Raw genomic sequence first — 56751 nt, forward strand, 5'->3', positions numbered from 1 at the left:
GCGCAAGACGGCGAAGCCCGCTTTGTCGCTGGCCAGCTTGGCCTTGGTGCGGTACTTGCCGTTGGGCTGCAGGGTGGCGAGGTCAAAGGTGTGTTTGGCGATGTCGATGCCGATGACGCTGGGCATGGATTCTCCTCTCGATCCGTTCAGACGCGATCATCACTGCACCCGGCCCAACCTTGTGAATGCGAGCTCAAGGCTCTGGATACCGTTCGGGCTGTTCGAGTGAGTGTGGAGGGGCGGAGCACTATCTACGTTGCAGGCTCGCGGCCTAAGGGTGGGCACGGCTTCCTATCCCTCCCCCGATGATCAGTCGGGGACTATGCCCCTGGGGTGGGGCTGTAGTCGAGATACAAGGGTGGGCCGGGCGGCGTTCCGCTTCAGCCCACCGCCTGGAGCGGTAGCGGGCTCGATTGCGGACGGGTGGGCGTCGCTTTTTACGTTGCACGGCAAGGGCCAAGGTGCTGGCCGTGGAGTTTTTCGCGAATGAATTCGCTCCCACCAGGTCTGGCCGGCGTACTACGCGGCGTGTGGGAGCGGTTTCAACCGCGATGGCGCTTGCAGCCGTAGCCCGGACTTCAGTCCGGGATTGCCGGGGGTACGGTCCCGGGCTGAAGCCCGGGCTACGGCGCTGCGTGCGTAGGGTGGGCCGGGCGGCGTTCCGCTTCAGCCCACCGCTTGGCGCTTCGGTCTCAGCGGCGCACCAGCAGCACGCCGGATTCCATGTGGTGGGTGTAGGGGAACTGGTCGAACAAGGCGCAGCGCTCGATGCGGTGGGTGTCGTGCAGCTGGGCGATGTTGGCGGCCAGGGTCTCCGGATTGCAGGAGATGTAGAGGATGCGCTCGAAGCGGCGGGTCAGCTCGCAGGTGTCCGGGTCCATGCCGGCGCGGGGTGGGTCGACGAACACGGTGCCGAACGCATAGCCCTTGAGGTCGATGCCGGCCAGGCGGCGGAAGGGCCGCACTCCATTGAGGGCCTCGGTCAGCTCCTCAGCGGAGAGGCGCACCAGGGTCACGTTGTCCACGCCGTTGTCAGCGAGGTTGGCCAGGGCGGCGTTGACCGAGGTCTTGCTGATTTCGGTGGCCAGCACCTGGCGGGCGCGGGTGGCCAGGGGCAGGGTGAAGTTGCCGTTGCCGCAGTACAGCTCCAGCAGGTCGTCCTGGCGCTCGCCCATGGCCTCGAAGGCCCAGGCCAGCATCTTCTGGCACACCTCGCCGTTGGGCTGGGTGAAGGCGCCTTCAGGCTGGCGGTAGCGGAAGGCGCGACCGGCGACGGTCAGCTCCTCTTCCACGTAGTCGCGGCCGATGACGATGCGCTTGCCCTTGGAACGGCCCACCAGGCTCACGCCCAGGTCGGCGGCGAGCGTCTCGGCCTCGGCCTTCCAGGCATCGTCCAGGGGACGGTGGTAGCAGAGGGTGATCAGCGCATCGCCCGACAGGGTGGTGAGGAACTCCACCTGGAACAGCTTGAACGACAGCACCTTGCTTGCCTGCCAGCCGGCCTTCAGGCGCGGCATCAGCTCGTTGATGCGGCGGCTGGCGATGGGGAAGTCCTCGATCAGCACCGGGGTGAACTTGTCGCCGGCCTCGAACATCGCGTAGTGGCGGTTCTCGTTGCCGGTCTCGCGCCACAGGCGGAACTCGGCGCGCAGGCGGTAGTGCTCCCGGGGCGAGTCGAACACCGCCGGTTCCGGCGCATCGAAGGGCGCCAGCAGGGCCTTGAGGCGCTCGGTCTTCTCGGCGAGCTGGGCGGCATAGGTGGACGGGTCGAACTGCGGGCGGCTCATGGGGCATTCACTCTGGGGATCGGGGCGGGCCATCCGAGGATGGCCCGCCTGGCTCAAAGGCGTGTTCGCCTAGCGGAAGTAGTCGTTACGGTTGGCGCCATCGAAAGCAGCCCTGTTTCAGGCAACAGCGCTTGAAACAACCTCCGTGAACCGCAGGGACACAAGTCGTTGCGCCCAAGCTTTTCGGCAAGCACCTTGTCGCCGATGGTCCGGTAGCCTTTTCTCACGCGGGTTTCCGAGGGGAAGCCCTTCCTACGCTTGCTGGTGACCTCGAATCGTCACCTGTTGGTCGTGGTGTTGCATGGTGCACCTCCCGTGCGTCGTGCGGCCCGATCATGCCCGGCGGGCCGCCTCCGGGTGCTTCCTCAGTGGAAGAAGCCCATCTTGATCACGAACAGCACCGCCAGGATCACCAGCGCCGGGCTCAGCTCGTTGAAGCGGCCGGCCAGGGCCTTGATGGCAGCCCAGGCGATGAAGCCGAAGGCGATGCCGTCGGCGATGGAGTAGGTGAAGGGCATCGCCAGGGCGGTGATCAGCACCGGGGCGGCGGTGGTCAGGTCGTTCCAGTCGATCTCGGCCAGGCCCGAGGCCATCAGCACGGCGACGAAGAACAGCGCCGGGGCGGTGGCGAAGGCGGGCACGCTGCCGGCCAGCGGGGAGAGGAACAGCGCCAGCAGGAACAGGATGGCGACCACGATGGCGGTGAGGCCGGTGCGACCACCGGCGCTGACGCCGGCGGCGGACTCGATGTAGCTGGTGGTGGTGGAGGTGCCCAGCAGCGAGCCGCCCATGGCGGCGGTGGAGTCGGCGATCAGCGCGCGGCCCATCTTCGGCATGTGTCCATCCTTGCCCATCAGGCCGGCCTTCTTGGCCACGGCGATGAGGGTGCCGGAGTTGTCGAACAGGTCGACGAAGAGGAAGGCGAAGATCACGCTGACCAGTCCGATTTCCAGCGCGCCCTTGATGTCCAGCTGCAGGAAAGTCGGTGCCAGGGAGGGCGGCATGGACACCACACCGCCGAACTTCGACACGCCCATGACGATGCCGGCCACGGTCACCGCGAGGATGCCGATCAGCACCGCGCCGGTCACCTTGCGCGCCTCCAGGGCGACGATCAGGAAGAAGCCGAGCACCGCCAGCACCGGCTCGGGCTTGGCCAGGTCGCCCAGGGTCAGCATGGTCACCGGGTGGGAGGCGACGATGCCGGCCTTCTGCAGGGCGATCAGCGCCAGGAACAGGCCGATGCCGGCGGCGATGGCCGAGCGCAGCTCCAGCGGGATGCTGTTGATGATCCATTCACGGATTCGGAAGATCGACAGCACGAAGAACATGCATGCCGAGATGAACACCGCGCCCAGGGCCACCTGCCAGGTGTGGCCCATGTGCAGCACCACGGTGTAGGTGAAGAAGGCGTTCAGGCCCATGCCCGGGGCGAGGGCGATGGGGTAGTTGGCGATCAGGCCCATGATGGTGGAGCCGATGGCCGCCGCCAGGCAGGTGGCGACGAACACCGCGCCCTTGTCCATGCCGGTCTCGCCGAGGATGTCGGGGTTGACGAAGAGGATGTAGGCCATCGTCAGGAAGGTGGTCAGGCCCGCGAGGACCTCGGTGCGCACGTTGGTGCCGTGCGCCTTGAGTTGGAACAGTCTCTCCAGCATGTGTGCTCCCCGTGACGTCTGCGCGTCGTGTTGGTCCGGACTGCATGCAGTCAAGCACAGCCCCTGCGGATCGGCGGACACGGCGACCGGCCTGGCCGTTCGTCGCAACCGAACCGGGCCGCCAGCCCGGAAAAAAAGGCGCGCATCATATCAGCTCGCCCGGCGCCGGAGCAGGCCTCTGCGGACGGACCGCCGGTCATCTCCGGACCTGCCGGGCGCTGGCCCTCAGTGCAGGCGGTCGCGCCTGGCCAGGGTGGGGAACAGCCTGATCCACAGGCCGGTGACCAGCAGGGTGCCGACCCCGCCCATGCCCACCGCCGGCACGGTGCCGAACCAGGCGGCGGTGACGCCGGACTCGAACTCGCCGAGCTGGTTGGAGGCGCCGATGAACAGGCCGTTCACCGCGCTGACCCGGCCGCGCATCTCGTCCGGGGTGTGCAGCTGCACGAAGGCCCCGCGGATCACCATGCTGATCATGTCCGCCGCGCCGAGTACCGCCAGCACCGCCAGGGAGAACCAGAAGGAGGTGGAGAGCCCGAAGGCGATGGTGGCGACGCCGAACACCCCCACCGAGGTGAACATGATCCGCCCCACGTTGCGCTCGATGGGGAAGCGCGCCAGCCAGAAGGACATCGCCAGCGCCCCCACGGCCGGCGCCGAGCGCAGCAGGCCCAGGCCCCAGGGGCCGGTGAGCAGGATGTCCTTGGCGAACACCGGCAGCAGCGCCGTGGCGCCGCCCAGCAGCACGGCGAAGAGGTCCAGGGAGATGGCGCCGAGGATATCCGGCCGGCTGCGGATGAAGCGGATGCCCGCTAGCAGCGACTCCAGGGAGGCGCGCTCCTTGTTCAGCACCTGCTGGCTGCTGGCCAGGCCCAGCACCAGCACGCAGGCGATGGCGTAGAGCACCGCCACCGGGCCGTACACCCAGAGGCTGCCCAGGGCGTAGAGCAGGCCGCCGAGGGCGGGGGCGACGATGGTCGCCGCCTGCATGGCCGATGCCGCGGCGGCCACCGCCCGGGGGAAGAGGTCGGCGGGCACCACGTTGGGCAGCAGGGCCTGGGTCGCCGGCATCTCGAAGGCCCGCGCGGCGCCGAGGGCGAAGGCGAGGACGAAGATCATCTCGCGGCTGACGTTGTCGGTGGCACTGCCGAACACCAGCGCCACCGCCACCAGCCCCTGCAGCACCTGGCACAGCGCGGCCACCCGGCGGCGGTCGTAGCGGTCCGCCACGTGGCCGGTGTGGAGCATGAACAGCACCCGCGGGAGGAACTCCACCAACCCCACCAGGCCCAGGTCCAGCACGCTGCCGGTCAGGGCGTAGAGGTGCCAGCCGATGGCCACGGTGAGCATCTGGAAGCCGCTGGCGGTGCACACGCGGGCCAGCCAGAACGCCAGGAAGGGGCGGTGATGGCGCAGGAGCAGGGGTTGGGACATGGCGGGAAAATGCTTAGGAAGCTACCGGACGCGCAGACTAGCACCGGCAGGCCCGCCGGTGAATGACCCGCAGCGAACGCCAGGGACCTGCCACGAATGCGCTGACGGGCGGAGCGGCCCGGGTGCGACGCGATGACTCTTGCGAGGGCGAAATCTTTCTGACCGTGTGGACAATTTTTCCTTGTATCGGCGGGACAGATGGATAGAATCTGACCCCCGAGTCAATACCCTCGACCTTTCCCTGGTTCGGCCCCGCGTGACGGGGCCGACGGATTTTCACGCACAAAGAAAAGGGGCCGGCCTGACCGAGACCCCGAGGAATGGGCATGTCCAACCGTGATTTTTCCCGCCGCGCCTTCCTGCAGGGCAGCGTCATCGCCGGTATCGGCGTCACGCTCGCCCCGCTGGGCAGCCCGGCCTTCGCTGCCTTGTTCGAAGACCGTGTCACCGCCTCGCCGCAACCCTGGTTCACCCCCAACGGCCAGGCCCGCGCCCGCATCGACGGCGTATCCAAGGCCTGCGGGGCGAAAGTGTTCGCCCGCGACATCCGCGCCCAGGACATGCCTGGCTGGCCGCGCCAGCAGGGCCACGCGATGCTGATCAAGGCCACCCGCGCCGACCACCTCTACGCCGGGCTCGACCTGTCCATGCTCGACGCCGGCCTGCAGCCGGACCGCGTGGTGACCGCCGCCGACCTCGCACGTGACGGCATCGCCTTCCCCGAAGGCCACAGCCCGGACCCGCTGCTGCCGGAAGGCCAGGTGCCGATGTTCATCGGCCACCCGGTGGCCCTGCTGATCTGGAATGACTTCGAGCGCTTCCGCCGGGCCAAGAACCTGCTGCGCTACAACGACAAGGTGGTGCGCTACGGCGCCCAGGCCCCGCTGTTCGAGCGCGACCCCTACGGCAGCTTCCGCTTCGTCCGCGTCGGCGGCGACACGCCCTACGAGGCGGACCGCTTCTCCAGCCTGAAGGACAGCATGCTGTTCCCCATCATCCGCCAGCGCAAACCGACCTGGAGCCAGCAGGCGGACATCAATGGCGACCTGACCCAGCAGGGCCTGTTCCACGCCCAGCAGATGGAACAGACCCTGGGCGCGCCGCCGGAAGGCTGGATGGTCTTCGACGAGCGCTACACCACCCAGTCCATCGAGCCGGCGGCCCTGGAGGCCGACAACGGCAACGGCTGGTACGACGCCGCCACCGGTACCTTGCACTTCGTGGTCGCGACCCAGTGCCCGTTCGAGGCCGCCGAGCAGACTGCCCACATGCTGGCGCCGTCGCGCTTCAAGGTGCGCAAGCTGAACATGCACCCCGGCTACACCGTCGGCTACGGCACCAAGGACAACAACATCTTCGTGTTCTACGCCGCCCTGGCCGCGATCTACGGTGAAGGCGTACCGGTACGCCTGGCCAACGACCGCTACGAGCAGTTCCAGAGCGGGATCAAGCGCCACCCCTTCGACATGCACTACCAGCTGGCGGTGAAGAAGGACGACCTGTCGTTCCAGATCTTCCGCGCCCACATGGACGTCGACGGCGGCGGCCGCATCAACTACAGCCCCTCGGTGGCCGCAGTTGGCGCCACGGCGGCGCAGTCCATCTACTACATGCCGCAGAGCGACCTGGCCGCCACCGCCTACCACTCCCGGGGCGTGGAGGCCGGCTCGGTGCGGGGCTACGGCACCCTGCAGACCATGGCCGCCACCGAGATGATGGTGGACGAGGTGGCCGAGCGCCTGGGCGTGGACGCCATCGAGCTGCGCCGCCGCAACGTCTTCAAGTCGGGCATGAAGAACACCCAGGGCGCCATTCCCGCCGGGGCCCTGCGCCTCGACGAGATCCTCGACAAGGCCGCCCAGCACGAACTGTGGAAGCAGCGTGACGCGCGCAAGCGCGAGGAAGAGGCCAAGGACCCGGACAACCTCTACGGCATCGGCTTCGCCATCTGCCAGAAGGACTTCGGCACCGGGGCGGAAGCGCCCATGGCCAGCCTGGAGTTCAATGCCGAAGGGCGGGTGTTCCTGCGCCAGATCGCCATCGACATGGGCACCGGCACCGCCACCTCCCAGGCCCTGCTGGTGGCCGACTACCTCGGCCACCCGGCCGACGAGATCCGCACCGGCGTCACCGAGTGGCCGGAGCTGGGCCTCACCACCAGCGGCAACCCCTACCTGATCAGCCAGGCCGAGCAGGACGCCGCCCTGAAGAACCCGCGCTGGGTCGGCAAGCTGGCTTCGCCGTCCTCGGCCACCAACTCCTCCTACTACTCCGGCCACGCCACCCGCGAAGCCGCGCGCGTGCTGTTCAACCACGGCCTGTGGCCGGCGGCCCTGGCCATCTGGGGCCGTGGCGAGTACGGCGGCCTGGCCAACCCCTACGTGGTGCGCCGCGAGGACGCACACTGGGTGGAGGGCAAGCTGACCGCCAACGGCCTGCCGCCGATCCCCTTCGAGCTGCTGGCGCACAAGGCCCACGAACTGGGCCTGGTCACCGGCGTCAGCGTCCACGGCTTCAACCGCTGGGCCTGGGCCGAGGCGGAGTTCGAGATCAACGGCAACCGCGACACTCTGCCCCTGGACGCCCTGGCCGTTAAGTACGGCGACGGCGCCCCGGCGGCCACCCGTGCGCGCATGAACCGCGACGGCTACCACCTGCTGGACCGCACCCGCGTGGAATACCCGCCGACCCAGCTGAACAACGCCATGGTCACCTACTACAGCCCCGTGGCCACCCTGGTGGAGGTCAAGGTGAACAAGGGCAGCGGCGAGGTCCGCGTGCTCAGCCACCACTCCTGGCTGGAATGCGGCCGGGTGATCGTGCCCGAGCTGGTCCGTGGCCAGCTCGAAGGCGGCATCGCCATGGGCATCGGCCACGCCCTGCTGGAGGAGATGCCCCGCTACGAGGGCGGCCCCGGCGAGGGCACCTGGAACTTCAACCGCTACGTGCTGCCGCGCGCCAAGGATTGCGCCGTGTGGAACCAGAGCGCCGAGATCCTCCCGCCGCTGTCGCCGAGCGACCCGGCCAAGGGCATCGCCGAGGTGGTGATGATCCCGGTGGTCGGCGCCATCGTGAACGCCGTCGCCCATGCCACCGGCAAGCGCCTGCGTGACCTTCCCCTGAACCCCGCCCGCATCAAGGAGGCCCTCCATGGCTGATCGCGCGCTGAGCATGACCGTCAACGGCCAGGCCGTCGGTCCCCATGACGTGGCGGACGACCTGCCGATGATCGACTACCTCCACGAACACCTGAACCTCACCGGCTCGCGCCTGGGTTGCGGCCAGGGCATCTGCCACGCCTGCGTGGTGATCCTCGACAACCCGGACGGCACCAGCGAGGAAGTGCGCACCTGCATCACCGGCGCCCACTACTTCGCCGGCAAGCGCGTGCGCACCATCGAGGGCCATGCCCGCCGCGACGCCCAGGGCGCCGTGAGCGAGCTGAACCCGGTGCAGCAGAAGTTCGTCGACCGCTTCGCCTTCCAGTGCAGCTACTGCACCCCCGGCTACGTCAACGCTGCCACCGTGCTGGTGGAGAAGGCCCAGCGCCAGCCCATCCCCCGCAGCCAGGTGGAAGACGCCATCGAGCAGGCCCTGGGCAGCCACATCTGCCGCTGCACCGGCTACGTGCGCTACTACGAAGCCGCAGCGGAAGTGCTGGAAGACCTCGGACTGGTGAAGGAAGGCTGAGCATGAAAGCACTGATGATCGCGGCGGGCCTGACCCTGCCGCTGCTGGCCAGCGCCGCCGACGCCTCCCGGGACGCGGCGCAGATCGAGCACGGGCGCTACGTCGCCCGGGCCGCCGACTGCGTGGCCTGCCACAGCATCGAGGGCGGCGCGCCCTACGCCGGCGGGCTGCCGCTGGCCTCGCCGTTCGGCACCATCTACGGCACCAACATCACCCCGGACAAGGAACACGGCATCGGTAGCTACAGCGCCGACGACTTCTTCCGCGCCCTGACCGAGGGCGAGAAGCCCGACGGCACCAAGCTCTACCCGGCGATGCCCTACACCTCCTACCACCTCATCAGCCGCGAGGACTCCGACGCCCTCTACGCCTACCTGATGAGCCTGGAGCCGATCGCCCGGCCGAGCCCGAAGACCGAGCTGGCCTTTCCCTTCAACCTGCGCTTCGGCCTGTCCTTCTGGAACATGCTCTACAAGAACCGCGTGCAGCTGGAGCCGGCGGACGGCAAGAGCGAGCAGTGGACGCGCGGCCAGTACCTGGTGGACGTGCTCGGCCACTGCGGCGAGTGCCACACCCCGCGCAACGCCCTGGGCGCCCTGCAGCAGGAACAGCGCCTGGAAGGCGGGGTGATCCTCGGCTACCTGGCGCCGAGCCTGAAGGCTGATGACATGGCTGCGCGGGGCTGGAGCACCGAGGACCTGGCCACCTTCCTGCGCCACGGCGTCAGCGCCCAGGGCACGGTGTTCAACGAGATGTACCCGGTGCTGCACCACAGCCTGCAGTACCTGCCGGAGGTGGATCACAAGGCCATGGCGGTGTTCCTCATGGGCGACCAGCCACCGGCCCCGGCAGTCATCGCCACCCGCCCGCTGGCGGAGCTGAGCCCCAGCGCCCAGGCCGGTCGGCAGGACTACCTGAACGTCTGCGCCGGTTGCCACGGCGCCGAAGGGCAGGGCATCCCCCACGTGGCGGTGGCCATGGCCGGCAACACCACCCTGCGCCAGGCCGACTCGCGCAACCTGCTGCGGGTGATCGACGACGGCATCCGCGAGCAGCAGTTCACCGGCTTCGAGCGGATGCAGCCGATGCCCGGTTTCAGCGATAAACTCGACGACCCGCGCCTGCGCGACCTGCTCAACTACCTGCGCCAGACCTGGGGCGGGCTCGATGACGAGCTGACCCTGGAGCAGGTGAAAGTCCTGCGCGCGGACGTGCCCACCCACTGATAGGTCCCCGTCGATGCAACACCTCGATCTGCTGGTCGTGCGCAAGGCCCTGGAATGGTCGGTTTCCGGGCGCACGGTGTGGCTGTGCACCGTGCTCGCCACCTACGGCTCGGCACCCCGCGCGCCGGGTTCGCTGCTGGCGGCCACCGCCGACGGCCACTGGATCGGCTCGCTGTCCGGCGGCTGCGTGGAGGATGACTTCCTCGAACGCCTGGCCGCCGGTGTCTTCCAGCGGCCGGTGCAGGTGGTGCGCTACGGCGACGGCAGCGACACCCACGCGTCCATCCGCCTGCCCTGCGGCGGCATCCTCGACGTGCTGGTGGAACGCCTGCCGGCGGACTGCGAGACCCAGGCGCACCTGCGCGAGCTGGAAGGCGCCCTGGCCGGCCAGCGCCGGCTGATCCGCGAGGTGGCCCTGGGCGATGGCACGCGCCGCCTGCTGCCGGACCGCGACCAGGGCCCCCGGGTGCTGCGCGAGGCCGAGCGGGTGCAGTTGCGCGTCGGCGCGGCCCAGCGCCTGCTGCTGGCGGGCTACTCCAGCGTGGCCCATGTGTGCGCCGAGTTCGGCCTGAGCCTGGGCTTCGAGGTGGTGCTCTGCGACCCCCGCGAGGAGGCGCTGCAGGGCGTCGAACTGCCGGGTGTGGAGATCCGCCGTGAGCTGCCCTCGGAATACATCCGCCTGGGTGGCTGCCACGCTGACACGGCGGTGGTGGCGCTGACCCACGACCCGAAGATCGACGACCTGGCGATGATCGAGGCGGTGCGCACCGAGGCCTTCTACATCGGTGTGATGGGCTCCATGGCCACCAGCGCCAAGCGCCTGGAGCGCCTGCGCCGGGTGGGCGGGCTGTCGGAGGCGGAGATCGCCCGGATCATCGCCCCCATCGGCCTCAACCTCGGCAGCAAGACCCCGGCGGAAATCGCCCTGGCGGTGATGGCGGACATCGTCCGTGTGCGCAGCGGGGTTGCCCGCGAGCGGGTGTGAGTACCTGGCTCCCGTAGCCCGGGCTTCAGCCCGGGGCTGTCCCACTCGGCAGCGGCCTGGGCAGCCTGGCGGCTGCCATCGCGAATAAATTCGCTCCCACGCTTGTACCCTGCCGTCCTTGCCGGGGTGAACGGCCTTGTTCCCGGGCTGAAGCCCGGGCTACGTTTCGCGCCTGCACATTCAAATTCGCCCCTTTCGTCCGAACCCCTGGAGTGCTTATGCCCAAGGTCGTCGCCCTTATCCTCGCTGCCGGTTTCGGCACCCGCTTCGGCAGCGACAAGCGCCAGACTGCGCTGGGGGACGGTCGCACCCTGCTGGCTGCCAGCCTGGCGCGGGCGGAGGCGGTGTTCGACGAGGTGCACCTGGTGCTGCGGCCCGAGGACGATCCGGCCCGCCTGGGCGTGCCCGACAGGGTGCGGATCATCCGTTGCGAGGACGCGAACCAGGGCATGGGCCACAGCCTGGCGGCCGGCGCACGCGCCCTGGCCGGTCACCCCGCCGAGGCGCTGGCGGTGCTGCTGGGGGACATGCCCTGGATCACCGAGGCCAGCCTGCGGGCACTGCAGGCCCAGGCGGCACCCGGGCGCATCGTGTTTCCCCGCTACCAGGGCGAACGTGGCCACCCGGTGCTGTTCGGGCGGGACTTCTGGGCGGAGCTGCAGGGCCTGGGCGGCGACCAGGGCGCCCGCCCGGTGCTGCAGGCCCACCCGGGTGCCTGCATGGCGCTGACGCTGGACGACCCCGGTGTGCTGCGCGACGTGGACCACCCCGACGCCCTCCGCTCCGACTAGCCATGCAGCCGCTCAAGGACGGCGCCGCACCGTGCGTGCTGCGGCGTTCGGTCGCGCGGCAGCCTGTCGCGCGGCAACGAACCACAGCAACCCCTGCGCTACGCTTGGTTAATCTTCAAGCGCATTGATCCGCATCAATAAGTCGTGGGCGGAAATGGTATTGGGCTGTCCGGCCCGCCCCCCGCCCGCCTGCGATTCCATAAGAACAATTACGACCTGGCGCGGTTCCAAGTGCGATGGAACCCGCTGGCCCGTGCCTGTTTCAACCTGATTAGAGGAATCGTCATGTTCGGTTTGGAGGCTCTCGATCTTGCCCGAATGCAGTTCGCCTTCACCGTGTCCTTCCACATCATCTTCCCGGCCATCACCATTGGCCTGGCGAGCTACCTCGCCGTGCTGGAAGGCCTGTGGCTGAAGACACGGCAGGAGGTCTACCGCGACCTGTACCACTTCTGGTCGAAGATATTCGCCGTCAACTTCGGCATGGGCGTGGTGTCCGGCCTGGTAATGGCCTATCAGTTCGGCACCAATTGGAGTGCGTTCTCCGACTTCGCCGGCTCGGTGACCGGGCCGCTGCTGGCCTATGAGGTGCTCACCGCGTTCTTCCTGGAGGCCGGCTTCCTCGGTGTGATGCTGTTCGGCTGGAACCGTGTCGGCCCCGGCCTGCACTTCTTCTCCACGGTGATGGTGGCCATCGGCACGCTGATCTCCACCTTCTGGATCCTCGCCTCCAACAGCTGGATGCAGACGCCCCAGGGCTTCGAGATCGTCGACGGCCGGGTGATCCCCACCGACTGGTTCGCTGTGGTGTTCAACCCGTCCTTCCCCTACCGCCTGATGCACATGGCCACCGCCGCCTTCCTCGCCACGGCGTTCTTCGTCGGCGCCTCGGCGGCCTGGCACCTGCTGCGCGGCCGGGACAACCCGGCGATCCGCAAGATGCTCTCGATGGCCATGTGGATGGCGCTGATCGTGGCGCCTGTACAGGCCTTCATCGGCGACCTGCACGGCCTCAACACCCTCAAGCACCAGCCGGCGAAGATCGCCGCGATGGAAGGCCACTGGGACAACAGCCACGGTGAGGCGACCCCGCTGATCCTCTTCGGCTGGCCGGACATGGAGCGCGAGGAAACCCGCTTCAAGGTGGAAATCCCCTACCTCGGCAGCCTGATCCTGACCCACAGCCTGGATAAGCAGGTGCCGGCGCTGAAGGAGTTCCCCAAGGAAGACCGGCCGAACTCCACGGTGGTGTTCTGGTCCTTCCGCATCATGGTGGCCCTGGGCCTGGCGATGATCCTCGCCGGTGTCTGGAGCCTGTGGCTGCGCTGGCGCGGCGGGCTGTTCAGCTCCCGGCCGTTCCTCTACTTCTGCCTGTGGATGGGCCCCTCCGGGCTGATCGCCATCCTCGCCGGCTGGTTCACCACCGAGATGGGCCGCCAGCCCTGGGTGGTCTACGGGCTGATGCGCACCAGCGAGGCGGTGTCCCAGCACAGCGTGGCCCAGCTGAGCCTGACCCTGGTGATGTTCGTGGTGGTCTACTTCGCCGTCTTCGGCGCCGGCTTCGCCTACCTGATGCGCCTGGTGCGCAAGGGCCCGGTCACCGACGAGGGCAAGGAGCAGGGCACGGGCGGCCCCGGCCAGCAACGCACCCCGGCGCGGCCCCTCTCGGCGGCCGACGAATCGGCGGACGATGACACCAGCGGCGATGCGCTGGGAACGAGGAATTGAACATGGGTATCGACCTTTCTCTGATCTGGGCCGTGATCATCATCTTCGGCGTGATGATGTACGTGGTGATGGACGGCTTCGACCTCGGCATCGGCATCCTCTTCCCCTTCGTCAAGGACGACACCGAGCGCGACGTGATGATGAACACCGTGGCGCCGGTGTGGGACGGCAACGAGACCTGGCTGGTGCTGGGCGGGGCGGGGCTGTTCGCGGCCTTCCCGCTGGCCTACTCGGTGGTGCTCTCGGCGCTGTACCTGCCGCTGATGTTCATGCTCATCGGGCTGGTGTTCCGCGGCGTGGCCTTCGAGTTCCGCTTCAAGGCCAAGCCCGCCAAGCGCCACCTGTGGGACAAGGCCTTCATCGGCGGCTCCATTGCCGCCACCTTCTTCCAGGGCGTGGCCCTGGGCGCCTACATCGAGGGCCTGCCGGTGGTGAACCGCGCCTATGCCGGCGGCTCCCTGGACTGGCTGGCGCCGTTCCCGCTGTTCTGCGGCCTGGGGCTGATCGCCGCCTATGCGCTGCTGGGCTGCACCTGGCTGATCATGAAGACCGAAGGGCGCCTGCAGCAGCAGATGCATGACCTGGCGCGGCCGCTGGTGCTGGTGCTGCTGGGCATCACCGGCATCGTCAGCGTGTGGACGCCGCTGGCCCACGAGGCCATCGCCCAGCGCTGGTTCAGCCTGCCCAACCTGTTCTGGTTCCTGCCGGTGCCGATCCTGGTGCTGATCTGCACCTGGGCGCTGCTGCGGGCGGTGGCGAACAACGCCAACCACCTGCCGTTCGTGCTCACACTGGTGCTGATCTTCCTCGGCTACAGCGGCCTGGGCATCAGCCTGTGGCCGAACGTGATCCCGCCGGCGGTAAGCGTCTGGGATGCCGCGGCGCCGCCGCAGAGCCAGGGCTTCGCGCTGGTGGGGGCGCTGTTCATCATCCCGTTCATCCTCGTGTACACGGCGTGGAGCTACTACGTGTTCCGCGGCAAGGTCACCCCGGACCAGGGCTACCACTGATGGACAGGAGAGCGACCATGAACCTCGACGACACCCCGAAGAAGCCCCTGTGGCAACGCCTGGGCTGGCTGGTGGGCATCTGGGCCCTCAGCGTCCTGGCCCTCGGCGTGGTGGCCTACCTGCTGCGCATGGTGATGACGGCAGCGGGGCTCAGCACCCACTGAGCAGCCCGGTCGCGGCGCCGAGCATTCCCGGACTGAAGTCCGGGCTACGGTCGGCGCTGCGTCGTGTGTGCTTCATGTCGTGCGCCAAGCTGCGGAGTTTCGTCTGGCGCAGGGTGAATGCCGCTCTTTGCATCCACCGTGCTGGGCTAGGCGCGGCGGGTTGGTGGATCGATGAAGCGCGATCCACCCTACGGCTGTAGCCGGGCGCGGCGACGAACATTCCCGGACTGAAGTCCGGGCTACGGTCGGGCGCTGCGTCGTGTGTGCTTCATGTCGTGCGCCAAGCTGCGGAGTTTCGTCTGGCCTAGGGTGGATGCCGCTCTTTGCATCCACCACGCGGGGCTCGGAGCGGCGTGGTGGTGGATCGGTGAAGCGCGATCCACCCTACGGCTGCAGGCTACGCGCCCGTAGGATGGCGCTGAGCGCAGCGATGCCCATCAATCCGCGCGCACCCTGTCCCGCCCTTCTTACTTGCTGGCTTTGAGGATCACGAACTTCGGCGTGGCGGCGACCTGTTCGACGCCCCGGAACAGCCGCTTGAGCTTGGCGTGGTAGCCCAGGTGGCGGTTGCCGACGATCCACAGCTCACCCCCCGTCACCAGCGCGTTGCGCGCCTGCACGAACATCCGCCAGGCGAGGAAGTCGCCCACCACCTGCTGCTGGTGGAACGGCGGGTTGCACAGCACCAGGTCCAGTGAGTCCGCCGGCTGCTCGGCCAGCCCGTCGCCGGCGCGGATGTCCGCCGGGCGCTCGCCGAGGGCCGCCTGCCAGTTTTCCCGGGCCGATTGCACGGCCATGTAGGACTCGTCCACCAGCGTCAGCTCGGCCTCGGGGTTGGCCAGGGCGTAGGCGATGCCGAGGATGCCGTTGCCGCAGCCGAGGTCGGCGGCTCGCACGCGGGCCAGACCGCGCGGCAGGTGCGGGAGGAAGGCGCGGGTGCCGATGTCCAGCCCGTCGCGGCAGAACACGTTGGCGTGGTTCAGCAGTTCCACGCGCGGTTCGTCCAGCCGGTAGCGGGTCGGGTAGGGCGAGGCGACGAACGGCTTCGCTTCCGGCGTGGCGATCAGCAGGCGCGCCTTCTTAACTGCCAGAGAGGGCTGCATCGGGCCGATGTACTTCGCCAGCAGGTCGCCGGCGGCATGGGGCAGGTGCTTGACCATGCCGGCGGCCACCACCTGGGCGCCGGGGGCCAGTTGGCCGTGCAGGCGGATGAGCTGTTCCTCCAGCAGGGCGAGGGTCTTGGGCACGCGGATCAGCACCCGGTCGAACGGCCCGCTGAGCGGCTCGCTGGCCGGTACGAAGCGCACCGGGGCGCCCTCCAGGCCGTTGCGCGCGAGGTTGCGTGAGAGGCCGAGGAAGCCCAGGTGCGAGTCACCGCTGCTGGTGACCTGCAGGTGCGGAGCGAGGCTGGCGGCGAGGGCGCCGAAACTGTCGTTGAGGACCAGGACGCGGGTGTCGGGTGACGGCGCCTGGGCATGGAGGTGGTTGAGCAGGTACTCGTCAGCGGCGTCGAAGGCCTGCAACGGCTCGCCCTGCTGGTCGGGTACGCGGACAAGGTCGAGCTGGGCGAAAGGGGTTACCAGGAGGGCCATGAAAGAATCTGCTGAAACTGAGAGGTGGTTGGGGAAACCGGCGCTTGTCTATTGCCCCGATATCACTAGAATTCCGCGCTTCCGCTGCGGCGGGCCCGGACGGGCCCCGTGCGCCAAGGCGGCACCAATAATAACCAGGCCTCGGGCTTTTCTCTGCCCTGAACGACCTGGTACGCCGTTTGACGGTGCGAATCCGCTGGTTGGGGGCGGGTCGACCACCGAACCACACATCGAATCCGGACGGGGCTCGCGCCTTCCTGCGCGGGCTTCGCCGTTTCCATTTGCATAGGTGCTTGCATGTACAGGTCTCTGCTGGGGGCGGTCTTCGCCTCGCTGTTCGTCTTTTCCAATGCGGTGCTGGCCGACGAGCCGGTGCTGATCAAGTTCTCCCACGTGGTGGCCGAGGACACCCCCAAGGGCAAGGGCGCCCTGCTGTTCAAGAAGCTGGTGGAAGAGCGCCTGGCCGGCAAGGTGAAGGTCGAGGTCTACCCGAACTCCACCCTCTTCGGCGATGCCAACGAGATCGAGGCGCTGAAGAAGGGCGAGGTGCAGATGCTGGCGCCGTCGCTGTCCAAGTTCGAGGCCTACACCAAGCAGCTGCAGGTGTTCGACCTGCCGTACCTGTTCGACGACCTGGAGGCGGTGAAGCGCTTCCAGAAGCGTGAGAAGAGCCGCGAGCTGCTGCGCTCCATGTCCAAGGACGGCATCTACGGCCTGGGCTACTGGAACAACGGCATGAAGGTGATGACCGCCAGCCGCGAACTGCACAAGCCCGAGGACGCCAAGGGCCTGGCCTTCCGTATCCAGCCCTCCTCGGTGCTGGAGTCCCAGTTCGCCCAGCTCGGTGCCACCACCGTGAAGATGCCTTTCGCCGAGGCCTTCAAGGCCCTGCAGGCCGGCACCATCCAGGGCACCGAAGGCCCCTGGTCGAACGTGGCGACCCAGAAGATCGACACCGTGCAGCCCTACGTGATCGAGACTGGCCATGGTTCGATCAGCTACATGCTGATCACCAACCACAAGTTCTGGATCGGCATCCCCTACGAGACCCGCACCGAGCTGGAAGCGATCATCGACGAGGTCACCGCCCAGGTGAACAAGGAAGCCGAGGCGATGAACGAGAAGGACCGCGAGAAGGTGATCGCCGCCGGCAAGGCCAAGGTCATCACCCTCACCCCCGAGGAGCGCGAGGCCTGGCGCCAGGCGATGATGCCGGTGTGGAAGAAGTACGAGGCCGAGATCGGCGCCGACGTGCTGCGCGCCGCGCAGACCGTTAACCGCAAGCGCTGATGCCTCCCGGCTGTCCGCCTTCCGGCGGATAGCCACATGGCCCGCGGGTGTTTGCCGGGCCTGCTTTGCGCGAGACTGGCGCGGTATCCGACCCGGAGCCGTGCCATGTCCGCCAGCGACGAGAAGTTCACCCGCCAGACCCTCCGTGAGGTCCGGCCCCTCACCCAGAACCTGTTCACCCTGCGCACCACCCGTGACCCGGGCTTTCGCTTCCGCGCCGGCCAGTTCGCCCGCCTGGGCGTGACCAAGGCCGATGGCAGCACAGTGTGGCGGGCCTATTCGATGGTCTCGGCGCCCCATGACGAGTTCCTCGACTTCTTCTCCATCGTCGTGCCCGGCGGCGAGTTCACCTCCGAGCTGAGCCGGCTGGCGGTGGGCGACACCCTGCTGGTCGACAAGCAGGCCTTCGGCTTCCTCACCCTCGACCGCTTCGTCGACGGCCGCGACCTCTGGCTGCTGGCCACCGGCACCGGCGTGGCGCCGTTCCTGTCGATCCTGCAGGACCTGGAGGTGTGGCAACGCTTCGAGCGCATCGTGTTGGTGTACAGCGTGCGCCACGCGGCGGAGCTGGCCTACCAGCCGCTGATCCACGGCCTGGCGGGGCTGGAGTACCTGGAAGGCGTGGCCGAGAAGTTCCTCTACCTGCCCGTGGTCACCCGCGAGGCCCACCCGGGCGCCTTGGGTGGGCGCATCACCACCCTGATCGAGAACGGCGAACTGGAGCGCGCTGCCGGGCTGCCACTGGAGCCGGAGCACTCGCGGGTAATGCTCTGCGGCAACCCGCAGATGATCGAGGACATCCGGGCGGTGCTGAAGGCGAGGGGGATGAACCTGTCGCTGAGCCGGCGGCCGGGGCAGGTGGCGGTGGAGAATTACTGGTAGGGGGTGTGTCGCTTATCACTTCGGAACCCAGCGGATTACCGGGGTTTGTGGGGGCTTCCTGTTTCGCCCAAACGAAAACCGGCGCCCTGGGGCGCCGGTGAGTGGAGCGGTGAAGCCGGTCAGAGCTGGATCAGGTTGGGGATCTGCACGTCCGGGTTCACGTCCTGCTCGTAGTCCACGCCGTCGATCTCGAAGCCGAACAGGCGCAGGAACTCGGTCTTGTAGCCGGTGAAGTCGGTCAGCTGGTACAGGTTCTCGTTGGTCACCTTGTTCCACAGGTCCTTCACGGTGTCCTGCACGTCCGGTTGCAGTTCCTTGTAGTCGGCGCGCAGGCGGCCGTCGGCGTCCAGGTGCGGCTCGGCGCCGTAGAGGCTCTCGCGGAACAGGCCGTCGACCTGTTCGATGCAGCCTTCGTGGGTGCCCTTTTCCTTCATCACCTTGAACAGCAGCGACAGGTACAGCGGCATCATCGGGATGGCCGAGCTGGCCTGGGTGACCACGGCCTTCAGCACCGAGACGCGGGCGTCGCCACCGGTGGCAGCGAGTTTCTCGCGGATGCCGAGGACCTTCTGGTCCAGGTCCTTCTTGGCGGCGCCGATGGAGCCGTTCCAGTACAGGTCGTGGGTGATCTCTTCGCCCAGGTAGGTGAAGGCGGTGGTCTTGGCGCCGTCGGCCAGCACGCCGGCTTCCTGCAGGGCGTCGATCCACATCTGCCAGTCTTCACCGCCCATGACCGCCACGGTGTGGGCGATCTCGGCCTCGGTGGCCGGCTCCATCACGCTTTCCTTGATCACTTCCTTGTCGGTGTCCAGGCCACGGAAGTTGACGGTCTTGCCGACCGGCTTGAGCACGGAGTTGAAGACTTCGCCGGTCTTGGGATGGGTGCGGCGCGGGGCGGCCAGGCTGTAGACCACCAGGTCGACCTGGCCCAGGTCCTGCTTGATGGTCTCGATGGTGACGCGCTTCACCTCATCGGAGAACGCGTCGCCGTTGATGCTGCGCGCGTACAGGCCCTTGGCCTGGGCGGCTTTCTCGAAGGCGGCGGAGTTGTACCAGCCAGCGGTGCCGGCCTTGGTCTCGCTGCCCGGACGCTCGAAGAACACGCCCAGGGTGTCGGCGCCCGCGCCGAAGGCGGCGGTGATGCGTGCGGCCAGGCCGTAGCCGGTGGACGAACCGATGACCAGCACCTTCTTCGGGCCGTTGGCCACAGGGCCCTTGGACTCGACGTAGCGGATCTGTTCCTTGACGTTGGCCTCGCAGCCGGCCGGATGGGTAGTGACGCAGATGAAGCCACGCACGCGCGGTTTGATGATCATGGAAACCTCGGTTGCTAGATGCGGTAACAGCACATTCAGAAGCGGGAGACGTCGCGCATCGTAGATAAGACACCTCGGTTGTGGCCAGCGGCAGCCGGGTGAGTCGGCAAAAGCCGGCCCACCCGGCATGACCGGGACGGGAGAGAGGGCCGCCCCGGCGCGCTCGTTGAGGCCCTCAGGCCTCCAGTTCGGTGCGGGTGGCGCAGCTGCCATCGCAGCGGCCCGGGCAGCTGCAGCCGGTGCTGCTGCGCCCGGTGGCGCGCTCCATGCGCCGGGCCACGGGCTCGTCGTCGGCGAACGGCAGCATGGTGGCCTCGTCCAGCTGGCGCTGGCTGCGTCCGAGGCTGAGCTGCACGGCGACGAAGAAGAAGGCCACCGTGCCCAGGCCGAACAGCACGTTAAGGGTTTCGGCATCCATGCTCCGCTCCTCAGGCCGTGGCGCCGGCAGGGGCCGTCGCACGGTCGGTGGTGCGTACGGTGTGCCAGGTGTTCCAGGCCATCAGCAGCATGCCGCTGAGGAAGAACAGGCCACCGACGAAGCGCACGATGAAGCCGGGGTGGCTGGCCTCCAGCGCCTCCACGAAGGAGTAGGTGAGGGTGCCGTCGTCGTTCACCGCCCGCCACATCAGGCCCTGGGTGATGCCGTTGACCCACATCGAGGCGATGTAGAGAACGGTGCCGATGGTGGCCAGCCAGAAGTGCGCGTTGATCAGCCCGGTGCTGTACATCCGCTCGCGGCCGTAGAGGCGCGGGATCAGGTGGTAGAGCGAGCCGATGGAGATCATCGCTACCCAGCCGAGGGCGCCGGCGTGTACGTGGCCGATGGTCCAGTCGGTGTAGTGGGAGAGGGCGTTGACGGTCTTGATGGCCATCATCGGGCCTTCGAAGGTGCTCATGCCGTAGAAGGCCAGGGACACCACGAGGAAGCGCAGGATGGGGTCGTCGCGCAGCTTATGCCAGGCACCCGACAGGGTCATCATGCCGTTGATCATGCCGCCCCAGCTGGGGGCCAGCAGCACCAGGGACATCACCATGCCCAGGGACTGCGCCCAGTCCGGCAGCGCGGTGTAGTGCAGGTGGTGCGGGCCGGCCCAGATGTACAGGGTGATCAGCGCCCAGAAGTGCACGATGGACAGGCGGTAGGAGTAGACCGGGCGCCCGGCCTGCTTGGGGATGAAGTAGTACATCATCCCGAGGAAGCCGGTGGTCAGGAAGAAGCCCACGGCGTTGTGTCCGTACCACCACTGGACCATGGCGTCGGTGGCCCCGGAGTAGACCGGGTAGGACTTGAACCAGCTCACCGGGATGGCGACGTGGTTGACGATGTGCAGCATCGCCGTGACCAGGATGAAGGCGCCGAAGAACCAGTTGCCGACGTAGATGTGCTTGGTCTGGCGCTTCATCACGGTGCCGAAGAACACCACCGCGTAGGCGACCCAGACGATGCCCATCCACACCGCCCCGGCGAATTCCACCTCGGCGTATTCCTTGGTGGTGGTCAGGCCCTGGGGCAGGGTCACCAGCAGGCAGATCACCAGGGCCTGCCAGCCCCAGAAGGTGAAGGCGGCGAGGCTGCCGCCGAACAGCCGCGCCTGGCAGGTGCGCTGCACGGTGTAGTAGCTGGTGGCGAACAGCGCGCTGCCGCCGAAGGCGAAGATCACCAGGTTGGTGTGCAGCGGCCGCAGGCGGCCGAAGCTGGTCCAGGGCAGGTCGAGGTTCAGGGACGGCCAGACCAGCTGGGCGGCGATGAACACCCCCAGGCCCATGCCGACGATGCCCCAGACCACCGTCATCAGCGCGAACTGGCGCACCACCCGGTAGTCGTAGGCGGGTTCGATTTCTGCAGTCTTCATGCGGAAAACCTTCAGGAGTGGGAATGGCTGGCCGGCACTGCCGACCGGGGCGCCACTCTAGGAAGGCGGGGCGGGACGAAACAGCCTCAGTTTTGGCTGCTTTTAGGAGATCAGATGAGCGCCATCTGCTCCCAGGCGACACCAGGGGCGGCCTGGGTCATCTGATATCGGATTTCTGCTTCGATCTGATTCTGTTTCTGCGCCGGGGGGCTCGCCATAGTGGCTACCCGGACGATTGCCGCCTCCGGCGGCCCGATGAGGATCCCCATGTACCGATACGACGACTACGATCGCGCCCTGGTCCGCGAACGCGTCGCGCAGTTCCGTGACCAGGTGGCGCGGCGGCTGAGCGGCGAGCTGAGCGAGGAAGAGTTCCTGCCCCTGCGCCTGCAGAACGGCCTGTACCTGCAGAAGCACGCCTACATGCTGCGGGTGGCCATCCCCTACGGCACGCTGTCGTCGGACCAGCTGCGCACCCTGGCCCTCATCGCCCGGGAGTACGACCGGGGCTACGGCCACTTCACCACCCGGCAGAACATCCAGTTCAACTGGATCGACCTGGAGCGGGTGCCGGACATCCTCGAACGCCTTGCCGATGTCGACATGCACGCCATCCAGACCTCCGGCAACTGCGTGCGCAACATCACCACCGAGGCCTTCGCCGGGGTGGCCGCCGACGAGGTGCTGGACCCGCGCCCGCTGGCCGAGATCCTCCGCCAGTGGTCCACGGTGAACCCGGAATTCCTCTTCCTGCCACGCAAGTTCAAGATCGCCCTCTGCGCCGCCGAGGAGGACCGCGCGGCCGTGCAGATGCACGACATCGGCCTCTACCTGTACCGCGACGGGGACGGCGAGATGCGCCTCAAGGTGCTGGTGGGCGGCGGGCTCGGGCGTACGCCGATCCTCGCCCAGGTGATCCGCGAGGGGCTGCACTGGCGCCACCTGCTGTCCTATGTCGAGGCGGTGCTGCGGGTCTACAACCGCCACGGCCGCCGCGACAACAAGTACAAGGCGCGCATCAAGATCCTGGTCAAGGCTCTGGGCATCGAGGCCTTCGCCCGCGAGGTGGAGGCCGAATGGGAGCACCTGCGCGACGGCCCGGCCCAGCTGACCGAGGCGGAGTACGCCCGCGTGGCGGCCTCCTTCACCACGCCGGCCTACGCCACCCTCGATGCCGCCGACCTGGAACATGGCCGGCGCCTGGCCGAGGACCCGGCCTTCGCCCGCTGGTGCGCCCGCAACCTGCAACCACACAAGGTGCCCGGCTATGCGTCGGTGGTGATCTCCACCAAGCCCGGTCCCGAGGCCCCGCCGGGTGACGTGACCGCCGCGCAGATGGAGGCGGTGGCGGAGTGGGCCGAGCGCTTCGGCTTCGGCGAGATCCGCATTGCCCACGAGCAGAACCTGGTGCTGCCGGACGTGCCCAAGCGCGACCTGCACGCCCTCTGGCTGGCCGCCTGCGAGGCGGGCCTGGCGACCCCCAACGTCGGCCTGCTGACCGACATCATCGCCTGCCCCGGCGGTGACTACTGCGCCCTGGCCAATGCCAAGTCGATCCCCATCGCCCAGGCGATCCAGGCGCGCTTCCGCGACCCGGCGCGGCTGGAGGCTCTTGGCGAGCTGAGCCTGAACATCTCCGGCTGCATGAATGCCTGCGGCCACCACCACATCGGCAACATCGGCATCCTCGGCGTCGACAAGGGCGGCAGCGAGTGGTACCAGGTGACCCTCGGCGGCGCCCAGGGCATGTCGGCAGCGCTGGGGCGGGTGATCGGCCCGTCCTTCAGTGCGGCCGAAGTGCCCCAGGTGATCGAGCACATCGCCGACACCTACCTGGCGCACCGCGAGGGCGACGAGCGCTTCGTCGACACCCTCGGCCGCATCGGCCTGGAGCCGTTCAAGGCACGGGTCTACACCCGTGAGGAGGAACCGGCATGAACAACCTGATCCGCCTGCGCCAGGGCGTGCCCGGCCTGGTCGAGGACGACCCCTGGACCTTGGTGCGCCCGGACGAGGCGCTGCCGGACGGCGGGCCGCTGATCCTGCCGCTGGCGCTCTGGCAAGCCCGGCAGGACGCCGCCGTGCTGGCGGGCGAGCGCGTCAGCGAGGATGCGCTGCTGCTGCAGCCGGACGACGACGTGGAGGCCCTGCGGGACTGCCTCTACAGCCTGCCGCTGATCGCCGTGGACTTCCCCAGCTTTCGCGATGGCCGGGGCTACAGCCAGGCCTACCTGCTGCGCAGCCGGCTCGGCTGGGCCGGCGAGTTGCGCGCCGTGGGGGACGTGCTGCGGGACCAGCTGGCGCACATGCGCCAGTGCGGCTTCGACGCCTTTGCGGTGCGTGCCGACAAGTCCGCCGAGGACGCCCTCAAGGGGCTGGCCGGGCTCAGCGTGCTCTATGGCCGCTCGGTGATCGAGCCGCGCCCGCTGTTCCGGCGCCGCGAGGCCGATGTCACGATTGGTAAAAATTGACGGCTCGGGGGAAGGCCGCGTTCTGTCCTACGATGCACGTCCGTTTTTTCTGATCGGCCCCCAATGGACAGCGACAGTACCCGGCCTCCCCCGGCCCCCTCCCTCTCCGGCGCTTTGCGCCTTCCCGTTCCCCGGCTCCCTGCCGTGAATCCCTTCGGCCTCCCGTTCCGCGCCCCTTCGGCGTGCCGGATGGCGGCTGCCCGTCGTTGCGGCGAGGAGGGCTGACATGGAGTGGATCGCCGACCCCACGGCCTGGCTGGGCCTCCTCACCCTGGTGGTGCTGGAAATTGTGCTGGGCATCGACAACCTGGTGTTCATCGCCATCCTCGCGGACAAGCTGCCGCCCCACCAACGTGACCGCGCGCGCCTGATCGGCCTGTCGCTGGCGCTGCTGATGCGCCTGGGCCTGCTGGCCAGCATCTCCTGGCTGGTGACGCTGACCGAGCCGCTGTTCGAGGTCTTCGGCCACGCCTTCTCGGGCCGTGACCTGATCATGCTGTTCGGCGGTGTGTTCCTGCTGTTCAAGGCCACCATGGAGCTGCACGAGCGCATCGAGGGCCATGCCCAGCCGAGCACCGGCAGCCGCACCTATGCCCTGTTCTGGCCGGTGGTGGCGCAGATCGTGGTGCTCGACGCGGTGTTCTCCCTGGACGCGGTGATCACCGCCGTCGGCATGGTGGAGCACCTGGAAGTGATGATGATCGCGGTGGTGATCTCCATCGGCCTGATGATCGTCGCCAGCAAGCCGCTGACCGCCTTCGTCAACGCCCACCCCACGGTGATCATGCTGTGCCTGGGCTTCCTGATGATGATCGGCTTCAGCCTCACCGCCGAAGGCCTGGGCTTCCACATTCCCAAGGGCTACCTGTACGCGGCCATCGGCTTCTCGATCCTCATCGAGCTGGCCAACCAGACGGTGCGCTGGCGCCGTCGCCGCCGCCAGGAGGAAGCCGGCGGCCTGCGCGAGCGGACCGCCCACGCGGTGCTGCGCCTGCTGGGTGGCCGTGGCGTGGAGGCCGACGAGGTGGGCGAGGAGATCGCCGACCTGGTGAAGGACAACGGTCGCGGCCAGGTGCCCTTCGATCGCCGCGAGCGGGTGATGATCAGCGGCGTGCTCGGTCTGGCCGAGCGCCCCATCCGCACCCTGATGACCAACCGCGTGGAGGTGGAGCGCATCGACCTGGCCGACAGCCGCGAGACGGTGTACGACGCGCTGTTGCGCTCGCCCTATTCGCGCCTGGTGGTGGTCCGTGACGCCGACGTGGACGAGCCCCTGGGCTACGTGCACAAGAAGGAACTGCTGCGCGCGCTGCTGCAGGGCCAGGCGCCGGAGATCGAGCCCTTGCTGCGCATCCCGCCCAACCTGCCGGAGAGCGCCTCGGTGCTCAGTGCCCTGGAGGAGATGCGCAAGGCCTCGACCCACGTGGCCTTCGTGGTCAACGAATTCGGCGGCTTCGAGGGCCTGCTGACCATGACCGACATCCTCGAATCCATCGCCGGCGAACTGCCGGACGCCAGCGAGGTGGACGGCCTGGATATCGAGCCCGTGGACACGGGCTGGAAGGTCAGCGGCGCGGTGAACCTGAGTCTGCTGAACGAGCGCCTGGGCTTCCCGCCCCGTGCCCAGGAGGGCTACCAGACGGTCGCCGGCCTGGCCATGAGCCTGCTGGACCGCCTGCCGGTGGTGGGCGACGCGCTGGAGGTGGAAGGCTGGCGCCTGCAGGTGATCGAGGTGAAGGAGCGTCGGGTCAACCGGCTGCTGCTGGAGCCGCCGCCCGGTCACCCGCGGCGTTCAGGCTGAGCCTGCCCCGTGAAGAACGGCGCCCTCGGGCGCCGTTCTTTCATTCACCTGCCGCTCAGGGCTGCTGTTTCTGCTGGGCCTTGAGCAGGTCGCGGATCTCGCTGAGCAGCTCCTGGTCCTTGGTGGGGGCCGGCGGTACTTCGGGGGCGGCGGCTTCCTCGCGCTTGAGCTTGTTGATCACCTTGACCCCCATGAAGATGGCGAAGGCCACGATTACGAAGTCGAGCACCGTCTGGATGAACTTGCCATAGGCCAGGACCACGGCCGGGGCGTTGCCCTCGGCGGCCTTGAGGGTGATGGCCAGGTCGGAGAAGTCCACGCCCCCGACCAGCATCCCCACCGGCGGCATGACCACGTCGCCGACGAAGGAGGACACGATCTTGCCGAATGCAGCGCCGATGATGATGCCCACGGCCATGTCGACCACGTTGCCCTTGACCGCGAAGGCCTTGAATTCCGACAGCAAGCTCATGCGATTTCCCCCGGGGATTGGACTGATGGGCTGAAAGTGTAACCGAGTGTTCTGACAGCGCCATCCTACCGGTGTTGCGGTTCGGTGTAGCGGTAGAGCCGGCAGAAGTCCTCGTGCACCTGGGGATCGGGGCGCTTCTGCACCCGCACGCCGGCTGCTGGGTAGCGCCCCAGCAGCACCTTCGGGCGCACCGGGCGCGGGTAGAAGCCGCCGCCGCAGTTGGGGCAGACGTTGTGCAGCCGCTCGACGCAGTCGGCGCAGAAGGTGCATTCGAAGGAGCAGATGCGTGCTTCGGTGCTGGCGGGCGGCAGGGCGCGGGCGCAGGCTTCGCAGGTGGGGCGCAGCTCGAGCATCGGGGGCTCTCCTGGGGGCGACCGCTCATCCTAGTGCGCCCGCCAGGCGGCGCCCAGTCACGAGCGTTCACTGTAACGCCGGTGAAACAGGTGGCTGTCCGGTCGCCCAGGCTGGTCTAGCCTCTAGCTGCTGCTTCGGTCTTGCAAGGAGCCTTGCCATGCCTCTCGAACACCACGCCCTGGAACGCGAATTCCCTGATGATCACGCCACGATGCACGAACTTCTCCAGCACAACGTGCACTTTGCCCGCCTGGCCGCCGAGTACCACCACCTCGACACGCGCATCTATGAAGTGGAGGACGGCCGGCATGCCCTGGATGACCTGCAACTGCACAGCCTGAAGATGAAGCGGGTTGCCCTGAAGGACGAGATCGCCCAGCTGCTCAGGGCCCATCAGGGCGGTTGACCGGCGTCAACGCGGTGCCCGGGGCGGCTGGCTAGGCTGGCCGCCTTTCCCCTTCGGAGCACTCGCCATGACGGCCTACGACACCCTTCCGAGCGCCACCCCCGAATCCGACCGCAAGGCCCAATACGAGGCGCGCCGAGCCGAGGAACGACGTGATCGCCTGCGCCAGCAGCTGGACCTGCTGGACAAGCGCATCGCCCGCGTCCAGGCCGGCACCGAGCCGCTGGACGGCTCCAGCCTGCAGGCCCTGCAGATGCGCCGCGAAGGCCTGGCCCAGGACCTGGCCCGCCTGCCACGCAAGGAAGGCTGCTGCGGCTGCGGGCGCGCCTGCAAGGGGTGATCCGCTATCATGCGGGCTTCGTTTTTCTGACGGAGTCCGCTGATGGCCAAGGCCAAGCGCATGTACGGCTGCACCGAGTGCGGCTCGACCTTCCCCAAATGGGCTGGCCAGTGTGCCGATTGCGGGGCCTGGAACACCCTGGTGGAAACCGTGGTGGAAGGGGCTGCCGCCTCGTCCTCCAGCGGGCGCGCCGGCTGGGCCGGCGGCCAGGCGCAGATCAAGACCCTGGCCGAGGTCAGCGTCGAGGAGATGCCGCGCTTCTCCACCGCTTCGGCCGAACTGGACCGGGTGCTCGGTGGCGGTCTGGTCGACGGTTCGGTGGTGCTGATCGGCGGTGACCCCGGCATCGGCAAGTCCACCATCCTCCTGCAGACCCTCTGCAACATCGCCACCCGCTTCCCCGCGCTCTACGTCACCGGTGAGGAATCCCAGCAGCAGGTCGCCATGCGCGCCCGTCGCCTCGGGCTGCCCGAGGACAAGCTCAAGGTGATGACCGAGACCTGCATCGAAAGCATCATCGCCACCGCGCGGGTGGAGAAGCCCAAGGTGATGGTGATCGACTCCATCCAGACCATCTTCACCGAGCAGTTGCAGTCCGCTCCCGGCGGCGTGGCCCAGGTGCGCGAGAGCGCCGCGCTGCTGGTGCGCTACGCCAAGCAGAGCGGCACGGCGATCTTCCTGGTCGGCCACGTGACCAAGGAGGGCGCCCTGGCAGGCCCCCGCGTGCTGGAGCACATGGTCGACACGGTGCTGTATTTCGAGGGCGAGTCCGACGGCCGACTGCGCCTGCTGAGGGCGGTGAAGAACCGCTTCGGCGCGGTGAACGAGCTGGGCGTGTTCGGCATGACCGATCGCGGCCTGAAGGAGGTTTCCAACCCCTCGGCGATCTTCCTCACCCGCGCCCAGGAAGCCGTGCCCGGCAGCGTGGTGATGGCCACCTGGGAAGGCTCGCGACCGATGCTGGTGGAGGTGCAGGCACTGGTGGACACCAGCCACCTGGCCAACCCGCGCCGGGTCACCCTGGGCCTGGACCCGAACCGCCTGGCGATGCTGCTGGCAGTGCTGCACCGCCACGGCGGCATCCCCACCCATGACCAGGATGTGTTCCTCAACGTGGTGGGCGGGGTGAAGGTGCTGGAGACGGCCTCCGACCTGGCGCTGATCGCCGCCATCATGTCGAGCCTGCGCAACCGGCCGCTGGAGCATGACCTGCTGGTGTTCGGCGAGGTGGGCCTGTCTGGCGAGGTGCGCCCGGTGCCCAGTGGGCAGGAGCGTCTGAAGGAGGCGGGCAAGCATGGCTTCAAGCGGGCCATCGTGCCCAAGGGGAACGCCCCGAAGGAGGCGCCCCCCGGCTTGCGGGTCATCGCGGTGACGCGCCTGGAGCAGGCGCTCGACGCGCTGTTCGAGTAGCGGTCAGGCGTCCACGAGGGCGGCCAGGTCGCGCTCCAGCAGCGTCTCGTCGCCCAGGTTCAGCTCCATCAGCCGGCGCAGGTGGGCGATGGAGTCCAGGTCGATGTGCTGGCAGACGAAGCCCAGCTGGTCGTCCTGGATCCGGGTGAGGACCACGTCCATGCGCACCAGGGCATCCCGGGACAGGTGGATGACCGCCTGGAAGGGCTGGTCCCCGTCCCCGTTCCAATTATTCGGGCGGCTCAGCAGCAGGCCTTTCAGGGAGATGTCCTGCAGCTCGGCCTGCCATTGGCGCTCGCCCTGGATCAGTTCGGTCACGGCGTCGAACGCGACCCGGTGGAAGCGCCGTCGTTCGTGTTCTTTCTGGCTCATCGCTCAAGACTCCTGGGCAGTTTGGATCACTATAGACAAGGGCTAGATTACCCGCTCATCCCCGGCGACGACGCCAGGCCAGCAGCAGGCCGCCGGCCACCAGCAGTGCGCCGAGGCCATAGGCGGCATGGCGTCGGGACGGCGCCAGGGCGGTGATGGCGCTCCAGCGCTCTTCCCATTGGCGGGGTTTGGCCCGCTCGAAATCCGGATCTTCACACGTCTTGCCGAAGTTGCCGGCCCACTCCACGAACGGACCGTTCTCCACGTAGCGGCGGTAAATGCGCCGGGCGCTGTCCAGATCGCGGTACTCCAGCCACCCGCTGGCCTGACACAGTGCAGCGGCGAAGGCCTGGCTGGTGTGCGGCAGCCGGTCGGCGGCGCGTTCGGCCAGGTCCGCCGCCACCCAGCGGTAGTGGAAGCGGCGGTTGGGCTCGGCCAGCGCACTGTTCTGGCGCCTGGCCTCGTCTTCGCTCAGCCAGCCGGCCGGGGCCTGTCGTTCCACCTGGAGCTGGTAGTAGTTGCCTTCGTAGACCTTGAAGTCCGGTGACATCTCGTAGCCCAGCAGCTCCATGCCGCGCCAGCGTGCCAGGACGGCGGCTGTGTAGTAGGCCTCGGCCTGGCCGATGTCGGTCCAGCGGTTCTCCGCCTCCCGGCGTGCCCGGGCGTACTCGCGGGCGGTGGTGCGCAGCTCCTCGGTGGCGAAGTAGGCCGGTGCCTCGTCGTAGCGTCCTTCGCGCATCAGGCGACGGCCCAGCAGCTCCCGCAGCAGGGTGGCAATCGGGCGAGGCAGGTAGGCGTCGCCTTGGGCTTGGTCCTGCGGATTGGGCGCTGGCACCTTGGCGTCGACGAAGCCCTTCAGCTCATCTGCGGTGAGCACCCGCTCGGCGAGGGTGGCGGTGTCCTCCCAATAGATCTCGCCGCTGCGGTAGAGCATGTCCAAGGCGTCCAGGTAGTCGCCGCGCTTAAGCGCGAGGACGGCGCGTTCGCCGTCGACCCGGCAGTGGGGCTTCACCGTTTCCAGGTAGCCGTCGTCGTCGCGCCGGTAGGCCCAGCTCTCGTCCTCGGGGAAGGCCTGGGAGGCCTTGGCATAGGCCTGGGTGGCCGTAGTGATGTCGCCGTCGTGCAGTGCCACCTTGGCGCGGATCCACCAGGCGAGGCCCGAGTCGCCGGCCTTTTCCAGTAGGCGCCGGGCGGTGTCGTACTGGCCGCTCTGGTAGGCCAGGGTGGCAAGGCGGTCGGCATTGGGCAGGGCCGGTTCGTCCAGCGACAGCAACAGTTGGACGAGGGGCTTCTCGGCCTCGGTCTGGCCCTCGTAGTCCCAGCCGATTCGGGTCAGCAGGCGGATGGTCAGCAACTGCTGGACCTCCGGAACCTGCAGCAGCGGGCGCAACTGATCCACCGGCATCTGCGCCAGTTCGCTGGAGAGGAACTTGAGGGAGCTGATGCCGACGCTGGAGTTCAGCGCCGCCTGGTTGGAATAGAAGCGGATGGCCTGGCCCCAGTCGCCGGCGTCCTTGGCCACGCGGGCCTCTTCCCCGAGGCTGGCGGCGGCCAGTTCCAGCGGGTCGGGGAAACCGTCCAGGACCAGTTGGCGGGTCAGCTGGAAGGCTTCGCGGGCGGCCTGGGCGTGGGCCTGCCGGCGCTGCTCGGCCTCGGCCTCGGTGGTCACGTCGTCGGAAGCGGGCAGATTGCGGCTCATTTCCGCCTGTGCGCGCCCCAGGGAATAGGCCGCCCAGGTGCTGCGGGCCCGGCGTTGGTCGGCGGGCAGGGCGAGCAGGCGGCGGAAGTAGCCGCTGGCCTCTTCCCCGTCACGGCGGAAGGCTACGGCGCCGGCGATGTAGAGACGCTGCTCTTCGGGCAGGTCGCCGGCCTGGGCTTCCACCTGGGCGGGGTCATCCAGGGCACGCAGCTGCTCGACGCGCTGGGCGACGTCGCGTCCCAGTTCGTCCCGCTCCACCCACTCCCGCTGGCGCACGTAGTTCTCGTTGTCCGCCTCCCAATAGATCACCAGGGTGGCCTGGCTCACCGGCTTGAGCCCGGCGATGGGCGGGGCCAGGTGGGTGGCTTCGAAGACGAAGTTGTTCTCCGGCATCTCGGCCAGGGTGCGGGCGCGGTTGTCCAGCAGGGTCAGGCTGAAGTCGGGCCCGCAGGCCAGGGCCTGGTTGGCCAGCGGCAGGGCCAGGGCCAGGGCGATGGCCAGGGCCAGGCGGGCGAGGGGCCGATCAGGGTTGTGCATGGAGTCCTCCTTGAGCAGGTGCATGGCAGCGGGCCCAGCCCAGCGCTCGGCGCTGGCCCGCTTGCAGGTAGAGGGTGGGGCCGGCCTCGCGCTCCAGGCGCAGGCCGGCGTCGTCCGTGACGAGGCGATAGCCCGGCAGGGCGTCATGGGCGAAGCAGTCATGGGCGGCCAGCTGCAGGCGAGCGGGCAACGCTGCCGGGGCATTGCCGAGGTTGGCCAGGGTCAGTTCGTTGAGCTGGGGGTCGTTGTCCGGGCGTCGCACGTCCAGGCGCAGGTCGGCCGCCAGTGCTTCGCCCCGGGCCACCGCCATCAGCGTCGCCAGCGGCCAGGCGCGGCGATCCCCGGGCAGGGGCAGGCGGAACCAGATCAGGCCCGACAGGTGTGCGGGCGGGTCGCGGCGCAACTGGGCGACGAGCCCGGCGACGCGTTGGGGATCGGCCATCCATTCCTGGCGCGCCCCGGCGATGGGCAGCGGTGCTTCGCTCTCCACCTGAACGCCGTCGTCGGAGCGGATCAGGCCGGCGCCGTAGGCGGGCAGGGCGAGGAGGAAGGGCGTGGGGCTGACGGCATCCCAGCGGCGCGCCCATTCCAGGGCCTGGCGCTCGTCGAACAGGCCCTTCTCCGGCGCGCTGACACCGTGCACCTGGAGGACACTGCCGTCGACCTGGGCGAGCACGTCCGGCAGGCGGGGGCTCGACAGCCAGGCGGGCAGGGCGGTGATGCCGAGCTGCATGCCGGTGGGCAGGCTGGCGCGCAACTCGCCGAGGAAGCGGGCGTAGTCCGCCAGGCGCGCGCTGGCGCAGTCGTGGTCGATCTCCACGGCGACCGGGGTGAGCCCGGTGCGTTGCCAGTCCGCCAGCAGTCTGCCGATCTCGTCCCGTGCGCGCTGGCTGTCCAGCTGCGGCAACTGGCCGTCCAGGCGCACCACGGCGACCCAGGGGCGGCCGTCCTGGCGCAGCAGGTCGGTGTCGATGCGGGCCCGCGACCAGCCGGCACCCGGGTGGGCCTGGAGGGCCAGTACGCGCAGGGTGGAGAAGGTGGCGTTGCTGGCGCGCAGGGCCTCGGCGTGGGCCGGGGTCCATTGGCGTTGCCAGACGTAGAGCTGCTGGTCGAGCGGCGGCGAGCGTCCGTCCCGGCAGGCGGCCAGCATCAGCAAGGCTGCGAAGAGTGCCGCGATCCTGCGGCAGAGGGGGCCGGTCATGGACGGTCATCGATGGGGCAGGCGGGCCTGCTGGCCCGGTCGCGGCGGATTAGACTCCCAATCCCCGGCGCCGGCAAGGGGCGCCCGCCAACCCGTTCACATCCCCGGCGACCGCTCGCCGGATGGTTGGCCGTTCGGTTTGACAGCCGCTTTCCTGTCACCAAAGCTGCATGAGCTATTCACCTTCTGATTACCTGTGGAGTGCAGCTAATGGACAACCGACTGCTGGTCAAAGGTCTGATTGCGGGATTGCTCTGTGTTGGCAGCGTGGCGGCTCATGCCGATGCTGCCGGCGGCAACGGATGCGGCTGGGGCAACATGCTCTTCGAAGGGCAGCGCGGCATGGCCCCCCACTTCCTCGCCACCACCACCAACGGCACCTCGGGCAACGCCACCTTCGGCATGACCTCCGGGACCAACGGGTGCGACACCAGCGTCAAGCTGGGCTATGGCGGCCGCTCGATGCTGGCCATGAACGGCATGCTCGACAACATCGCCGAGGACATGGCCCAGGGCCAGGGCGAGGCGCTGGATGCCTACGCCACCCTGCTGGGCGTGGAGAAGGCCGACCGTGCCCACTTCGCCAAGATCACCCAGGAGAACTTCGCGCAGATCTTCTCCGCCCCCGACGTGACCGGCGAGCAGGTGCTGGCCAACACCCTCGACGTGATGAGCCGCGACCAGCAGCTGGCGCGCTACGCCAAGCAACCGGCCTGATCGGCAGGAGCAACGAAGAAGCCGGGCGATGCCCGGCTTTTTCATGCCTGCGGGATATGTGAGGGGGCATGCGCAGCGCGCGCCGGCGTGACGGGCAGCGTTTCGGGTGTCCTCAGACCCTTCCTGCGATTTTCTGCGTGAGGAAGGAAATTCATCGAAGGTGTCTTCCGGCGCGGTTGTCGGAAGGCTCTAGACCAATGTCTAGACCTCAATCGGGAAGGATGGGGCTAAGCTTGTGCGGCAGCTCGTCTGTCCATCCATTGGGAGTTTCCTATGAACAATAACAACAGCGTCGCGCGCCACCTGCCCTGGGCAGTGCTGGCCGTCATCGGCGCCAGTGCCTTGGGCGTGGTCGCGTTGCGCCGCGGCGAGGCCATCAACGCCTTGTGGATCGTGGTGGCAGCCGTGGCGCTCTACCTGATCGCCTACCGCTACTACAGCCTGTTCATCGCCAGCAAGGTGATGCAGCTCGATCCGACCCGCGCCACTCCGGCGCTGATCAACAACGACGGCCTGGACTACGTCCCGACCAACAAGCACATCCTCTTCGGGCACCACTTCGCCGCCATTGCCGGCGCCGGCCCGCTGGTGGGCCCGGTGCTCGCCGCACAGATGGGCTACCTGCCCGGCACGCTCTGGCTGATCGCCGGGGTGGTGCTGGCCGGTGCGGTGCAGGACTTCATGGTCCTGTTCATCTCCACCCGCCGCAACGGCCGCTCCCTGGGCGAACTGGTGCGCGAGGAAATGGGCCAGGTGCCCGGCACCATCGCGCTGTTCGGCGCCTTCCTGATCATGATCATCATCCTCGCGGTGCTCTCGCTGATCGTGGTGAAGGCCCTGGCCGAGAGCCCCTGGGGCATGTTCACGGTGATGGCGACCATTCCCATCGCGGTGTTCATGGGCGTGTACATGCGCTACATCCGGCCGGGCCGCATCGGTGAGATCTCGCTGATCGGCGTGGTCCTGCTGCTGGCCTCCATCTGGCTGGGTGGCCAGGTCGCCGCGGACCCGGTCTGGGGGCCGGCGTTCACCTTCACCGGGATCCAGATCACCTGGATGCTGATCGGCTATGGCTTCGTCGCCGCCGTGCTGCCGGTGTGGCTGATCCTCGCTCCGCGCGACTACCTGTCCACCTTCCTCAAGATCGGCACCATCATCGCCCTGGCCATCGGCATCCTGGTGACCATGCCGATGCTGAAGATGCCGGCCCTGACCCAGTTCATCGACGGCACCGGCCCGGTGTGGAAGGGCAACCTGTTCCCCTTCCTGTTCATCACCATCGCCTGTGGTGCGGTGTCCGGCTTCCACGCGCTGATCAGCTCCGGCACCACGCCCAAGCTGCTGGCCAGCGAGACCCACGCCCGTTACATCGGCTACGGCGGCATGCTGATGGAGTCCTTCGTCGCCATCATGGCCATGGTCGCCGCCTCGGTGATCGAGCCGGGCGTGTACTTCGCCATGAACAGCCCGCCGGCCGTGGTCGGTACCGACGTCGCTGCCGTGGCGGCCACCGTCAGCAGCTGGGGCTTCACCATCACCCCCGAGCAGCTGGAAGCCACCGCCCGTGACATCGGCGAGCACACCATCCTGGCCCGTGCCGGTGGTGCGCCGACCCTGGCCGTGGGCATCGCGCAGATCCTCCACCAGGTGCTGCCGGGCGAGAACACCATGGCGTTCTGGTACCACTTCGCGATCCTCTTCGAGGCGCTGTTCATCCTCACCGCCGTGGACGCCGGCACCCGTGCCGGGCGCTTCATGCTGCAGGACCTGCTGGGCAACTTCGTCCCGGCGCTGAAGAAGACCGACTCCTGGTTCGCCAACGTGCTCGCCACCGCCGGTTGCGTGGCCCTCTGGGGCTGGCTGCTGTACCAGGGCGTGATCGACCCGCTGGGCGGCATCAACACCCTGTGGCCGCTGTTCGGCATCTCCAACCAGATGCTGGCCGGCATCGCCCTGATGCTGGGCTGCGTGGTGCTGATCAAGATGAAGCGCCAGCGCTACGTGTGGGTGACGCTGATCCCGGCCACCTGGCTGCTGATCTGCACCACCACCGCTGGCCTGATCAAGCTGCTGGACCCGAACCCCGCCGTCGGCTTCCTGGCCCTGGCCAAGAAGTACAGCGACGCCGCCGCCGCCGGCCAGGTGCTGGCACCGGCCAAGGACATGGCGCAGATGCAGCACGTCATCTTCAACGCCTACACCAACGCCACCCTGACCGTGCTGTTCCTGTTCGTGGTGCTCAGCGTGCTGTTCTATGCCTTCAAGGTCGGCCGTGCCGCCTGGAGCAAGCCCGAGCGCAGCGACAAGGAAACGCCGTTCCAGCCGATCCCGGACGCCTGAGGAGTGAACGCGCATGTTCAATGACCTGAGCCGCATGGGTAAGTACCTCGGGCAGGCCGCCCGGATGCTGGTGGGCATGCCCGACTACGACACCTACGTCGAGCACATGCGCAACAAGCACCCGGACCAGCCGGTGATGAGCTACGAGGCGTTCTTCCGGGAGCGCCAGGAAGCCCGTTACGGGGGCGGGAAGGGGCGGCCCATCCGCTGCTGTTGAAACCTGCTCCGCCAGGCTGCTGTGCTTGGCGAGGCAGATCGAGGTACAACCGCGCCACGCTTAGCCGTGGCGCGTGTTTTTGGAGATCGCGATGTACCCAACACCCATCCCCGTCACCGTGCTCACCGGCTTTCTCGGTGCCGGCAAGACCACGCTCCTGAAGCACATCCTCAAGGCCGAGCACGGCTTGAAGATCGCGGTGATCGAGAACGAATTCAGTGAGACCCCCATCGATGGCCAGCTGCTGGGTGACGAGCCGGTGCAGGTGATGACCCTGGCCAACGGCTGCGTCTGCTGCTCCATCCACGTCGAGCTGGAAAAGGCCCTGTTCCTCCTGCTGGAGCGCCTGGATGCCGGCGAACTGGCCTTCGACCGCCTGGTGATCGAGTGCACCGGCCTGGCCGACCCGGCGCCCGTGGCGCAGACCTTCTTCGCCGATGAAGCCCTCTGCGAGCGCTACGTGCTGGACGGCATCATCACCCTGGTGGACGCCGTGAATGCCGAGCGCCACCTGGCCGAACCCATTGCCCAGGCCCAGGTTGGGTTCGCCGACCGCATCCTGGTGAGCAAGCGCGACCTGGTGGACGAGGCGCACTTCGAGGCCCTCAGCCAGCGGCTGTCGCGGATCAACCGCCGCGCGCCGATCCGTGTGGTCGACCACGGCCGCATCGACCTGGCCGAGCTGCTGGACGTGCGCGGCTTCAACCTCAACGCCGACATCGGCCCCGTGCTGACCTTGCGCCCCGTGCGCCCGGCCGCCACCCCGGACCGCATCGGCACCCTGGTGCTCAAGAGCGACAAGCCGCTGGACATGGAGCGCCTCAGCGCCTTCATGGAAGGCCTGCTGGAGCGCCACGGCAACGCCCTGCTGCGCTACAAGGGCGTGCTCGCGGTGGCCGGCGAAGCCCGCCGCCTGGTGTTCCAGGGCGTACTGCGCCTGTACGGCTTCGACTGGGACCGCGAATGGGAGGCGGACGAGCCGCGCGAGAGCGTGATGGTCTTCATCGGTGACAACCTCCCGGAAGACGAGATCCGCGCTGGATTCGAAGCCGCCGCCCACTGAGCGTCATCGGTGATTGGAATGCCGCTTGAAAGTAAATAGAATCACTCGCATTTGATTCTTTTCCTCTTTCGGCGTGCCCCGTATGACCGATGCCGTAGCGGCACCCGGCGACACCCCCGGTTCGCTCTACCGTGAGCACCGCAGCTGGCTCGAAGGCTGGCTGCGGCGCCGCCTGGGCAACGCCTGGGATGCCGCCGACCTGACCCAGGACACCTTCGTCCGCGTGCTGGCGGCCCACCAGCAGCGCACCTTGCCGACCCTGGCCGAGCCTCGCGCCTACCTGCTCACCATCGGTCGCCGCCTGCTGATCAACCACCACAAGCGCCGCAGCCTCGAACAGGCCTACCTGGACGCCCTGGCCTGCCTGCCCGAGGCCGAAGTGCCGTCGCCGGAGCAACGCTGGCTGGTGCTGGAAACCCTGCACGCCCTCGACGAACTGCTGGACGGCCTGCCCCTGGCGGTGCGCCGGGCCTTCCTCTGGTCGCAGCTCGAAGGGCTGGACTACGCCCGTATCGCCGAGCGCCTGGCGGTGTCCGAGCGCACGGTGAAGCGCTACATGGCGCGTGCCTACGAGCACTGCCTGCTGGTGGAGCTGTGAGCGCCCACGCTGCGGAACCGGCGCGGCGCATCGCCCGCGAGGCCGCGCAATGGCTGGTGCTCCGGGACGCCGGCGGGCTGGGCCCGGAGCAAGCGGCTGCGCTGCAGCACTGGCGCGCCCTCAGCGAGGCCCACGAGGCTGCCTGGCAACGGGCCGAGGCACTGCGCCAACGCTTCGCCGGGTTGCCCGCGCCTCTGGCCCTGGCCAGCCTGGACCGCCCCGACCTCGGCCGGCGCCGCGCGCTCAAGCAGGTGCTGGGCCTCGCCACCCTCGCCCCGGCAGCCTGGCTGGCCTACCGCCAGGCGCCCGTGGCCAGCTGGCGCGCGGACGTGCGCACCGCTACTGGTGAACGCCGCGACGTCGACCTGCCCGGTGGGGGCCGCCTGCACCTGAACACCGCCAGCGCGGTCAACCTCGGCCCCGGCGTCATCGAGCTGGTGGCCGGCGAGATCGCCGTGGAAACCCCCGGTCCGCTGCGGGTCGAGCGGAAGGAAGGCCGGCTGCTGACCGACGCAGCGCGCTTCTGCGTGCGGCAACTGGAGGCGGGCTGCCTGGTGTCGGTGGAAGCGGGCACGGTTCGCCTGCACCCTGCGACGGGGCAGGTGGTAGCGCTGTCTGCGGGCCAGCGTGCCGGCCTGCTCCCGACAGGCACCACGCCGGTGACGCGCTTCGACCCCGAGCAGCCCGACTGGCGCCAGGGGGTGCTGATCGTCGAGAACCGCCCCCTCGGCACCGTGCTGCGCGAGCTGGATCGCTACCGGCCCGGCCTGCTGCGCTGGGACGCGGCGCTTGAGGCGCTGCCGGTGACCGGCACCTTCCGCCTCGACGACACCGACCGCGTGCTCGCACTGCTCGCCGCCACCCTGCCGCTGGAGGTGCACTACCGCACGCGCTACTGGGTCTCCCTGGTGCCGCGTACCCATGTCGGGTGAAGGCTGTCCCTTTTTTTCGCGTCGCTTGTCATTCCAGGAGACAACACGAAAAAGAGAGCCTTTCATGACCTCCCGTTCCCCGTCCTTCCCCCTGGCCCGGCACCTGCTGCGGGCCAGCCTTCTCCTGGCCCTCGGCCTGCCCAGCGCCTGGGCCGATGACGGCGCCCGGCGCAGCTACCAGGTGCCTGCGGGCAGCCTGGCCAGTGCCCTGACCCGTTTCGCCGGCCAGGCCGGCGTGAGCCTGTCCGTGGACCCCGCCCTGGTGGATGGGCTCGACAGCCCCGGGCTGCAGGGTGAATACAGCATCGACGAAGGCTTCGATGCCCTGCTGCGTGGCTCAGGGCTGATGCTGCTGCCGGCCGGGGAGGGGGGCTACACCCTGCAACGCCTGCCGCCGCGTGCCGAGGGGGCCGAGGAGCTGCCGACCATCGCCGTCACCGGCGAAGGCGTCGGGATGGGTGGCGATGCCTACGCCGGCGGGCAGGTGTCGCGCCGTGGCAGCCTCGGGCTGCTGGGCGAGCGGGACTTCCTGGAAACGCCACTGAGCCAGACCTCCTACACCAGCGAGATGGTGAAGAACCAGCAGGCCCGCACCCTGGCCGACCTGGTCGCCAGCGACCCCTCGGTGCGCAGCACCAACCCCTCGGCGGGGCGCTTCGAGCAGTTCTCCATCCGTGGCTACAGCCTCTACAACAGCGATGTCGCCTTCGGCGGCCTGTACGGCGTGCTGCCCACCTATTCCATCGACATGGAGATGGTCGAGCGGGTGGACGTGCTCAAGGGCCCGGGCGCCCTGCTCGGCGGGCTGGCGCCCAACGGCAGCGTCGGCGGCTCGATCAACATCGAGCCCAAGCGCGCCGGGGCTGACCCGGTCACCGAATTCACCGCCATGCAGGCCTCCACCGGGCAGCTGGGCGGTCACGTGGACATCGGCCGGCGCTTCGGCGAGGACCAGCGCTTCGGCCTGCGCTTCAACGGCGTGAAGCAGTCCGGCGACACCGAATGGGACCACCAGCACCTGGACCGCGACTCCGCCGTACTCGGGCTCGACCTGCGTGCCGAGCGCGTGCGCCTGTCCCTCGACCTCGGGCGGCAGACCCGAGACGTGGACGGCCCCATGGAGCGGGTCGGCCTGAACGCCGGGGTCAAGGTGCCCGACCCGAAGGACATCCACGACAACTTCGCCCAGCCCTGGACCTACTCCCGCGCCAAGGACACCTTCGGTGCCCTGCGTGGCGAGTACGACCTGGGTGACTCCACCCTGCTCTATGCCGCCGTCGGCGCGCGCAAGGGCGACTACGACTTCCTCCGCCATGCCGTGCAGGTCACCAACGATGCCGGGCGCTTCGTGGTCAGCCCCCGCGCCTTCCAGCGCGAGGAGGACGTGCGCACCGCCACCGTCGGCCTGCGTCACTGGTTCGCCACCGGCCCGGTCAGCCACACCCTGAACGCCAGCCTCAACCGCTACGAGATGACCTTCGACAACAGCGGCGCGCGCTACGCCAACGGCGTCAGCAACCTGTACAACCCGGTGACCCTGCCGGTGCCGGGCACGCCCACCGCACCGGACAACCCCACCCACACCGAAAGCGTGCTCAGCAGCCTGGCCCTGGCCGACACCCTCGGCTTCGCCGACGACCAGGTGCTGCTGACCCTCGGTGCGCGCCTGCAGCGGGTGGAGGTGGACAGCTCCGAACCCGGCGAGCCCGACCAGCGCTACGACGAGCGCGCCACCTCGCCGGCCCTGGGCGTGGTTTGGCGCACCACCGAGTCCCTGTCGCTCTACGCCAACTACATGGAAGGCCTGACCCAGGGTCAGACCGCGCCGGAGACCGCCAACAACGCCGGCCAGGTGTTCGCCCCCTACCGCAGCAAGCAGGTGGAGGCCGGCATCAAGTACGACATGGGCAACCTGACCAGCACCTTCAGCGTCTTCCGCATCGAGAAGCCGGCCTATTACACCGAGAACGGCTTCCTGCGGCCCGACGGCGAACAGCGCAACCAGGGCGTGGAGCTGAACCTGTTCGGCGAACCGCTGGAGGGCGTGCGCATCCTCGGCGGCGCCATGCTGCTGGACGCCGAACTGACCCGCACCGCCAATGGCACCAACGACGGCAACCGCGCGGTCGGGGCGCCGATCCTCAATGCCAACCTGGGGTTCGAATGGGACCTGCCCCAGGTCCAGGGCCTGACCCTGACCGCACGGGCCATCCACACCGGCGCCCAGTACCTCGATCAGGCCAACACCCAGAAGGCCGATGCCTGGCAACGCTACGACCTGGGCGCGCGCTACGCCTTCAGCGTCGGCGAGACGGACGTCACCCTGCGCGCCAGTGTGGAGAACGTCATGGACAAGGCCTACTGGGCCTCCGCCAACGTCCCCGACGGCACCGCCACCGGCCTCACCCTCTCCACCCCGCGTACCTGGCTGATGTCGGCGACGTTCGGCTTCTGAGGAGCGTTCCCGGCCTGAAGCCCGGGCTACGGCATGGCGTGCAGGGTGGGCTTCAGCCCACCATCGGAGCAGCCGGAAACACCCCTGGTGGATGGAAAAAGCGCCATCCACCCTGCGCCTTGTAGGGGCGAATTCATTCGCCAAGGGCTGCGTAGCGGCCCAAGGCGTGTACGACAGGCACAAAAAAGCCCGGCATGTGCCGGGCTTTCTCGTTCACCGCTCAGGCAATCAGTTGCCGTACACCGGGAACTTGGCGCAGATGGCCTTGACCTGCTCGCGCACGCGGTCGACCACGGACTCGTCGCCCATGTTCTCCAGGATGTCGCAGATCCAGCCGGCCAGTTCGCGGCACTCGGCTTCCTTGAAACCACGAGTGGTCACGGCGGGGGTGCCGATGCGCAGGCCGGAGGTGACGAAGGGGGAGCGCGGGTCGTTGGGCACGCTGTTCTTGTTCACGGTGATGAAGGCGCGACCCAGGGCGGCGTCGGCGTCCTTACCGGTGATGTCCTGCTTGATCAGGGACAGCAGGAACAGGTGGTTCTGGGTGCCACCGGAGACCACGTCGAAGCCGCGCTCGATGAACACGCTGGCCATGGTCTGGGCGTTCTTCAGGACCTGCTGCTGGTAGGCCTTGAACTCGGGCTGCAGGGCTTCCTTGAAGCACACGGCCTTGGCGGCGATCACGTGTTCCAGCGGGCCACCCTGGGCGCCGGGGAAGACGGCGGAGTTCAGCTTCTTCTCGATCTCTTCGTTCTTGCGAGCGAGGATCAGGCCGCCGCGCGGGCCGCGCAGGGTCTTGTGGGTGGTGGTGGTGACCACGTCGGCGAACGGCACCGGGTTCGGGTACACACCGGCGGCGACCAGGCCGGCCACGTGGGCCATGTCGACGAACAGGTAGGCACCGACCTTGTCGGCGATGGCGCGGAAGCGGGCGAAGTCCAGCACCTGGGAGTAGGCGGAGAAGCCGGCGACGATCATCTTCGGCTTGTGCTCGACGGCCAGGCGCTCGACTTCGTCGTAGTCGATCAGGCCGGCGTCGGTGATGCCGTACTGCACGGCGTTGTACAGCTTGCCGGAGGAGGAGACGGAGGCGCCGTGGGTCAGGTGACCGCCATGGGCCAGGCTCATGCCGAGGATGGTGTCACCGGCCGACAGCAGGGCCAGGTAGACGGCGGCGTTGGCCTGGGAACCGGCGTGGGGCTGGACGTTGGCGTAGTCGGCGCCGAACAGCTCCTTGGCGCGGTCGATGGCCAGTTGCTCGACCACGTCGACGTACTCGCAACCGCCGTAGTAGCGCTTGCCCGGGTAACCCTCGGCGTACTTGTTGGTCAGCACGCTACCCTGGGCTTCCATCACCGCCGGGCTGGTGTAGTTCTCCGAGGCGATGAGTTCGATGTGCTCTTCCTGGCGCTGGGCTTCCTGCTCCATCGCGGCGAAGAGTTCGGCATCGTAGCGGGCGAGGGTCAAATCACGGCTGAACATGGCGGTCCTCTCAGGGATCGGTACGTGGAAAGGCGCGCATTCTAACCCATAGGTCGCTGGCTGACACATGAAGGTCGGTCATGCGACAGACAAGTGGCGCTCACGCGGATTCCTCTTCTGCGCCGTGCAGCTCGGCGAGCTTTCCTTGCAGGGCTTCGCGTTCGTGGTCGGCCAGCAGCGGCAGCTGCTGCCAGCATTCGTAGAGCGGCTCCAGCCAGCAGCAGTAGCCGGCATCGGGGCGCTGGCGCTCCAGTTGCTCGAAGGCGGTGTGGATCGCCAGGGCGTGGGCGGGTTCCTCCTGGGCCAGGGTGGTGAGCGCGCGGATGGCGGCCACCGTGGTCCAGTCGGTGGGGCCGAACAGGGCACTGAGCAGCAGGGCGCGGCGATGCGAGCCCTCCCAGCCGCCGTCGAGCTGTGCGAGGACCTGGGTAGCGGCGGTCTGCACGCGGGTCAGCCAGACCAGCGCGGGGGTCGAGCGGTCGGGCACCGCCGGTGGGTGCACCAGGCACGCCAGCACCTGCTGGGCCTCGTCCTCGCCCAGGCCGGCGGCCACATGGCTGGCCTGGGCCCAGTTGCTGCGGGCGTAGGGTTGTGCGGCCAGGCCGGCGATCAGGGCGCTGACCCGCTCGCCGGGCGGCGGCAGGGCGGGCCTGGGCTGGTCGCCTTCGTAGCGCCACAGCAGGTGGTCCACCGGGCCCAGCGGCTGGCGCGGATCGGGGTGGGCGATGGCCTCGGTGGTGACCTCCACCGTGCAGCCGGTGAGGCCGTGGGCAGCCAGTTCGAGGGCGATGGCCAGGGTGTTGCTGGGCGCCTCCAGGGAGGAGGTGCGCAGGCTGATGCGGTCGTTGGCCGAGCCGGAAAAGGCCCCCTCCAGCAGCTTTTCGCGGATCTGCCGCAGCACGTTGGCGCTGGCGTCACTCGGCTCCGGCGGGGCACCGGCGGCGAGGAACCACAGCTGGTAGGCGCGCTCGTTGCCGGCCCGGGCGGCGTCGATCACCCGCTGCAGCCGGGCGTCGTCACCGCTGGCCCGCCACTGGCAGTAGTCCAGCGAGGGCTGCGCCCAGTCATGCTCGGGCTGGCGGGCCAGTACCTGTTCGTACCAGCCGCTGGCCTGGGCCCAGCCCTGTTGCTCCAGCCAGGTGTCGCCGGCTTCCAGGTAGGCACTGATTTCCTCGGGTTGCTGGCGCACCGCCAGGCTGAAGGCGATGTCGGCCTCGGCGGCCCGCCCTTGCTGGCGCAGCAGCAGCCCTCGGGCGACGGCCAGGTGCCAGTCCTGCTCGGCGCTGGCCAGGTCGGCCAGCGCCAGGGCCTGCTCGAAGCAGGCGGCGCGGCGCAGCAGGCCGATGTGCAGCATGGGCCATTGTGCGGCCAGGTCCGAAGAGGGCGTCACCCGCCCCGCGAGGACGGCCCAGCGGCGCGCGGCGGTGAGCTGGCGGACGCTGGCCTCACGGGCCTCCGGGGTGGCCTGGATGACCCGAGAGAACAGGCGCATTTGCAGCGCCGGGTCCAGTCGCTCCAGGGCGCCGGCCGGCTCCAGCCAGCCGAGTGCCCAGGCGTTGAGGTAGTCGGTGCCCGGGGCGACGTCGATCACCTGCAGCAGCAGGTCGACGGCCTCCGGCAGGCGTTCTTCGCGGGCCATGAGCCAGCTGCGCAGGGCTTCGCTGGCGTAGTAGCGCTGCTCGCCGATGGGCAGCAGCTCGGCGTCGGCCGGGCGGCCGACGCGGGTCCGGTACTGCTCGGCCAGGGCCAGCCATTCAGAGTTGCCGGGGGCGTAGCGCAGCAGCTCCGCCAGGTGTTCGGCGCCGTGGACGAGGTTGCCCTGCTCCAGCTCGGCGAGGGTGATGAAGTGCTCGTACTCGGCGGTGCCCTGGCGCAATTCGATGCTGCCGCCGGTGGCGTCGGGCGACTCGGGCACGTCGTGGTCGCTGTCGGTGGCGGGCGTGGCGTGCGGGGCGCGGAGGAAGCGTTTCCACCAGGACATGCGGGGCTCCTTGTCGTGTCGTGTGCCGGTCGATGGCGCGAGGTATGACGGTGGCGGTGCGAGTGGCGCGATCTTACGGCAGGCGGGCGGCCGGGGCCCGGCCGCAGGTCACGAATCGCAGGCTCAGCTGAGCATGAACAGCGCGGCGCCGCCGAACTGGGCTTCCAGCTGGTCGGCGGGCATCGGCCGGCCGAAGAGGAAGCCCTGCACTTCGTCGCAGCCGTGCTCGCGGAGGAAGTCGAGCTGGGCGTGGGTCTCGACCCCTTCGGCGATCACCGCAAGGTTGAGGCTGTGGGACATGGCGATGATGGCGCGGGCGATCTGCGCGTCGCGCTCGCCGTCGGGCAGGCCGTCGACGAAGCTGCGGTCGATCTTCAGCACATCGATGGGGAAACGCTTGAGGTAGTTGAGCGAGGAGTAGCCGGTGCCGAAGTCATCCACCGCGATGCACAGGCCGAGGCGCTTGAGGTTGGCGAGGATCTCCATGGCCTCGGCCACGTCGCGCATGAGGATGCTCTCGGTCAGTTCCAGCTCCAGGCAGGCGGGCGGCAGGCCGCTCTCGGCGAGGATGCCGGAGATGCGCTGGACCAGTTGGCCGTCGGCGAACTGGCGGGCGGAGATGTTCACCGAGACCTTGGGCAGGCGCATCTTGCGCTGGTGCCAGGCACGCAGTTGGCGGCAGGCCTCGCGCAGGACCCAGTCGCCGACTTCCACCACCAGGCCCAGTTCTTCCAGCACGGGGATGAACTCGCCGGGCGGCACCAGGCCGCGCTCGGGATGGCGCCAGCGCAGCAGGGCCTCGACGCCGGTCAGGCGCTTGCCGTCGCCGGAGAACTGCGGCTGGTAGTAGAGGACGAACTCGCGCTGTTCCAGGGCGTGGCGCAGGTCGCTCTCCAGCTCCAGGCGCTCCAGGGCGCGGGCGTTCATCTCGGCCTGGTAGAACTGGAAGTTGTTCTTACCGCGTTCCTTGGCGTGGTACATGGCGGTGTCGGCGTTCTTCATCAGCTGGCTCGGCTCGTGGCCGTCCTGCGGGCCGAGGGCGATGCCGATGCTGGCGGTGACGAAGAATTCGCGGCCTTCCAGCACGAAGGGCCGGGCCAGGCGCGAGAGGATCTGCTCGGCGACGGTGATGGCCCGGTTCAAGGCCGTCTCGCGCCCGGTGCAGGGCGACAGCAGCAGGGTGAACTCGTCGCCGCCCATGCGCGCCACGGTGTCGTCGTCACCCACGCAATCGGCCAGGCGCACGGCCACGTCCTTGAGCATGCGGTCACCGGCGGCGTGGCCGAGGGAGTCGTTGATCGGTTTGAAGCGGTCCAGGTCGAGGAACATCAGCACCACCCATTCCTCGCGCCGCTCGGCGTGCTGCAGGGCGGTGTGCAGGCGCTCCTGGAACAGGGTGCGGTTGGGCAGCTGGGTGAGGGCGTCGTAGTAGGCGAGGCGGTGGATGCGTTGCTCGCTGGCCTTGCGCTCGCTGATGTCACTGAAGAAGCACACGTAGCTGACCAGGTCGCCTTCCTCGTCGTGCACGGCGGTGATGCCGACCCAGGCGGGGTAGTGGTCGCCGGCGCGGCGCTTGAGCCAGATCTCGCCCTCCCAGCTGCCGCGCTGGTTGAGCTGGCGCAGGATGTAGTCCAGCTGGGTGGCCTGCTGGCGGTCGGCGGTGAGCATCGAGGGCAGCTGGTCGAGCATCTCGGCGGACTGGTAGCCGGTGATGCGGGTGAAGGCTTCGTTGACCTGGACGATGTAGCCGGCCGGGTCGGTGACCAGGATGGCCGAGGTGGAGTGCTCGAACACCGTGGCGGCCATGCGCAGGTCCTTCTCGGCGCGGCGCTGCTGGCTGATGTCGCGGCCGACGCCGAGCAGGCCCTCGAAGCGGCCGTGCTCGTCCCACATGAGCATGATGCGCAGCTCCACCGGGATCTTGCGGCCATCGGCGCGCAGGCAGTCGAACAGGAACAGTTGCGGCGGCAGCTGGCTGCGCAGTTCCGCCAGGCGCTGGGGGTCGCCCAGGGCGTGGTTGACCTTGTCCATCAGCACGAACAGCGAGGCGAGCTGGCGCGGGTTGGCCACGGTGCCGTTGAAGCCGTGGTCGATCACCCATTCCGGGCTCAGGCCCAGCACCGGCTGCACCGAGGGGCTGATGTAGTTGAGCTTCAGTTCGCGGTCGCTGGTGAAGATGACGTCGCTGATGCTCTCGGCCAGCAGGCGGTAGCGCCGCTCGCTGTCGCGCATCTGTTCGCTGGCTTCGATCTGTTCGGTGATGTCCTTGGCCACGCCGATCAGCCGGCTGACCCGCCCCTGGTCGTCGCGGGTCAGGGCCTGCTCGCGGATGTCGAACCAGTGCCAGCTGCCGTCGCGGTGGCGCCAGCGCAGCAGGCATTGCAGCAGCTGCCCGTCGCTGACCACCTGCTGCAGGCTGCGCATGCGGGCGTACTGCTCCTGGTCGTCGGGGTGGAGGATCTGCTCCCAGAAGTGCTCGCCCATCTCGCGCAGTTCACGCGCGCTGTAGCCGAGCTGCTGGCCGAGGCGGTTGTTGCTGAGCATGACCCGGCGTGCGCCGATGTCGTGCACGTAGAGGGTGTCGGGCACCGCCAGCACCACGTCGGACCAGAAGCGCTCGCGCTCGATCAGCGACAGTTCCATGCGCTTGCGGCTGGTGATGTCGCTCATGCTGAGGGTGACGGCGTGCAGGTCCTGGATCATCTCGGGCATGCGCAGCACCACCCAGAGGTGCCGTTCCACGCCCTGGGGCGTGACGATGCGGGCTTCCAGCTCCAACTGCTGCTGGGTGCCGAGCACGGCGGCGATGAGCTGCATGCGCATGCCGCCGGGGCGCAGTGGGCGGTCGCCGATGATCAGTTGCCAGACCTGGTCGGCGTTGCGTGCACCCAGCAGGCGCAGGGCGAACTGGTTGACCTCGGTGACCCGCAGGCGCTGTTGCAGCGGCAAGTGGCGCTCGGGGTGGTCTTGCAGCCAGTGCTCCAGGGCCTGGGCGTCGCGGATGCCGTTGTGCAGCAGGTGCTCGCGCAGGCTGGCGAGGTCGAGCACGCAGAGGGCGACGCCGGTGCCTTCGAAGATTTCCTGGTAGCGCCGACGGGTTTCCTGGAGTACCCGCAGGGCTTGCTGCTCCTCGGTGACGTCACGCAGGACCCAGACGTAGCCGATGAGCTTGGCGCCGTCGTTGAGGTCGCTGCGGGTCACGGTGAACAGCCGCTGCACGGTGCCGACGCTGACCTGCACCAGGTCGGGCCCGAGGTCCTGGCTGTAGTGGATGGTGTGCAGCAGCAGCGGGTCGAGGTTGGGCAGCAGGGCCAGTAGGTGGACCTGCTGGGCGTCCTCGCTGCTGAGGCCGAACATGGCTTCGGCCTGGGCGTTGAGGTAGCACACCAGGCCGTCGGTCCAGGTCACCACCACGCGCTCTTCGATCACCCCGAGGGCGCTGGCGGCCTGGCGCAGGGAGCGCCGCGAGGCGTCGTTGAGGGCCTTCAGGCTGCGTTGCTCGCGTTGCAGGACGAACAGCGCCAGCAGGGCCATGGCGGCGCAGACGGAGAACAGGGCGAGCTTGCCGATCAGTTCCGGCAGCATCGTGGCGCGGGCCTGGCGCTCGTCGTACAGGGCGCGCAGTTGCCAGTCGCTGTTGGCCAGGGGCAGTTGGGCGAGGGTCTGGGCCTGCTCTTCGGCGGTGAGGGGCACGCCGGTGGGTTTGCTCTGGTCCGCTTCGGTGCCGCCGTGGATCAGTACGCGCTGGTTGAGCCGGTCTTCCAGCAGCCAGCCGCAGCTCAGGCCGCGCTCACGCAGCCAGGCCTGCAACGTGGAGGCGTCGAGGCGCAGCGCCCAACTGCGCCCCTGGCCGTCGTGGAGCAACAGGTAGATCAGTCCGCCGGACTCGGGGGTGAAGGCGAAATGGTAGGGCTGGCCGGCGCTTCGATGGGCCAGGGCGGCGATGTAGAGGCTGTCGTCGCTGCCAGGGGCGCTGTCGTCGAGCACGCCACCCCGGGGCGAGACCCGGACGATGCTGTGCATCTGCGGATAGAGCACGTGGAGGCTGTCGAGCAGGGCCGGTTCGCTGATCTCGCGGCCGCTGTACTGCAGCAGGGCGAGTCCGGCCTCGGCCTCCTGCTCCATGGTGCCTTCCAGCTGGCGCGCCAGCTGCACGGCGAGCGTGCGGTCGTACTGGCGCTGATCGGTCTGCAGGCGGTGGTACTCCTGCAGCAGTTGCCAGAACAGCAGCCCGATCATGATCACTACCAGCACCCCGAGCAGGCCCTTGACCGAGCGCTGCAAGGCGGGCCCCTGGGGCTCTCCGGGCGCGCGGTGGGTGAGGGCGGGCGACATGTCGGGCACGGGGCAATCCTGATCCATCGGCGTGAAGGCCGAACGGGCTGGTCGGGGTTGTCTGGGGAAAGCGGGCTAGCATGCCTGGGGTTGCGGCAAAGTGCCAGCACAGCCGACGAGCGTCCGGCGGGCCGCGAATACTGGCGCGCCACGGCGGGAAATGCCTTCGGCTGGCGTGCGAACGGGGCCCCGATCAGTCCTCTTCGTCGCGCGCTACCGTCGTTCGGACGTTGGACGCGGTAGACGGGCCGGTTGTTCCCAAGGTGGGGTGCCGGCGTTCCGGCCAGATCTGTGCCGGCGCCAGTTCCAGGAGCGCAGCGATGGCGCGTTCGACCCGGGGATAGGGCTGGCGCTTGGCGTTCTTCACTGCTGCGCTGGAGACTCCGAGCTGGCGGGCCACCTCCGCCAGGCTGTGGCCGCGAGCGCGTAATTGGTATTTGACCCACTCCCAGCGTTCGTCCTCGTTATGGGGGATATCGAGGGGTAGCGAGGCGGAGTGCGGCGGTTGGCCGAGGTAGGCCAGCAGGTGCTGGTGCAGGGCGGGTTGGGCTGTGCGTAATGGCCGCTCGAGGGCGGCGCGGGGGAAGTGCAGGCGGTTGTGCAGGCGCTCGAACGCGATAGGGCAGGCGAAGGCCTGACGGTGGAGCCGTTCGTCGTCCGGTGCCGGGTGGGCGAGTTCGAGGCGCAGGGCCTGGGTCGGCGGGTGGGTCAGCGGGGCCAGGGCATTGGCCAGCAGGGCCAGGAAGAGTTCGTCGAATTGCCGGGTGCTGGCCGTTCCCCTGGACAGCAGGCGGAAGTCGACCACCAGGCCACGGGCATCGAGCCGCAGGTCGAGCCGGGCGGGGGTGACGAGCGAGGCCAGGTGGCGCTGGGCGCACATCAGCGCTTCGCCGAAGGTATTGGCGCTCTGTACTGCCAGGCCGTAGAGGCCGAGTGCGCACATGTCCAGCAGGGTGCCCTGGTGCAGGCCGATCTGGGGGAGTGGGCCCTCGTCGGCACGCTGCAAGAGGTGGAGAAAGTCATCCAGGGACCAGTGCGAGTCCGGCAGCAAGGCGTCCGGACCATGTCCGAGCGCCTGGGCGAGGGGAGGAAGTAAATGGCGGCAGCCCAGCAGCAGGCTGGCGGCGATCACCCGCCCCTGGGTCGTGTCGGTCATCGGCATGTCAGTAATAGATGAGGGTGAACACTAACGCGCCGTTGGCGAGACCGGCGTTGAACGGTTCGTTCAGCCTTAGATAACGCGCGCTGTAGGGAAAGGCGTACGACTGCCCGGGGGTGTCCGTCAATGCCAGCACGCCTCGTACCACCCGATTGTCCAGAGGCGCGGGTCCCGCCTGCCCTTCGAAACGCTGGCGCACCTCGATGGCCACGCCCTGGGCGCTGTCGGGGCCGGGGCTCAGGCGCATCAGGCCTCGGGCGGCGTCCACAGCACCGTCGCTGGGGCGCAGGGCGATGCCGATGTCGTTCTGCTGCCAGCCGGCCTGGCCGTCGAAGAGTCGACGGGTGCCATGGAACGGGGGGCAGTTGACCAGCCGCACGGCGAAGTCGACCCAGGGTGTGGCATCGCCCGGCTGGGCCAGGGCGCTGGCGGGGAACGTGCCGAGGGGCACGTCGACGTCGGTTGCCATGCAGGTGCTGCTGACGAGGTTGAGGCTGCCGCTCAGCTCGGTGCGCCCCAGTTCGCTGTGGCCGCAGTAGAGCGCCAGGGCCGGTAACTGGTCACCGGCCAGCGTGCCGGGTTGCAGGGTCGGCTCGGTCTTCACCAGTTGCAGGATCACGGCCGAGCCCCGCGCGGTGGCCAGGGCACCGCCGTCGGGGGCGCTGTAGCGCACGCCGACGCCGGGCAGGTTGGTCTGGTACACCGGTGACTCGGCCGAGCGGGCGTCCTGCCAGAGGGCCTGGGCGGGGCGCGGGGTGAGGGCCAGGGTCAGGGGCTGGCCGCTGCCGTCGTCAGCCATTTGGGGCACCGGCAACCATTGTTCATAGAGGACGGTGCCGATCGGTGCAGCGGGTGGTTGACTGATGGCGGGCGCGCCAAATGGCACCTGGCGGCTGGCTGCCGCGGGGGCCGGGCAGTCGGCCACGGCCACGAGCGGCAGCAGGCCGATGAGCAACAGGGAGAACCAGGCGGTCAGGGCAGGGGGAGACAGGTTCGGCATGATCGGCTCCGGGTCAGGGGTGGCAGGTGAGGTCGCGGGGTGGTTCGTCGGCGGCAGGCAGCGGTTGTGGTACCGGAAGGGTGCAGTGCTGGTCTGCCCCAGGGCCCCAGTTGGCCCGCAGAGCGCCGGGCTCGTCTTCCAGGCGCAGGTAGATCAGCCCACCCTGGCCAACCACGCCCAGGGCTTGGCCCTGTTCGTCCTGCAGGCTGGCGCCGAAGGGCAGGGGCGCTCCGTCGGGCAGCTGGCCCCGGGCCAGCAGGACGCTGCCAGAACGGGTGGGAAACTTCACCAGCACCACGGCGCCACTCCGGGGGGCGATGCGTTGCTCGGTTTCTTCGAACTCGACGCTGTCGGCGGCACCGGCGGGGTCGAGGATCAGTTCATTCATCTGGTAGGGCTGAAGCCCGGCGACCACTGCCTGGCCTTGACTGTCCAGGGCCAGGCCAGGTTGCTGGGCGACTCGGGCGCCGGTCCCGCCCGGAGCCACCAGTACGGCGAAGGTGTCGCCCTGCATGGGCGTCAGGGTGATGCCTTCCGGGTGGGCCAGCAGGCTGCCGTTGAGGCCGAGGGCGGTGGTGCGGTAGCCGTCGCCCTGGCTCAGTGCGCCGCTCAGTAGAGCCCGTGAGGATTGATAGCTTCCGCCGAGGCTGCTCGCAGTCGAGCTCTGGCTATTGCGGCTGGTGGTCAGGGTGTAGGCCAGTTGGCGGGACTCACCTGCGCTGCCGCGCAGGGACAGGCGTTCGTCGTGGGTGCCATCGCGGCGCCGGGTGAAGGCAGCGGAGAGGCTCTGGCTGCCGCCGAAGCGGGCACCCAGCGGGATATTGAGGCTCAGCCGCGTCTGGCCGTCGGGTTGGCCCTGGGCGTCGCGCGCGCGGACCGTGTCCAGGCTGAGGCTGAAACGACGGAAACGATGGGTATAGCCGACCTGGTACTGCCGCGCCCAGCCTGGGGTTTGCCAGTCGCGTTGCAGCAGCAGCCCGGCGTTGAGCTGTGCATCCTGGGTGACGTCGAGGGTCAGGGTGGCGCTGGCCCTGTCGCGCAAGCCGGCTGGTCGGGTGTTCGCCTTGAGCGGGGTGGGTTGGTCCTGGCGACGGGCTGCACTGGCCAGCGATTGGTAGCCCGGTGTTGGAGCATGGCGCAGTTCCAGGGCCATGGCGGGGCCTCCGGTTGGCCAACTGCGGGAGAAGGCCAGGCCCAGGCTGTTGCCCGTTTCGTCCTGGCCATGGATGTGTGCCTGGCTGCGGGTAAGGTCGGCTGCGAGCGCGCCCAGTGGCGTGTTGAGTGCCGCCCCGATCATGAGTGCGGTGTAGTCGGGGCTGGCCTGGCCTCCTAGGTAGGCGGTGGTGTGATTGCTAACACCGCGTCTGAAAACGCCATCGATCACCATTGGCTGGCGCTTGAGCGTGGCATCACGCAGGCGGCCTGCAGCCAGGCTGAAGCGCACCTGGCCGGGCCTCAGCAGTTCGACGGCAGGGCTGTATGGCAGGGTGAAGCGTTGCTCGCTGCCGTCTGCTTCGAGGACCCGTACCTCCAGATCACCACCGCGTCCGGGGGGCGTGAGGTCATCCAGTTCGAAGGGACCAGGGGCGACGTTTAGCTCCTTCAGCAGGGTGGTGCCCTGCCAGACTTGGATGCGTGCCTGGGTTCGGGCGACACCACGGAACACCGGGGCGAAGTTGCGCTGGGAGTAAGGCAGCATGCTGGCATCGCTGCGCAAATGGACGCCGGTCAGCGGTACGCCGGGGAGCAGTTGACCGCTGCTGTTGACTTCGCCGACCTCCACCTGGCTGCCCCAGTCGTCCAGGTCGTGCTGCAGGTAGGTGGCGGCATTGCGATAGGCGCTGGAAACATCGCTCTGCCAGGTCTGGGAGCCCTGGTGGCGCAGGCGCCAGCGGCCCAGGTTGAGGCCGCCGTCCAGGCTGAGAAACAGGTTGTCGCTGCGGCTGCCCGTCTGTTCCTGGCGACTGGCGTTGAGGTTGTAGCCGAGAATGGCGGCGGTCACGCCTGCGTCCCACAGGGTCCGGTCCACATAGTCATAGGCGTTGCGGCGCAAGGCGAACTGGGGGATCTGCAGCTCCAGCACCAGCTCGGCCATGTCGAAGCGCGCCTGGGCGCCGTCCACCTGGTCTTCCAGGCGGCCGCAGGTATCGGGCTCGATGGAGCGCAGGTGGGCAGGGTCAGTGCCGATGAGCTGGAGCAGATCCGGCTGCAGGCAGGGAAAGGATCCTCGCGTATCGGTCGTCACTTCGATCTCGCGCCGCAGGGCTATCCGTTCGTTCAGGCGGATGTCCACCGTGTAGTGCCCTGGCACGACTGGGGCTTCGTCTTCGAATTGGCTGAGGTCGAAGTTGCGGGCCTCGGGGGGCAGGAAGGAGTCGTCGAAGATGACGCGCTCATCGGTGTGGCCTTGGCTTGTCAGAGCCAGCATGCCCCCGAGCAGCACTGCAGGTGGCAGGCAGCGGCAGGACCGCTGCGGGGCGTGGCACATCGAGCGTCAGGGCGACAGGCGGGCGGTATGGGTGGCGTCTGCTCCGAAGTCGTTGATGACCTTGAAGTCGATGGAGGTGTCAGCGGAGCCGGGTACCCGTTGCTTCAGTGGCAGGCGCAAGGTGTCCTGAGGGGCGACCATTGCCGAGCCCTTGTTCAGTGTGACCTCCTGCCCACCCAGGCGGATGTCGACGAAGGTGATGTGGAACGCGCCGCGGTTGGTGCATACCAGTTCATCGCCTTGCACCTTCCATTGCAGGTTCTGGATTCCGGACTCAAGGGATCCAAGGCCCTTGGGGCGATAGAACAGCTTGAGACGGCTGGCAAAGGCCATTTGCAGCTTGTTGGTGGCGGTGCCCTCCGCCGGCTTGGGTGGCAGTTCAAGCACGTTCAGCCAGAACAGTGATTCGCGGTCCTGAGGCAGGCTTTGCTCGATCAGGCGGATGCGCAGGCTCTGTCCCTTGCCGGGGTTGACCCGGGTCACGGGTGGCGTGAGCAGGAAGGGGCTGCGGGCCTTGGCGGCGTTCTCGATGTTCGGGCTCTGGTCGATCCAGGCTTGGGTCAGCGCGGGTACATCGCCGTTGTTGGTGAGCTGGACGGTGATCTCGCGTTGTTCGCCGGGGTAGATCACGCGGGTGCCGGTGATGACAATGCCGGCCTGGGCGAAAGCAGGTGCGAGCATAGCGAGCATGCCCAGCCAGATGTGGATGCGTTTCATGTGGACTCGAAGCACTTCACGGAAGGTAGGAAAGGCAGGCGTTGCGCCTGCCTTCCTGTGCGTCACGGATAGCCGATTACGTAGAGAGCGGTGGCCTCGACGGCGCCCGGCTCGACGATGTCCTTGGCGTAGTAGCGCACCTTGTAGGTGGCACTGCCCTGGCCGGCGTTGAGGCTCATGATGGTCGGGATCTGGCCACTCAGGTCGACCGGAGTGCCGTTATTGTCAGTCAGCTCCAGAGCGACGTTGGTCGCTGCGCCCGTGGAGGCGATATTGCTCAACTGGTCGCCATCCAGGTAGGCCGAGGTAAACAGCACATCTGCCGAGCTGGCGTTGGTCTTGCAGTCCTTGAGGCTAATGACGAACGGGGTATCGCCAGCGGTCTGGCCTGCGATACGCAGCAGGGCGGCCTGGGTGTCCGGCAGGGTCACGGTGGCCGCGCCCGGGGTCGGGACGCCGTTCACTGCCACGGTGCAGGTTTTCTCCAGGATCTTCCCGGTGAAGTGAATCTCAGCGCCGTCGGCGTCGCTGTATGCGTAGGCGGACAGGCTGGAGGCAGAGAGCGCCAGGACGGCGGCGGAGGTTACGAGTTTCCTGATCATGTTGCATTCCTTGAGTGTTAGGAGAGACCTGCCCCGTGGCCTGGGAGGCCGCGGGGCAGGTGCGCAACATGGTAGAAAGCGTTCCCTGTGGGACGCTGGCCGCCATCGCGTAGGTGGGTGAGATGGCGTTTGGGGAATTCGGCTATCACCTTGGACATATCGGTAAGCGAAGGCGGTCGAGGCGATACGTGGCGGACGTGCGCGTGCGGCGTTTGCACAACCCCAGGGGAGCTAATAAGCTGACGCACTTTCCTATTCATTCCGTCTGCGGCCAATGGCTTGCCACGCAAGCCATTGGCCCGATTCCACACGTTCAGCGAGGTCAAACAGTTTGGCTCAGTACGTCTACACCATGCATCGGGTCAGCAAGGTCGTGCCCCCTAAGCGTGAAATCCTCAAGGACATCTCGCTGTCCTTCTTCCCCGGCGCCAAGATCGGCGTGCTTGGCCTGAACGGCGCGGGTAAATCCACCCTGCTGCGCATCATGGCCGGCGTCGACACCGAGATCGACGGCGAAGCCCGCCCGATGCCGGGCATCAAGGTCGGCTACCTGCCCCAGGAACCGCAGCTCGACGCCAGCAAGACGGTCCGCGAGATCGTCGAAGAGGCGGTCGGCGAGATCAAGCAGGCTCAGGCCCGCCTGGACGAGGTCTACGCCGCCTATGCCGAGCCGGATGCCGACTTCGACGCCCTGGCCGCCGAGCAGGCCAAACTGGAGGCCATCCTTCAAGCCGCCGACGGCCACAACCTGGAGCGCCAGCTGGAAGTTGCCGCGGACGCCCTGCGCCTGCCGCCGTGGGACGCGAAGATCGAGCACCTGTCCGGTGGCGAGAAGCGCCGCGTGGCGCTCTGCCGCCTGCTGCTGTCGGCCCCCGACATGCTGCTGCTCGACGAACCCACCAACCACCTGGACGCCGACTCCGTCGCCTGGCTGGAGCACTTCCTCCACGACTTCCCCGGCACCGTGGTGGCCATCACCCACGACCGTTACTTCCTCGACAACGTCGCCGGCTGGATCCTCGAACTGGACCGTGGCCACGGCATCCCCTTCGAGGGCAACTACTCCGGCTGGCTGGAATCCAAGGCCAACCGGCTGGCCCAGGAAGCCAAGCAGGAAGCCTCCCACGCCAAGGCCATGAAGGCCGAACTGGAGTGGGTGCGCCAGGGCGCCAAGGGTCGCCAGGCCAAGTCCAAGGCCCGTCTGCAGCGCTTCGAGGAAATGCAGTCCCAGGAATTCCAGAAGCGCAGCGAGACCAACGAGATCTACATCCCGGCCGGTCCGCGCCTGGGCGACAAGGTCATCGAGCTGCACAACGTCACCAAGGGCTACGGCGATCGCGTGCTGATCGACGACCTGTCCCTGAGCATCCCGAAAGGCGCCATCGTCGGCGTGATCGGCGGCAACGGTGCGGGCAAGTCCACCCTGTTCCGCATGCTCACCGGCAAGGAGCAGCCGGATTCCGGCCGTATCGAGATCGGCGAGACCGTGCAGATCGCCAGCGTCGACCAGAGCCGCGACAGCCTGGACGGCAGCAAGACCGTGTGGCAGCAGGTTTCCGATGGCTTCGAGCAGATCAAGATCGGCAACTACGAAGTCCCGTCCCGCAGCTACGTCGGCCGCTTCAACTTCAAGGGCGCCGACCAGCAGAAGTTCGTCAAGGACCTCTCCGGTGGTGAGCGCGGTCGCCTGCACCTGGCCCTGACCCTGAAGCAGGGCGGCAACGTGCTGCTGCTCGACGAACCGTCCAACGACCTCGACGTGGAAACCCTGCGCGCCCTGGAAGAGGCGCTGCTGGACTTCCCCGGCGCCGCCATCGTGATCTCCCACGATCGCTGGTTCCTGGACCGTATCGCCACCCACATCCTGTCCTACGAGGACGACGGCAAGGTGACCTTCTTCGAAGGCAACTACACCGAGTTCGAAGCGGACCGCAAGAAGCGCCTCGGCGAGGCTGCTGCTCAGCCGCACCGCGTGCGCTACAAGAAGCTGGCCCAGTAAGCCGGCAGCACCACGAAAAACGGAGCCCTCGGGCTCCGTTTTTCATTCCGGGGGCGCTTACTTCACCTTGCGGCTCAGGTCCTCCAGGCTGCGTTGCAGCTGATCGATGCGGCTGTCCTGGCTGTCCACCTCACGCTTGAGGCCGGACAGGTCGCTGGAGGAGGAGCTGTTGCGCTTGGCATCCTCCAGGCCACGCT

47 protein-coding genes (1 of these 47 only partly in view) are annotated in these 56751 nt (G+C 68.3%); 24 read left to right on the forward strand and 23 right to left on the reverse strand.

Annotated features, from left to right (window positions below):
* Positions 1-692 precede the first annotated feature (692 nt).
* From trmA to BM198_RS23660, 4 genes are all read right to left on the reverse strand, one after another.
* On the reverse strand, positions 693-1787 hold the full coding sequence (trmA, locus tag BM198_RS23650; RefSeq protein ID WP_074972915.1) for a tRNA (uridine(54)-C5)-methyltransferase TrmA: 1095 nt from the start codon (positions 1785-1787) through the stop codon (positions 693-695).
* Positions 1788-1840: 53 nt separating this feature from the next.
* Positions 1841-2014: an SEC-C metal-binding domain-containing protein gene (locus tag BM198_RS30810; RefSeq protein WP_139233700.1), complete on the reverse strand. Its 174-nt coding sequence runs from the start codon at positions 2012-2014 to the stop codon at positions 1841-1843.
* A gap of 138 nt (positions 2015-2152) precedes the next feature.
* Positions 2153-3445: an NCS2 family permease gene (locus BM198_RS23655; protein ID WP_074972917.1), complete on the reverse strand. Its 1293-nt coding sequence runs from the start codon at positions 3443-3445 to the stop codon at positions 2153-2155.
* A gap of 225 nt (positions 3446-3670) precedes the next feature.
* Positions 3671-4879, reverse strand: coding sequence for an MFS transporter (locus BM198_RS23660; protein ID WP_074972919.1), 1209 nt, complete (start codon positions 4877-4879; stop codon positions 3671-3673).
* A gap of 326 nt (positions 4880-5205) precedes the next feature.
* Here BM198_RS23660 and BM198_RS23665 point away from each other — a divergent pair, with 326 nt between their 5' ends.
* From BM198_RS23665 to BM198_RS23700, 8 genes are all read left to right on the forward strand, one after another.
* Positions 5206-8037 carry a xanthine dehydrogenase family protein molybdopterin-binding subunit gene (locus BM198_RS23665; RefSeq protein WP_074972921.1) on the forward strand — a complete coding sequence of 944 codons (2832 nt, stop codon included), beginning with the start codon at positions 5206-5208 and terminating at the stop codon, positions 8035-8037.
* Entirely contained in the window at positions 8030-8569 is a 540-nt protein-coding gene (locus tag BM198_RS23670; protein WP_044410561.1) for a (2Fe-2S)-binding protein, read from the forward strand. The genes BM198_RS23665 and BM198_RS23670 overlap by 8 nt, the downstream gene beginning before the upstream one ends.
* A gap of 2 nt (positions 8570-8571) precedes the next feature.
* Positions 8572-9795, forward strand: a complete 1224-nt coding sequence (locus BM198_RS23675) for a cytochrome c (protein WP_074972923.1) — start codon at positions 8572-8574, stop codon at positions 9793-9795.
* Positions 9796-9808: 13 nt separating this feature from the next.
* Positions 9809-10780 carry an XdhC family protein gene (locus tag BM198_RS23680; protein ID WP_074972925.1) on the forward strand — a complete coding sequence of 324 codons (972 nt, stop codon included), beginning with the start codon at positions 9809-9811 and terminating at the stop codon, positions 10778-10780.
* Positions 10781-10998: 218 nt separating this feature from the next.
* Positions 10999-11571, forward strand: a complete 573-nt coding sequence (locus BM198_RS23685; protein ID WP_074972927.1) for a nucleotidyltransferase family protein — start codon at positions 10999-11001, stop codon at positions 11569-11571.
* Positions 11572-11856: 285 nt separating this feature from the next.
* Positions 11857-13299 carry a cytochrome ubiquinol oxidase subunit I gene (locus tag BM198_RS23690; protein ID WP_069564029.1) on the forward strand — a complete coding sequence of 481 codons (1443 nt, stop codon included), beginning with the start codon at positions 11857-11859 and terminating at the stop codon, positions 13297-13299.
* A gap of 2 nt (positions 13300-13301) precedes the next feature.
* Positions 13302-14309, forward strand: a complete 1008-nt coding sequence (gene cydB / locus BM198_RS23695; RefSeq protein WP_069564030.1) for a cytochrome d ubiquinol oxidase subunit II — start codon at positions 13302-13304, stop codon at positions 14307-14309.
* A 17-nt stretch (positions 14310-14326) separates the two neighbouring features.
* Entirely contained in the window at positions 14327-14473 is a 147-nt protein-coding gene (locus tag BM198_RS23700; protein WP_069559907.1) for a DUF2474 domain-containing protein, read from the forward strand.
* A gap of 467 nt (positions 14474-14940) precedes the next feature.
* On the opposite strand, the gene BM198_RS23705 is transcribed toward BM198_RS23700, so the two are convergent.
* The gene (locus tag BM198_RS23705; protein WP_074972929.1) at positions 14941-16065 is read right to left on the reverse strand and encodes a methyltransferase; all 1125 of its coding nucleotides are present in this window, start codon (positions 16063-16065) and stop codon (positions 14941-14943) included.
* Positions 16066-16362: 297 nt separating this feature from the next.
* Here BM198_RS23705 and BM198_RS23710 point away from each other — a divergent pair, with 297 nt between their 5' ends.
* Positions 16363-17355 (forward strand): TRAP transporter substrate-binding protein, encoded by a 993-nt coding sequence (locus tag BM198_RS23710; protein WP_074972932.1) that lies wholly within the window; start codon positions 16363-16365, stop codon positions 17353-17355.
* 105 nt (positions 17356-17460) lie between these two features.
* On the forward strand, positions 17461-18237 hold the full coding sequence (locus BM198_RS23715) for a ferredoxin--NADP reductase (RefSeq protein ID WP_074972934.1): 777 nt from the start codon (positions 17461-17463) through the stop codon (positions 18235-18237).
* 119 nt (positions 18238-18356) lie between these two features.
* Here the strand turns inward: BM198_RS23715 and fabV are convergent, their stop codons facing one another.
* From fabV to BM198_RS30245, 4 genes are all read right to left on the reverse strand, one after another.
* Positions 18357-19553 carry an enoyl-ACP reductase FabV gene (gene fabV / locus BM198_RS23720; RefSeq protein ID WP_074972935.1) on the reverse strand — a complete coding sequence of 399 codons (1197 nt, stop codon included), beginning with the start codon at positions 19551-19553 and terminating at the stop codon, positions 18357-18359.
* 175 nt (positions 19554-19728) lie between these two features.
* Positions 19729-19971: a cbb3-type cytochrome oxidase subunit 3 gene (locus tag BM198_RS23725; RefSeq protein ID WP_139233701.1), complete on the reverse strand. Its 243-nt coding sequence runs from the start codon at positions 19969-19971 to the stop codon at positions 19729-19731.
* A gap of 10 nt (positions 19972-19981) precedes the next feature.
* The gene (gene ccoN, locus BM198_RS23730) at positions 19982-21406 is read right to left on the reverse strand and encodes a cytochrome-c oxidase, cbb3-type subunit I (RefSeq protein WP_074972937.1); all 1425 of its coding nucleotides are present in this window, start codon (positions 21404-21406) and stop codon (positions 19982-19984) included.
* Positions 21407-21516: 110 nt separating this feature from the next.
* Positions 21517-21675, reverse strand: coding sequence for a hypothetical protein (locus BM198_RS30245; protein ID WP_167368487.1), 159 nt, complete (start codon positions 21673-21675; stop codon positions 21517-21519).
* Here BM198_RS30245 and BM198_RS23735 point away from each other — a divergent pair.
* From BM198_RS23735 to BM198_RS23745, 3 genes are all read left to right on the forward strand, one after another.
* Positions 21674-23344, forward strand: a complete 1671-nt coding sequence (locus BM198_RS23735; protein ID WP_074972939.1) for a nitrite/sulfite reductase — start codon at positions 21674-21676, stop codon at positions 23342-23344. The two genes, BM198_RS30245 and BM198_RS23735, sit on opposite strands and share 2 nt — an antisense overlap.
* Complete coding sequence (locus BM198_RS23740; RefSeq protein WP_044410523.1) at positions 23341-23877, forward strand: DUF934 domain-containing protein; 537 nt, start codon at positions 23341-23343, stop codon at positions 23875-23877. The genes BM198_RS23735 and BM198_RS23740 overlap by 4 nt, the downstream gene beginning before the upstream one ends.
* Positions 23878-24103: 226 nt before the next feature.
* A complete protein-coding gene (locus tag BM198_RS23745) occupies positions 24104-25678 on the forward strand; it encodes a TerC family protein (protein ID WP_074972940.1) in 1575 nt (524 codons plus the stop codon).
* 55 nt (positions 25679-25733) lie between these two features.
* Here BM198_RS23745 and mscL read toward each other — a convergent pair whose 3' ends face one another.
* Positions 25734-26150: a large-conductance mechanosensitive channel protein MscL gene (mscL, locus tag BM198_RS23750; protein ID WP_074972941.1), complete on the reverse strand. Its 417-nt coding sequence runs from the start codon at positions 26148-26150 to the stop codon at positions 25734-25736.
* A 65-nt stretch (positions 26151-26215) separates the two neighbouring features.
* Positions 26216-26503, reverse strand: coding sequence for a DUF1272 domain-containing protein (locus tag BM198_RS23755; protein ID WP_074972942.1), 288 nt, complete (start codon positions 26501-26503; stop codon positions 26216-26218).
* Positions 26504-26661: 158 nt separating this feature from the next.
* On the opposite strand from BM198_RS23755, the gene BM198_RS23760 reads away from it, so the two are divergent.
* The 3 genes from BM198_RS23760 to radA all read left to right on the forward strand — a co-directional run bounded on the left by BM198_RS23760 (position 26662) and on the right by radA (position 28660).
* Positions 26662-26910, forward strand: coding sequence for an HP1242/YdcH family protein (locus BM198_RS23760; protein WP_044410511.1), 249 nt, complete (start codon positions 26662-26664; stop codon positions 26908-26910).
* 67 nt (positions 26911-26977) lie between these two features.
* Positions 26978-27250, forward strand: coding sequence for a hypothetical protein (locus BM198_RS23765; RefSeq protein WP_044410508.1), 273 nt, complete (start codon positions 26978-26980; stop codon positions 27248-27250).
* A gap of 42 nt (positions 27251-27292) precedes the next feature.
* The gene (radA, locus tag BM198_RS23770; protein WP_044410504.1) at positions 27293-28660 is read left to right on the forward strand and encodes a DNA repair protein RadA; all 1368 of its coding nucleotides are present in this window, start codon (positions 27293-27295) and stop codon (positions 28658-28660) included.
* 3 nt (positions 28661-28663) lie between these two features.
* On the opposite strand, the gene BM198_RS23775 is transcribed toward radA, so the two are convergent.
* Genes BM198_RS23775 through BM198_RS23785 form a run of 3 tightly spaced genes read right to left on the reverse strand, consistent with a single transcriptional unit; the run spans position 28664 to position 32469 of the window.
* The gene (locus BM198_RS23775) at positions 28664-29032 is read right to left on the reverse strand and encodes a PilZ domain-containing protein (RefSeq protein ID WP_074972944.1); all 369 of its coding nucleotides are present in this window, start codon (positions 29030-29032) and stop codon (positions 28664-28666) included.
* Positions 29033-29087: 55 nt separating this feature from the next.
* A complete protein-coding gene (locus tag BM198_RS23780) occupies positions 29088-31268 on the reverse strand; it encodes a hypothetical protein (protein WP_074972945.1) in 2181 nt (726 codons plus the stop codon).
* Positions 31255-32469: a DUF3142 domain-containing protein gene (locus BM198_RS23785; protein WP_074972947.1), complete on the reverse strand. Its 1215-nt coding sequence runs from the start codon at positions 32467-32469 to the stop codon at positions 31255-31257. The genes BM198_RS23780 and BM198_RS23785 overlap by 14 nt, the downstream gene beginning before the upstream one ends.
* Before the next feature lie 210 nt (positions 32470-32679).
* Between BM198_RS23785 and BM198_RS23790 the strand changes: the two genes are divergently transcribed.
* The 7 genes from BM198_RS23790 to BM198_RS23820 all read left to right on the forward strand — a co-directional run bounded on the left by BM198_RS23790 (position 32680) and on the right by BM198_RS23820 (position 40791).
* On the forward strand, positions 32680-33186 hold the full coding sequence (locus BM198_RS23790; RefSeq protein WP_044410492.1) for a DUF3015 domain-containing protein: 507 nt from the start codon (positions 32680-32682) through the stop codon (positions 33184-33186).
* 273 nt (positions 33187-33459) lie between these two features.
* On the forward strand, positions 33460-35526 hold the full coding sequence (locus BM198_RS23795; protein WP_044410490.1) for a carbon starvation CstA family protein: 2067 nt from the start codon (positions 33460-33462) through the stop codon (positions 35524-35526).
* A 13-nt stretch (positions 35527-35539) separates the two neighbouring features.
* Positions 35540-35743, forward strand: coding sequence for a YbdD/YjiX family protein (locus BM198_RS23800; RefSeq protein WP_044410488.1), 204 nt, complete (start codon positions 35540-35542; stop codon positions 35741-35743).
* 91 nt (positions 35744-35834) lie between these two features.
* On the forward strand, positions 35835-36806 hold the full coding sequence (yjiA, locus tag BM198_RS23805; RefSeq protein WP_074972948.1) for a GTPase: 972 nt from the start codon (positions 35835-35837) through the stop codon (positions 36804-36806).
* A gap of 82 nt (positions 36807-36888) precedes the next feature.
* On the forward strand, positions 36889-37404 hold the full coding sequence (locus BM198_RS23810; protein ID WP_044410482.1) for a sigma-70 family RNA polymerase sigma factor: 516 nt from the start codon (positions 36889-36891) through the stop codon (positions 37402-37404).
* Complete coding sequence (locus BM198_RS23815; protein ID WP_074972949.1) at positions 37401-38336, forward strand: DUF4880 domain-containing protein; 936 nt, start codon at positions 37401-37403, stop codon at positions 38334-38336. Before BM198_RS23810 ends, BM198_RS23815 begins: the two co-directional genes overlap by 4 nt.
* Positions 38337-38400: 64 nt before the next feature.
* Complete coding sequence (locus BM198_RS23820; RefSeq protein ID WP_074972951.1) at positions 38401-40791, forward strand: TonB-dependent receptor; 2391 nt, start codon at positions 38401-38403, stop codon at positions 40789-40791.
* A gap of 228 nt (positions 40792-41019) precedes the next feature.
* Here the strand turns inward: BM198_RS23820 and glyA are convergent, their stop codons facing one another.
* The 8 genes from glyA to BM198_RS23865 all read right to left on the reverse strand — a co-directional run bounded on the left by glyA (position 41020) and on the right by BM198_RS23865 (position 54555).
* Positions 41020-42273 (reverse strand): serine hydroxymethyltransferase, encoded by a 1254-nt coding sequence (glyA, locus tag BM198_RS23825; protein WP_069565410.1) that lies wholly within the window; start codon positions 42271-42273, stop codon positions 41020-41022.
* A 100-nt stretch (positions 42274-42373) separates the two neighbouring features.
* Positions 42374-44254 carry a tetratricopeptide repeat protein gene (locus BM198_RS23830; RefSeq protein WP_074972955.1) on the reverse strand — a complete coding sequence of 627 codons (1881 nt, stop codon included), beginning with the start codon at positions 44252-44254 and terminating at the stop codon, positions 42374-42376.
* A 123-nt stretch (positions 44255-44377) separates the two neighbouring features.
* A complete protein-coding gene (locus tag BM198_RS23835; RefSeq protein ID WP_455709727.1) occupies positions 44378-48493 on the reverse strand; it encodes a sensor domain-containing protein in 4116 nt (1371 codons plus the stop codon).
* Positions 48494-48782: 289 nt separating this feature from the next.
* Entirely contained in the window at positions 48783-49745 is a 963-nt protein-coding gene (locus BM198_RS29420) for an AraC family transcriptional regulator ligand-binding domain-containing protein (RefSeq protein ID WP_167368488.1), read from the reverse strand.
* Positions 49746-49752: 7 nt separating this feature from the next.
* Positions 49753-50748 (reverse strand): fimbrial protein, encoded by a 996-nt coding sequence (locus BM198_RS23850; protein ID WP_074972956.1) that lies wholly within the window; start codon positions 50746-50748, stop codon positions 49753-49755.
* Positions 50749-50761: 13 nt separating this feature from the next.
* A complete protein-coding gene (locus BM198_RS23855; protein WP_074972958.1) occupies positions 50762-53176 on the reverse strand; it encodes a fimbria/pilus outer membrane usher protein in 2415 nt (804 codons plus the stop codon).
* A gap of 66 nt (positions 53177-53242) precedes the next feature.
* Positions 53243-53953, reverse strand: a complete 711-nt coding sequence (locus BM198_RS23860; protein WP_074972959.1) for a fimbrial biogenesis chaperone — start codon at positions 53951-53953, stop codon at positions 53243-53245.
* Between the two features lie 62 nt (positions 53954-54015).
* Positions 54016-54555 (reverse strand): fimbrial protein, encoded by a 540-nt coding sequence (locus BM198_RS23865; RefSeq protein WP_074972962.1) that lies wholly within the window; start codon positions 54553-54555, stop codon positions 54016-54018.
* A gap of 331 nt (positions 54556-54886) precedes the next feature.
* On the opposite strand from BM198_RS23865, the gene ettA reads away from it, so the two are divergent.
* The gene (ettA, locus tag BM198_RS23870) at positions 54887-56554 is read left to right on the forward strand and encodes an energy-dependent translational throttle protein EttA (protein ID WP_044410459.1); all 1668 of its coding nucleotides are present in this window, start codon (positions 54887-54889) and stop codon (positions 56552-56554) included.
* A 57-nt stretch (positions 56555-56611) separates the two neighbouring features.
* Here the strand turns inward: ettA and BM198_RS23875 are convergent, their stop codons facing one another.
* Positions 56612-56751: the final stretch of a hypothetical protein gene (locus BM198_RS23875; RefSeq protein ID WP_074972964.1), read on the reverse strand. Its footprint extends 496 nt past the window's final position; only the last 140 of its 636 coding nucleotides appear in the window; the start codon falls outside the window, past its right edge — the gene reads right to left on this strand; its stop codon occupies positions 56612-56614.

Origin of the sequence: Metapseudomonas otitidis (assembly GCF_900111835.1) — a bacterium.
Taxonomy (GTDB): domain Bacteria; phylum Pseudomonadota; class Gammaproteobacteria; order Pseudomonadales; family Pseudomonadaceae; genus Metapseudomonas; species Metapseudomonas otitidis.

What these genes read in the sequence shown, in the direction of transcription:
- BM198_RS23700 (WP_069559907.1), top strand. Translation starts at nt 14,327, where the DNA reads ATGAACCTCGACGACACCCCGAAGAAGCCCCTGTGGCAACGCCTGGGC.
- BM198_RS23760 (WP_044410511.1), top strand. Translation starts at nt 26,662, where the DNA reads ATGCCTCTCGAACACCACGCCCTGGAACGCGAATTCCCTGATGATCAC.
- BM198_RS23800 (WP_044410488.1), top strand. Translation starts at nt 35,540, where the DNA reads ATGTTCAATGACCTGAGCCGCATGGGTAAGTACCTCGGGCAGGCCGCC.
- BM198_RS29420 (WP_167368488.1), bottom strand. Translation starts at nt 49,745, where the DNA reads ATGACCGACACGACCCAGGGGCGGGTGATCGCCGCCAGCCTGCTGCTG.
- BM198_RS23785 (WP_074972947.1), bottom strand. Translation starts at nt 32,469, where the DNA reads ATGACCGGCCCCCTCTGCCGCAGGATCGCGGCACTCTTCGCAGCCTTG.
- BM198_RS23710 (WP_074972932.1), top strand. Translation starts at nt 16,363, where the DNA reads ATGTACAGGTCTCTGCTGGGGGCGGTCTTCGCCTCGCTGTTCGTCTTT.
- BM198_RS23820 (WP_074972951.1), top strand. Translation starts at nt 38,401, where the DNA reads ATGACCTCCCGTTCCCCGTCCTTCCCCCTGGCCCGGCACCTGCTGCGG.
- BM198_RS23735 (WP_074972939.1), top strand. Translation starts at nt 21,674, where the DNA reads ATGTACCGATACGACGACTACGATCGCGCCCTGGTCCGCGAACGCGTC.
- BM198_RS23790 (WP_044410492.1), top strand. Translation starts at nt 32,680, where the DNA reads ATGGACAACCGACTGCTGGTCAAAGGTCTGATTGCGGGATTGCTCTGT.
- BM198_RS23725 (WP_139233701.1), bottom strand. Translation starts at nt 19,971, where the DNA reads ATGGATGCCGAAACCCTTAACGTGCTGTTCGGCCTGGGCACGGTGGCC.
- BM198_RS23670 (WP_044410561.1), top strand. Translation starts at nt 8,030, where the DNA reads ATGGCTGATCGCGCGCTGAGCATGACCGTCAACGGCCAGGCCGTCGGT.
- BM198_RS23755 (WP_074972942.1), bottom strand. Translation starts at nt 26,503, where the DNA reads ATGCTCGAGCTGCGCCCCACCTGCGAAGCCTGCGCCCGCGCCCTGCCG.
- BM198_RS23745 (WP_074972940.1), top strand. Translation starts at nt 24,104, where the DNA reads ATGGAGTGGATCGCCGACCCCACGGCCTGGCTGGGCCTCCTCACCCTG.
- BM198_RS23690 (WP_069564029.1), top strand. Translation starts at nt 11,857, where the DNA reads ATGTTCGGTTTGGAGGCTCTCGATCTTGCCCGAATGCAGTTCGCCTTC.
- BM198_RS23685 (WP_074972927.1), top strand. Translation starts at nt 10,999, where the DNA reads ATGCCCAAGGTCGTCGCCCTTATCCTCGCTGCCGGTTTCGGCACCCGC.
- BM198_RS23830 (WP_074972955.1), bottom strand. Translation starts at nt 44,254, where the DNA reads ATGTCCTGGTGGAAACGCTTCCTCCGCGCCCCGCACGCCACGCCCGCC.
- BM198_RS23865 (WP_074972962.1), bottom strand. Translation starts at nt 54,555, where the DNA reads ATGATCAGGAAACTCGTAACCTCCGCCGCCGTCCTGGCGCTCTCTGCC.
- glyA (WP_069565410.1), bottom strand. Translation starts at nt 42,273, where the DNA reads ATGTTCAGCCGTGATTTGACCCTCGCCCGCTACGATGCCGAACTCTTC.
- ccoN (WP_074972937.1), bottom strand. Translation starts at nt 21,406, where the DNA reads ATGAAGACTGCAGAAATCGAACCCGCCTACGACTACCGGGTGGTGCGC.
- BM198_RS23850 (WP_074972956.1), bottom strand. Translation starts at nt 50,748, where the DNA reads ATGCCGAACCTGTCTCCCCCTGCCCTGACCGCCTGGTTCTCCCTGTTG.
- BM198_RS23780 (WP_074972945.1), bottom strand. Translation starts at nt 31,268, where the DNA reads ATGCACAACCCTGATCGGCCCCTCGCCCGCCTGGCCCTGGCCATCGCC.
- BM198_RS23775 (WP_074972944.1), bottom strand. Translation starts at nt 29,032, where the DNA reads ATGAGCCAGAAAGAACACGAACGACGGCGCTTCCACCGGGTCGCGTTC.
- radA (WP_044410504.1), top strand. Translation starts at nt 27,293, where the DNA reads ATGGCCAAGGCCAAGCGCATGTACGGCTGCACCGAGTGCGGCTCGACC.
- BM198_RS23660 (WP_074972919.1), bottom strand. Translation starts at nt 4,879, where the DNA reads ATGTCCCAACCCCTGCTCCTGCGCCATCACCGCCCCTTCCTGGCGTTC.
- BM198_RS30245 (WP_167368487.1), bottom strand. Translation starts at nt 21,675, where the DNA reads ATGGGGATCCTCATCGGGCCGCCGGAGGCGGCAATCGTCCGGGTAGCC.
- mscL (WP_074972941.1), bottom strand. Translation starts at nt 26,150, where the DNA reads ATGAGCTTGCTGTCGGAATTCAAGGCCTTCGCGGTCAAGGGCAACGTG.
- BM198_RS23795 (WP_044410490.1), top strand. Translation starts at nt 33,460, where the DNA reads ATGAACAATAACAACAGCGTCGCGCGCCACCTGCCCTGGGCAGTGCTG.
- BM198_RS23740 (WP_044410523.1), top strand. Translation starts at nt 23,341, where the DNA reads ATGAACAACCTGATCCGCCTGCGCCAGGGCGTGCCCGGCCTGGTCGAG.
- yjiA (WP_074972948.1), top strand. Translation starts at nt 35,835, where the DNA reads ATGTACCCAACACCCATCCCCGTCACCGTGCTCACCGGCTTTCTCGGT.
- trmA (WP_074972915.1), bottom strand. Translation starts at nt 1,787, where the DNA reads ATGAGCCGCCCGCAGTTCGACCCGTCCACCTATGCCGCCCAGCTCGCC.
- BM198_RS23860 (WP_074972959.1), bottom strand. Translation starts at nt 53,953, where the DNA reads ATGAAACGCATCCACATCTGGCTGGGCATGCTCGCTATGCTCGCACCT.
- BM198_RS23765 (WP_044410508.1), top strand. Translation starts at nt 26,978, where the DNA reads ATGACGGCCTACGACACCCTTCCGAGCGCCACCCCCGAATCCGACCGC.
- BM198_RS23810 (WP_044410482.1), top strand. Translation starts at nt 36,889, where the DNA reads ATGACCGATGCCGTAGCGGCACCCGGCGACACCCCCGGTTCGCTCTAC.
- BM198_RS23705 (WP_074972929.1), bottom strand. Translation starts at nt 16,065, where the DNA reads ATGGCCCTCCTGGTAACCCCTTTCGCCCAGCTCGACCTTGTCCGCGTA.
- BM198_RS23715 (WP_074972934.1), top strand. Translation starts at nt 17,461, where the DNA reads ATGTCCGCCAGCGACGAGAAGTTCACCCGCCAGACCCTCCGTGAGGTC.
- BM198_RS23835 (WP_455709727.1), bottom strand. Translation starts at nt 48,493, where the DNA reads ATGATCGGGCTGCTGTTCTGGCAACTGCTGCAGGAGTACCACCGCCTG.
- BM198_RS23680 (WP_074972925.1), top strand. Translation starts at nt 9,809, where the DNA reads ATGCAACACCTCGATCTGCTGGTCGTGCGCAAGGCCCTGGAATGGTCG.
- BM198_RS23665 (WP_074972921.1), top strand. Translation starts at nt 5,206, where the DNA reads ATGTCCAACCGTGATTTTTCCCGCCGCGCCTTCCTGCAGGGCAGCGTC.
- BM198_RS23655 (WP_074972917.1), bottom strand. Translation starts at nt 3,445, where the DNA reads ATGCTGGAGAGACTGTTCCAACTCAAGGCGCACGGCACCAACGTGCGC.
- BM198_RS23855 (WP_074972958.1), bottom strand. Translation starts at nt 53,176, where the DNA reads ATGCTGGCTCTGACAAGCCAAGGCCACACCGATGAGCGCGTCATCTTC.
- fabV (WP_074972935.1), bottom strand. Translation starts at nt 19,553, where the DNA reads ATGATCATCAAACCGCGCGTGCGTGGCTTCATCTGCGTCACTACCCAT.
- cydB (WP_069564030.1), top strand. Translation starts at nt 13,302, where the DNA reads ATGGGTATCGACCTTTCTCTGATCTGGGCCGTGATCATCATCTTCGGC.
- BM198_RS23675 (WP_074972923.1), top strand. Translation starts at nt 8,572, where the DNA reads ATGAAAGCACTGATGATCGCGGCGGGCCTGACCCTGCCGCTGCTGGCC.